This is a genomic window from Nocardia sp. alder85J (genome assembly GCF_020176955.2).
In the GTDB taxonomy this organism is placed as follows: domain Bacteria; phylum Actinomycetota; class Actinomycetes; order Mycobacteriales; family Mycobacteriaceae; genus Nocardia.
In genome coordinates, this window is sequence record NZ_JAIUCZ020000018.1 from 57,672 (window position 1) to 114,888 (window position 57,217).

Annotated in this window: 53 protein-coding genes, 1 tRNA gene and 1 riboswitch (2 of these 55 only partly in view); of the genes, 30 read left to right on the top strand and 24 right to left on the bottom strand. The window is 70.3% G+C overall.

What is annotated here, in order from left to right:
• Together LBW94_RS42105 and LBW94_RS42110 are read left to right on the top strand one after the other, a co-directional pair.
• On the top strand, positions 1-305 hold the 3' portion of the coding sequence (locus LBW94_RS42105; protein WP_225059717.1) for a rhodanese-like domain-containing protein. 118 nt of this gene lie to the left of the window's left edge; 305 of the gene's 423 nt are visible here — the last part of the coding sequence; its start codon lies off the left edge, out of view; the stop codon is at positions 303-305.
• 52 nt (positions 306-357) lie between these two features.
• Entirely contained in the window at positions 358-1,572 is a 1,215-nt protein-coding gene (locus LBW94_RS42110; protein ID WP_225059716.1) for an O-succinylhomoserine sulfhydrylase, read from the top strand.
• 43 nt (positions 1,573-1,615) lie between these two features.
• Here the strand turns inward: LBW94_RS42110 and LBW94_RS42115 are convergent, their stop codons facing one another.
• A complete protein-coding gene (locus tag LBW94_RS42115) occupies positions 1,616-2,377 on the bottom strand; it encodes an HAD-IIA family hydrolase (RefSeq protein ID WP_225059779.1) in 762 nt (253 codons plus the stop codon).
• A gap of 261 nt (positions 2,378-2,638) precedes the next feature.
• On the opposite strand from LBW94_RS42115, the gene fgd reads away from it, so the two are divergent.
• On the top strand, positions 2,639-3,646 hold the full coding sequence (fgd, locus tag LBW94_RS42120) for a glucose-6-phosphate dehydrogenase (coenzyme-F420) (protein WP_225059715.1): 1,008 nt from the start codon (positions 2,639-2,641) through the stop codon (positions 3,644-3,646).
• 26 nt (positions 3,647-3,672) lie between these two features.
• Here fgd and LBW94_RS42125 read toward each other — a convergent pair whose 3' ends face one another.
• Positions 3,673-4,182, bottom strand: a complete 510-nt coding sequence (locus tag LBW94_RS42125; protein ID WP_225059714.1) for a nitroreductase/quinone reductase family protein — start codon at positions 4,180-4,182, stop codon at positions 3,673-3,675.
• Positions 4,183-4,221: 39 nt separating this feature from the next.
• The gene (locus tag LBW94_RS42130; RefSeq protein WP_225059713.1) at positions 4,222-5,046 is read right to left on the bottom strand and encodes an LLM class flavin-dependent oxidoreductase; all 825 of its coding nucleotides are present in this window, start codon (positions 5,044-5,046) and stop codon (positions 4,222-4,224) included.
• A 118-nt stretch (positions 5,047-5,164) separates the two neighbouring features.
• On the opposite strand from LBW94_RS42130, the gene pta reads away from it, so the two are divergent.
• Together pta and LBW94_RS42140 are read left to right on the top strand one after the other, a co-directional pair.
• Positions 5,165-7,249: a phosphate acetyltransferase gene (pta, locus tag LBW94_RS42135; protein ID WP_225059712.1), complete on the top strand. Its 2,085-nt coding sequence runs from the start codon at positions 5,165-5,167 to the stop codon at positions 7,247-7,249.
• On the top strand, positions 7,246-8,454 hold the full coding sequence (locus LBW94_RS42140; RefSeq protein ID WP_225059711.1) for an acetate kinase: 1,209 nt from the start codon (positions 7,246-7,248) through the stop codon (positions 8,452-8,454). Before pta ends, LBW94_RS42140 begins: the two co-directional genes overlap by 4 nt.
• Positions 8,455-8,465: 11 nt before the next feature.
• Here LBW94_RS42140 and LBW94_RS42145 read toward each other — a convergent pair whose 3' ends face one another.
• From LBW94_RS42145 to LBW94_RS42155, 3 genes are read right to left on the bottom strand one after another with little or no spacing between them, the layout of a single operon-like run.
• Positions 8,466-11,255, bottom strand: coding sequence for a serine/threonine-protein kinase (locus LBW94_RS42145; protein WP_225059710.1), 2,790 nt, complete (start codon positions 11,253-11,255; stop codon positions 8,466-8,468).
• A gap of 6 nt (positions 11,256-11,261) precedes the next feature.
• Entirely contained in the window at positions 11,262-12,272 is a 1,011-nt protein-coding gene (locus LBW94_RS42150; RefSeq protein WP_225059709.1) for a glutamate ABC transporter substrate-binding protein, read from the bottom strand.
• Positions 12,269-13,651, bottom strand: a complete 1,383-nt coding sequence (locus LBW94_RS42155; protein ID WP_225059708.1) for a hypothetical protein — start codon at positions 13,649-13,651, stop codon at positions 12,269-12,271. The genes LBW94_RS42150 and LBW94_RS42155 overlap by 4 nt, the downstream gene beginning before the upstream one ends.
• 176 nt (positions 13,652-13,827) lie before the next feature.
• Between LBW94_RS42155 and LBW94_RS42160 the strand changes: the two genes are divergently transcribed.
• On the top strand, positions 13,828-14,505 hold the full coding sequence (locus LBW94_RS42160) for an NUDIX domain-containing protein (protein WP_225059707.1): 678 nt from the start codon (positions 13,828-13,830) through the stop codon (positions 14,503-14,505).
• Positions 14,506-14,521: 16 nt separating this feature from the next.
• Here the strand turns inward: LBW94_RS42160 and thiE are convergent, their stop codons facing one another.
• Entirely contained in the window at positions 14,522-15,229 is a 708-nt protein-coding gene (thiE, locus tag LBW94_RS42165) for a thiamine phosphate synthase (RefSeq protein WP_225059706.1), read from the bottom strand.
• A 173-nt stretch (positions 15,230-15,402) separates the two neighbouring features.
• Here thiE and thiO point away from each other — a divergent pair, with 173 nt between their 5' ends.
• The 6 genes from thiO to LBW94_RS42195 all read left to right on the top strand — a co-directional run bounded on the left by thiO (position 15,403) and on the right by LBW94_RS42195 (position 20,627).
• A complete protein-coding gene (thiO, locus tag LBW94_RS42170; protein ID WP_225059705.1) occupies positions 15,403-16,473 on the top strand; it encodes a glycine oxidase ThiO in 1,071 nt (356 codons plus the stop codon).
• A complete protein-coding gene (thiS, locus tag LBW94_RS42175) occupies positions 16,470-16,688 on the top strand; it encodes a sulfur carrier protein ThiS (protein WP_225059704.1) in 219 nt (72 codons plus the stop codon). The genes thiO and thiS overlap by 4 nt, the downstream gene beginning before the upstream one ends.
• Entirely contained in the window at positions 16,681-17,454 is a 774-nt protein-coding gene (locus LBW94_RS42180) for a thiazole synthase (protein ID WP_225059703.1), read from the top strand. The genes thiS and LBW94_RS42180 overlap by 8 nt, the downstream gene beginning before the upstream one ends.
• 198 nt (positions 17,455-17,652) lie before the next feature.
• A complete protein-coding gene (locus LBW94_RS42185; RefSeq protein WP_225059702.1) occupies positions 17,653-18,579 on the top strand; it encodes an ATP-binding cassette domain-containing protein in 927 nt (308 codons plus the stop codon).
• Positions 18,576-19,403 (top strand): ABC transporter permease, encoded by an 828-nt coding sequence (locus LBW94_RS42190; protein ID WP_225059701.1) that lies wholly within the window; start codon positions 18,576-18,578, stop codon positions 19,401-19,403. The genes LBW94_RS42185 and LBW94_RS42190 overlap by 4 nt, the downstream gene beginning before the upstream one ends.
• Before the next feature lie 246 nt (positions 19,404-19,649).
• A complete protein-coding gene (locus tag LBW94_RS42195; protein ID WP_416277066.1) occupies positions 19,650-20,627 on the top strand; it encodes an adenylate/guanylate cyclase domain-containing protein in 978 nt (325 codons plus the stop codon).
• A gap of 4 nt (positions 20,628-20,631) precedes the next feature.
• On the opposite strand, the gene LBW94_RS42200 is transcribed toward LBW94_RS42195, so the two are convergent.
• Positions 20,632-21,306, bottom strand: coding sequence for a GntR family transcriptional regulator (locus tag LBW94_RS42200; RefSeq protein ID WP_225059700.1), 675 nt, complete (start codon positions 21,304-21,306; stop codon positions 20,632-20,634).
• A gap of 100 nt (positions 21,307-21,406) precedes the next feature.
• Positions 21,407-21,568, bottom strand: a complete 162-nt coding sequence (locus LBW94_RS42205) for a hypothetical protein (RefSeq protein WP_225059699.1) — start codon at positions 21,566-21,568, stop codon at positions 21,407-21,409.
• A gap of 224 nt (positions 21,569-21,792) precedes the next feature.
• Here LBW94_RS42205 and LBW94_RS42210 point away from each other — a divergent pair, with 224 nt between their 5' ends.
• The 8 genes from LBW94_RS42210 (at position 21,793) to LBW94_RS42245 (ending at position 31,116) form a co-directional block, all read left to right on the top strand.
• Positions 21,793-23,490 carry an acyclic terpene utilization AtuA family protein gene (locus LBW94_RS42210; RefSeq protein ID WP_225059698.1) on the top strand — a complete coding sequence of 566 codons (1,698 nt, stop codon included), beginning with the start codon at positions 21,793-21,795 and terminating at the stop codon, positions 23,488-23,490.
• Entirely contained in the window at positions 23,445-24,644 is a 1,200-nt protein-coding gene (locus LBW94_RS42215; RefSeq protein WP_266273449.1) for an acyl-CoA dehydrogenase family protein, read from the top strand. Before LBW94_RS42210 ends, LBW94_RS42215 begins: the two co-directional genes overlap by 46 nt.
• Entirely contained in the window at positions 24,641-26,239 is a 1,599-nt protein-coding gene (locus LBW94_RS42220; RefSeq protein ID WP_225059696.1) for an acyl-CoA carboxylase subunit beta, read from the top strand. Before LBW94_RS42215 ends, LBW94_RS42220 begins: the two co-directional genes overlap by 4 nt.
• Positions 26,240-26,247: 8 nt before the next feature.
• Complete coding sequence (locus LBW94_RS42225; protein ID WP_225059695.1) at positions 26,248-28,329, top strand: biotin carboxylase N-terminal domain-containing protein; 2,082 nt, start codon at positions 26,248-26,250, stop codon at positions 28,327-28,329.
• A 4-nt stretch (positions 28,330-28,333) separates the two neighbouring features.
• Complete coding sequence (locus LBW94_RS42230; RefSeq protein ID WP_225059694.1) at positions 28,334-29,494, top strand: acyl-CoA dehydrogenase family protein; 1,161 nt, start codon at positions 28,334-28,336, stop codon at positions 29,492-29,494.
• Positions 29,495-29,508: 14 nt separating this feature from the next.
• On the top strand, positions 29,509-30,297 hold the full coding sequence (locus tag LBW94_RS42235; RefSeq protein WP_225059693.1) for an enoyl-CoA hydratase family protein: 789 nt from the start codon (positions 29,509-29,511) through the stop codon (positions 30,295-30,297).
• A 6-nt stretch (positions 30,298-30,303) separates the two neighbouring features.
• Positions 30,304-30,930 carry a TetR/AcrR family transcriptional regulator gene (locus LBW94_RS42240; RefSeq protein WP_225059692.1) on the top strand — a complete coding sequence of 209 codons (627 nt, stop codon included), beginning with the start codon at positions 30,304-30,306 and terminating at the stop codon, positions 30,928-30,930.
• A 113-nt stretch (positions 30,931-31,043) separates the two neighbouring features.
• Positions 31,044-31,116 (top strand) — tRNA-Glu (locus LBW94_RS42245).
• A gap of 95 nt (positions 31,117-31,211) precedes the next feature.
• Here LBW94_RS42245 and LBW94_RS42250 read toward each other — a convergent pair.
• The gene (locus LBW94_RS42250) at positions 31,212-32,450 is read right to left on the bottom strand and encodes a glycosyltransferase (RefSeq protein ID WP_266273452.1); all 1,239 of its coding nucleotides are present in this window, start codon (positions 32,448-32,450) and stop codon (positions 31,212-31,214) included.
• Positions 32,451-32,560: 110 nt separating this feature from the next.
• Complete coding sequence (gene thiD / locus LBW94_RS42255; RefSeq protein ID WP_225062146.1) at positions 32,561-33,427, bottom strand: bifunctional hydroxymethylpyrimidine kinase/phosphomethylpyrimidine kinase; 867 nt, start codon at positions 33,425-33,427, stop codon at positions 32,561-32,563.
• Positions 33,428-33,538: 111 nt separating this feature from the next.
• Here thiD and LBW94_RS42260 point away from each other — a divergent pair, with 111 nt between their 5' ends.
• Complete coding sequence (locus LBW94_RS42260; protein WP_225062147.1) at positions 33,539-34,531, top strand: NAD(P)-dependent oxidoreductase; 993 nt, start codon at positions 33,539-33,541, stop codon at positions 34,529-34,531.
• A gap of 38 nt (positions 34,532-34,569) precedes the next feature.
• Here the strand turns inward: LBW94_RS42260 and LBW94_RS42265 are convergent, their stop codons facing one another.
• Complete coding sequence (locus LBW94_RS42265; protein WP_225062148.1) at positions 34,570-35,715, bottom strand: epoxide hydrolase family protein; 1,146 nt, start codon at positions 35,713-35,715, stop codon at positions 34,570-34,572.
• An 87-nt stretch (positions 35,716-35,802) separates the two neighbouring features.
• Here LBW94_RS42265 and LBW94_RS42270 point away from each other — a divergent pair, with 87 nt between their 5' ends.
• Positions 35,803-36,456, top strand: a complete 654-nt coding sequence (locus LBW94_RS42270) for a TetR/AcrR family transcriptional regulator (protein WP_225062149.1) — start codon at positions 35,803-35,805, stop codon at positions 36,454-36,456.
• A gap of 99 nt (positions 36,457-36,555) precedes the next feature.
• Here LBW94_RS42270 and thiC read toward each other — a convergent pair whose 3' ends face one another.
• Positions 36,556-38,211, bottom strand: coding sequence for a phosphomethylpyrimidine synthase ThiC (gene thiC, locus LBW94_RS42275; RefSeq protein ID WP_225062150.1), 1,656 nt, complete (start codon positions 38,209-38,211; stop codon positions 36,556-36,558).
• Positions 38,204-38,332, bottom strand: a riboswitch (TPP riboswitch). Its footprint overlaps the gene before it by 8 nt.
• Before the next feature lie 164 nt (positions 38,333-38,496).
• Between thiC and LBW94_RS42280 the strand changes: the two genes are divergently transcribed.
• Positions 38,497-39,996 (top strand): hypothetical protein, encoded by a 1,500-nt coding sequence (locus LBW94_RS42280; RefSeq protein WP_225062151.1) that lies wholly within the window; start codon positions 38,497-38,499, stop codon positions 39,994-39,996.
• 27 nt (positions 39,997-40,023) lie between these two features.
• Here the strand turns inward: LBW94_RS42280 and LBW94_RS42285 are convergent, their stop codons facing one another.
• Positions 40,024-40,659, bottom strand: a complete 636-nt coding sequence (locus tag LBW94_RS42285; protein ID WP_225062152.1) for a TetR/AcrR family transcriptional regulator — start codon at positions 40,657-40,659, stop codon at positions 40,024-40,026.
• Positions 40,660-40,857: 198 nt separating this feature from the next.
• Here LBW94_RS42285 and LBW94_RS42290 point away from each other — a divergent pair, with 198 nt between their 5' ends.
• Together LBW94_RS42290 and LBW94_RS42295 are read left to right on the top strand one after the other, a co-directional pair.
• Positions 40,858-42,690, top strand: coding sequence for an acyl-CoA dehydrogenase (locus LBW94_RS42290; protein ID WP_225062153.1), 1,833 nt, complete (start codon positions 40,858-40,860; stop codon positions 42,688-42,690).
• A 90-nt stretch (positions 42,691-42,780) separates the two neighbouring features.
• Entirely contained in the window at positions 42,781-43,419 is a 639-nt protein-coding gene (locus LBW94_RS42295) for a hypothetical protein (protein WP_225062154.1), read from the top strand.
• A 27-nt stretch (positions 43,420-43,446) separates the two neighbouring features.
• On the opposite strand, the gene LBW94_RS42300 is transcribed toward LBW94_RS42295, so the two are convergent.
• The 3 genes from LBW94_RS42300 to LBW94_RS42310 are packed head-to-tail and all read right to left on the bottom strand — an operon-like array spanning position 43,447 to position 45,909.
• Positions 43,447-44,286 (bottom strand): exodeoxyribonuclease III, encoded by an 840-nt coding sequence (locus LBW94_RS42300; protein ID WP_225062155.1) that lies wholly within the window; start codon positions 44,284-44,286, stop codon positions 43,447-43,449.
• 26 nt (positions 44,287-44,312) lie between these two features.
• Positions 44,313-45,308: a GNAT family N-acetyltransferase gene (locus tag LBW94_RS42305; RefSeq protein WP_225062156.1), complete on the bottom strand. Its 996-nt coding sequence runs from the start codon at positions 45,306-45,308 to the stop codon at positions 44,313-44,315.
• Positions 45,298-45,909: a peptide deformylase gene (locus tag LBW94_RS42310; RefSeq protein WP_225062157.1), complete on the bottom strand. Its 612-nt coding sequence runs from the start codon at positions 45,907-45,909 to the stop codon at positions 45,298-45,300. Before LBW94_RS42310 ends, LBW94_RS42305 begins: the two co-directional genes overlap by 11 nt.
• Positions 45,910-46,179: 270 nt before the next feature.
• On the opposite strand from LBW94_RS42310, the gene LBW94_RS42315 reads away from it, so the two are divergent.
• From LBW94_RS42315 to LBW94_RS42335, 5 genes are all read left to right on the top strand, one after another.
• Positions 46,180-46,542: a DUF3263 domain-containing protein gene (locus tag LBW94_RS42315; protein ID WP_225062181.1), complete on the top strand. Its 363-nt coding sequence runs from the start codon at positions 46,180-46,182 to the stop codon at positions 46,540-46,542.
• A 26-nt stretch (positions 46,543-46,568) separates the two neighbouring features.
• Positions 46,569-47,183: a LytR C-terminal domain-containing protein gene (locus LBW94_RS42320; protein WP_225062158.1), complete on the top strand. Its 615-nt coding sequence runs from the start codon at positions 46,569-46,571 to the stop codon at positions 47,181-47,183.
• Between the two features lie 159 nt (positions 47,184-47,342).
• Positions 47,343-48,038 carry a superoxide dismutase[Cu-Zn] gene (gene sodC, locus LBW94_RS42325; RefSeq protein ID WP_225062159.1) on the top strand — a complete coding sequence of 232 codons (696 nt, stop codon included), beginning with the start codon at positions 47,343-47,345 and terminating at the stop codon, positions 48,036-48,038.
• Between the two features lie 13 nt (positions 48,039-48,051).
• The gene (locus tag LBW94_RS42330) at positions 48,052-49,197 is read left to right on the top strand and encodes a glutamate--cysteine ligase (RefSeq protein ID WP_225062160.1); all 1,146 of its coding nucleotides are present in this window, start codon (positions 48,052-48,054) and stop codon (positions 49,195-49,197) included.
• Between the two features lie 163 nt (positions 49,198-49,360).
• Entirely contained in the window at positions 49,361-50,725 is a 1,365-nt protein-coding gene (locus LBW94_RS42335; protein ID WP_416277067.1) for a DUF5933 domain-containing protein, read from the top strand.
• A gap of 97 nt (positions 50,726-50,822) precedes the next feature.
• Here LBW94_RS42335 and mnhG read toward each other — a convergent pair whose 3' ends face one another.
• The 7 genes from mnhG to LBW94_RS42370 all read right to left on the bottom strand — a co-directional run.
• A complete protein-coding gene (gene mnhG / locus LBW94_RS42340) occupies positions 50,823-51,185 on the bottom strand; it encodes a monovalent cation/H(+) antiporter subunit G (RefSeq protein ID WP_225062161.1) in 363 nt (120 codons plus the stop codon).
• Positions 51,182-51,442 (bottom strand): monovalent cation/H+ antiporter complex subunit F, encoded by a 261-nt coding sequence (locus LBW94_RS42345; protein ID WP_225062162.1) that lies wholly within the window; start codon positions 51,440-51,442, stop codon positions 51,182-51,184. The genes mnhG and LBW94_RS42345 overlap by 4 nt, the downstream gene beginning before the upstream one ends.
• Positions 51,439-51,975: a Na+/H+ antiporter subunit E gene (locus LBW94_RS42350; RefSeq protein WP_225062163.1), complete on the bottom strand. Its 537-nt coding sequence runs from the start codon at positions 51,973-51,975 to the stop codon at positions 51,439-51,441. Before LBW94_RS42350 ends, LBW94_RS42345 begins: the two co-directional genes overlap by 4 nt.
• Complete coding sequence (locus tag LBW94_RS42355; RefSeq protein WP_225062164.1) at positions 51,972-53,588, bottom strand: Na+/H+ antiporter subunit D; 1,617 nt, start codon at positions 53,586-53,588, stop codon at positions 51,972-51,974. The genes LBW94_RS42350 and LBW94_RS42355 overlap by 4 nt, the downstream gene beginning before the upstream one ends.
• Entirely contained in the window at positions 53,585-53,965 is a 381-nt protein-coding gene (locus LBW94_RS42360; protein ID WP_225062165.1) for a Na(+)/H(+) antiporter subunit C, read from the bottom strand. Before LBW94_RS42360 ends, LBW94_RS42355 begins: the two co-directional genes overlap by 4 nt.
• Complete coding sequence (locus tag LBW94_RS42365; protein ID WP_225062166.1) at positions 53,962-56,805, bottom strand: Na+/H+ antiporter subunit A; 2,844 nt, start codon at positions 56,803-56,805, stop codon at positions 53,962-53,964. The genes LBW94_RS42360 and LBW94_RS42365 overlap by 4 nt, the downstream gene beginning before the upstream one ends.
• 70 nt (positions 56,806-56,875) lie before the next feature.
• Positions 56,876-57,217: the 3' portion of a hypothetical protein gene (locus LBW94_RS42370; protein ID WP_225062167.1), read on the bottom strand. Its footprint extends 1,038 nt past the window's final position; the window shows 342 of its 1,380 coding nt (coding positions 1,039-1,380); the start codon falls outside the window, past its right edge — the gene reads right to left on this strand; it ends in the stop codon at positions 56,876-56,878.

Genomic DNA, 57,217 nt, shown 5'->3' on the forward strand with positions numbered 1-57,217 from the left:
ACACCACGTCCATCGACCGGCCGACGGCCCTGATCGAATGGGTCGACTTCGGCGGCGGTCGCAACGAGGCCTTCGTCGATCAGCTGAAGCAGGCGCTGGCCGGGCGGGCCGCCGGCAGCGACGCCCCGGTCGTGTTCCTCTGCCGGTCCGGGCAGCGGTCGATCGGCGCGGCCACCGCGGCCACCGCGGCCGGTTTCGCCCCGTCGTACAACGTGCTCGAGGGCTTCGAGGGCCCGCTGGACGAGGTCGCGCATCGCGGTGCCGCCGGCTGGCGCGCCCACGGACTGCCGTGGCGGCAGTCGTGACGGCCACAGCTCGACCGGCGCGGTGCCGGGTCGCGACGGAAAGGAGACCGGCATGATCACCGGTGGCTCGTTCGACAAGCCGCTGCCCTCCGGCGTGGGCCCGGCGACGCTGGGCGTCCGGGGCGGCCTGCGGCGCTCCGGCTTCGAGGAGACCTCCGAGGCGCTGTACCTCTCGTCCGGCTTCGTCTACGAGAGCGCCGAGGCCGCCGAGGCCGCGTTCAACGGCGACGCCGAACATTTCGTGTACTCCCGCTACGGCAATCCCACGGTCGCCATGTTCGAGGAGCGGCTGCGGCTGCTCGAGGGCGCCGAGGCGTGTTTCGCGACCGCCAGCGGCATGTCGGCGGTGTTCACCGCGCTGGCCGCCCTGCTCGCCACCGGCGACCGGCTGGTGGCCGCGCGCAGCCTGTTCGGTTCCTGTTTCGTGGTGTGCAACGAGATCCTGCCGCGCTGGGGTGTCGAGACCGTCTTCGTCGACGGTGAGGATCTCGACCAGTGGGAGCAGGCGCTGTCGGTGCCGACCACGGCGGTGTTCTTCGAGACCCCGTCCAACCCGATGCAGACCCTGGTGGATGTCCGCCGGGTCGCCGAGTTGGCGCACGCCGCCGGCGCGAAGGTGGTGCTGGACAACGTCTTCGCCACCCCGCTGTTGCAGCGCAGCCTGCCGCTCGGCGCCGATGTGGTGGTCTACTCCGGCACCAAGCACATCGACGGGCAGGGCCGGGTGCTCGGCGGCGCGATCCTCGGGACGCACGACTACATCGACGGCCCGGTCAAGAATCTGATGCGGCACACCGGCCCGGCGCTGAGCCCGTTCAACGCCTGGACACTGCTCAAGGGCCTGGAGACCATGCCGCTGCGGGTGATGCAGTCGGCCACCTCGGCGCTGCGCATCGCGGAGTTCCTGGAGCAGCATCCCGCGGTGTCCTGGACGAAATACCCGTTCCTGCAATCACATCCGCAGTACGATCTGGCCCGCAGTCAGATGTCCGGCGGCGGCACCGTGGTCACCTTCGAGCTGGCGGCCGATGCGGACGAGGCCAAGAAGCGCGCTTTCGAGGTGCTCAATCGCCTTCGCATCGTGGACATCTCGAACAACCTGGGTGATTCCAAGACCCTGATCACCCATCCGGCCACCACCACGCATCGCGCGATGGGGCCGGAAGGCCGTGCGGCCGTGGGCATCACCGACGGGGTGCTGCGCATCTCGATCGGCCTGGAGGACGTCGACGATCTGCTCGGCGATCTCGATCACGCGCTGGCCTGAGCCCCGTGACGGTGGCGTCCGCTGGCTGCGGGCGCCACCGGAATCAGCGGTCCGCGAACGGATTCGCGGTATGACCCACCAGATCGGCCACCGAGTCCAGCACCACCGTCGGACGGTAGGGGAACTGTTCGACCGAGGCGCGGGTGGAGATGCCGGAGGTCACCAGGATCGTCCGCATGCCCGCCTCCAGCCCGGCGATCACATCGGTGTCCATCCGGTCGCCGATCATCACCGTGGACTGTGAGTGCGCGCCGATGCGGCGCAGCGCCGAGCGCATCATCAGCGGATTCGGCTTGCCCACGTAATACGGTTCGCGGCCGGTGGCGCGGGTGATCAGCGCCGCCACCGAGCCGGTGGCCGGGAGCAGCCCCTCGCGCGACGGCCCGGTCGCGTCCGGGTTGGTGGCGATGAAGCGAGCGCCCCTGTCCACCAAGCGGATCGCGGTGGTGATCGCCTCGAAGGAATAGGTGCGGGTCTCGCCCAGCACCACATAGTCCGGATCGCTGTCGGTGAGGACGTAGCCGATCTCGTGCAGGGCGGTGGTGAGGCCGGATTCGCCCACCACGTAGGCGGTGCCGCCGGGCCGCTGGTCGTCGAGGAAGGTCGCGGTCGCCAGGGCGGAGGTCCAGATCGCCTCCTCGGGGATGTCGAGGCCGGAGTGCCGCAGCCGGGCCTGGAGGTCGCGCGGGGTGCGGATCGAGTTGTTGGTCAGCACCAGGAACGGGATGCCGGCGGCCGTCAGCTCCGCCAGGAACTTGTCGGCGCCGGGAATCGGGTGGTCCTCGTGCACCAGCACGCCGTCCATGTCGGTCAGGTAGGACAGGATCGGTTCGTCGTCTGCCGTCACCGTTCAATTCTGGGCCCGGCGCCCGGCGTGCCGCGCGGCGGGGGCCGGAGATCTCGGACCGACCATCCGAACATAACGGACAGGCCGCTGGTTATGGTCGAGGGTGGATCTCTGGTGCGGCGGAATGCGGTGCGACACCGCGACGCTGCACCCGAGTGGCATGTCGGCCCGCACAACCGGGCCGAGAAGTGGACATCGGAAGAGTGGACAGGAGTCCCGGTGACTGATCTCAAGCTCGGTTACAAGGCATCGGCGGAACAATTCGGTCCTCGGGAGCTCGTCGAGCTCGGTGTGGCCGCCGAGGAGCACGGTCTCGACAGCGCCACGGTCAGCGACCACTTCCAGCCGTGGCGGCACAACGGCGGGCATGCGCCGTTCTCGCTGGCCTGGATGACGGCGGTGGGGGAGCGCACGCAGCGGATCCAGCTGGGCACCTCCGTGCTCACCCCGACCTTCCGCTACAACCCGGCGGTGATCGCACAGGCGTTCGCGAGCATGGGGTGTCTCTACCCGAACCGCATCATGCTCGGTGTCGGTACCGGTGAGGCGCTCAACGAGATCGCGACCGGCTACAAGGGCGAATGGCCGGAGTTCAAGGAGCGGTTCGCCCGGCTGCGCGAGTCCGTCGATCTGATGCGGGCGTTGTGGACCGGTGACCGGGTCACCTTCGACGGCGAGTACTACCACACCGTCGGAGCCTCGATCTACGACGTGCCGAAGGGTGGTATCCCGATCTATGTCGCCGCCGGCGGCCCGCTGGTGGCGAAGTACGCCGGTCGCGCCGGCGACGGGTTCATCTGTACCTCGGGCAAGGGTATGGATCTCTACACGGAGAAGCTGATGCCGGGTGTGCGGGAGGGCGCCGCGAAGGCCGGGCGCACCCTCGACGACATCGATCGGATGATCGAGATCAAGATCTCCTACGACACCGATCCCGAACTGGCGCTGGAGAACACCCGGTTCTGGGCGCCGCTGTCGCTGACCGCGGAGCAGAAGCATTCCATCACCGATCCGATCGAGATGGAGGCGGCCGCCGACGCGCTGCCGATCGAGCAGATCGCCAAGCGCTGGATCGTCGCCAGCGATCCGGATCAGACCGTGGAACTGATCAAGCCGTACGTGGACGCGGGCCTGAACCACCTGGTGTTCCACGCCCCCGGCCACGATCAGCGCCGCTTCCTGGACCTGTTCGCCAGCGACCTGGCGCCGCGGCTGCGCGATCTGTAGCCACACCGCCCCGGTGGCCACCGGCGTCAGAGCTGCCGTAGCGAGAACATCCGCATGGTGCGGTCGGTGCGGTGGCGGTAGCTGCGGTACGCGGCGGTGATGTCCACGAAGCTGTCGAAGATCGCCTCGCGGGCCGCCGGGTCGGTGACCGGTTCGGCGTGCACCGCCAGGTAGTTCCCGGCGATGGTGACGGTGCCGATCGGATAGGACAGCAGGTTCGCCGTCCAGGCCGGGTGCCGATCGCCGCCGAAATTGCTGCCGACCACGTGCAATACATCGCCACCGTGCACGAACAGCAGCGGAGTGGTGTGCTGGAGGCCCGAACTGCGGCCGGTGGTGGTGAGCAGCAGGATCGGCGCGCCGACGGGCCCCAGCACGGTGTACCGCCCGGCACTGCGCTGCAATACCTTTCGGTCCAGCGGCGTCAGGGCCCGGACGACCGCCGACCCGGCTCGGGTCGCCGCGATCGGACCGGCCACCCGGGCCAGTACATTCGTTCGCGAGCCCCAGGTCCGATCGGGAAATTGCGCTGCCATGTGTGCCGATCCTAGCGCCACACGGCCGCCGGCCCCGAATCAGCGTCCGGCGGCCGCCTTCGCCGCGGCGATGAATTCGTATGCGGCACGCCAGTTTCCGTCGGGCGGGTAGACGATCACCCGCTCCGCGCTCCGGTCGGCCAGGGCGGCGAGCCGTTCGGCGAGCGCGCCGACGGCCGGCTCCTGCGGCAGCAGGACGGTGAGGCCGGGCGCCGGGCGGCCGTACTCCGCCGCGAGTTCCGCCAGCCGCTCGATCGCCGTGGTCAGCGCGATATCGTCGTTGCCCAGGGAGATCCAGCCGTCGCCGTACCGCGCGGCGCGGCGCAGCGCGCGGGTTCCGTTGCCCGCGATCAGGATCGGCGGCACGGTGGCGCTCGGGGCCAGCGCCGCCACGGTGCCGTCGGGCAGAGTGGCCGTGCGGCCCGCGATCAGGTCCGGCAGCACCTCGAGCGCCTCGTCGGTGCGACGGCCGCGGTCGGCGAAGGAGAAACCGGCAGCCCGCCAGGCGATGTCGCCGTGCGCCGGATTCCCGGTGCCGACGCCGACCCGCAGCCGGTCGCCGGACAGGTGTTGCAGCGTGGCGATCTGCTTGGCCGCCCAGGCGACGGGCCGCAACGCCGGCAACAGCACCGCATAGCCGATGCCGATCCGCTCGGTGACCGCGGCGGCCGCGGCCAGCGTGGCCGTGCTGTCCAGGATCGGGGCGGTGGCGAGCAGATGGTCACTGGCCCAGACCGAATCCAGGCCCGCCTCCTCCGCGAACCGCGCGGCGGCCGGGACGTCGCCCAGGATCGGCCGCGCCGGATCGGAGGTCGAGGTGGGCAGGGTCGATCCGATCTCCAGGGTGCCGCGTGCGCCCGTCATTATGTTCCCGTCGTAGACAGTCTTCTTATTTATAATTTTCTTGCGAACGAATAATATGTTGCTGCAAGCAAGTTGGCAATCCTGCACAGGCGTACCGATGATCACTAAGCTCGGGCGCATGGCCGACAGCGCACCGTCCACCGTGTACATCGCCTCGCTGGAGGGTGACACCGGCAAATCGACAGTGGCGCTGGGGGTGCTGCAACTGCTGTCCGCGACCACACCGCGCGTCGGGGTGTTCCGGCCGATCACGCGCTCGGCGCACGAGCCGGACTACATCGTCGAACTGCTGCTCGAGTACTGCACCGCCGACATCGGCTACGACCAGGCCGTCGGGGTCACCTACGAACAGATGCACGCCGATCCGGACGCCGCGATCGGCGAGATCGTGGCGCGCTTCCACGCGGTGGCCGAACACTGCGACGCGGTGGTGGTCGTCGGGACCGATTACACCGATGTGGCCGCGCCCAGCGAACTCCGGTACAACGCGCGCATCGCCGCCAACCTCGGGGCGCCGGTGCTGCTGGTGCTGCGCGGGTCCGGCCGCACCCCGGCGGAGATCGAGCAGGTCGCCGAGCTGTGCCGGGGCGAACTCGCGGTCGAGCACGCACAGTTGACCGCCGTGGTGGTGAACCGCTGCGATCCGAAGCGGCTCGACGAGGTCGCCGCCGCGGTGGCGCCGATCGGGGTGCCGGTCTGGACCCTGCCCGAGGTGCCGCTGCTGACCGCGCCCACCATGGCCGAGCTGTGCCGGGCGATCGACGGCACCCTCTACTCCGGCGATCCGGAACTGCTGCAACGGGAGGCGCTGACGGTGATGGTCGGCGGCATGACCGCCGAGCACATCCTGGAACGGCTCACCGATTCGGTCGCCGTGATCGTCCCCGGCGATCGTTCGGACGCGCTGCTGGCGCTGGTGAACGCTCATGAGGCGGAAGGGTTTCCGTCGCTGTCCGGCATCGTCATGAACGGCGGCCTGTTACCCGATCCGGCGATCGCGCGGCTGATCGAGGGCCTGAAACCCAAACTGCCGATCCTCACGACCGAACTCGGCACCTACGACACCGCCGCCGCGGCCGTGCGCACCCGCGGCCGGGTCTCGCTGTCCAGCGTGCGCAAGGTCGACACCGCGCTGGCGCTGATGGAGCAGCGGGTCGACGGGCGGAAACTGGTGGAGCTCATCGCCGTTCCCGCGCAGTCCACGGTGACCACACCCCAGATGTTCGAATACCGGCTGGTGGAGTGGGCCCGCTCGGCCCGGCGCCGGATCGTGCTGCCCGAGGGTGACGACGACCGCATCCTGCGCGCGGCCGGCCGGGTGTTGCAGCGCGGCATCGCCGATCTGCTGATCCTCGGCGACGAGGCCGCCGTGCGGGGCCGGGCCGCCGAACTCGGCGTCGACATCGCGGCCGCCTCGATCCTGGACCCGCGCACCTCCGAACTGCGCGAGCGATTCGCCGAGGAGTACACCAAACTCCGCGAGCACAAGGGCATGACGCTGGAGCGGGCCCGCGAGATCGTCGCCGACATCTCCTTCTTCGGCACCATGATGGTGCGGGACGGGCTGGCCGACGGCATGGTGTCCGGGGCCGCGCACACCACCGCGCACACCATCCGGCCCGCCCTCCAGATCATCAAGACCCAGCCCGGGGTGTCGACGGTGTCCAGCGTCTTCCTGATGTGCCTGGCCGATCGGGTGCTCGCCTACGGCGACTGTGCGGTGGTGCCCGACCCCACCGACGAGCAGCTCGCCGATATCGCGATCTCCTCCGCGCGCACCGCCGCCCGCTTCGGCATCGAGCCTCGGGTGGCGATGCTGTCCTATTCCACCGGCGACTCCGGCAGCGGCGCCGATGTCGACCGGGTGCGCAGCGCCACCCGGCTGGTGCACGAACGGGCCCCGGAACTGCTGGTGGAGGGGCCGATCCAGTACGACGCGGCGATCGACCCGATCGTGGCCCGGCAGAAGCTGCCGAGCTCCGAGGTGGCCGGGCACGCCACGGTCTTCGTGTTCCCGGATCTGAACACCGGCAACAACACCTACAAGGCGGTGCAGCGCAGCGCCGGGGCGGTGGCGATCGGCCCGGTGTTGCAGGGGCTGCGTAAACCGGTCAACGACCTGTCCCGCGGGGCGCTGGTCACCGACATCGTCAACACCATCGCCATCACCGCGATCCAGGCCGCAACGGAGCAGTCCCGATGACCGCCGCGCACTGCGTGCTGGTGATCAACACCGGCTCCTCGTCGATCAAATATCAACTGCTGGAACCAGATTCGGCGGAGGTGCGGGCGGCCGGGATGGTGTCGCGGATCGGCGAACCGGTCGGTGCCGACACCGTGACCGTCGAACATCGGGGCGCGCGGGGCACGCTGGAACATCGCGGCCCGGTTCCCGATCACGGCACCGGATTACGGCTGGCGTTCGAGCTGTTCGCCCGCGACGGTACGGATCTGGCGCATGCCGGGCTGCGGGCGGTCGGACATCGCGTGGTGCACGGCGGTGAGGTCTTCTACCGGCCCACCGTCATCACCGACGCGGTCGTCGAGACCATCGAGCAGCTGTCCGCGCTGGCACCGCTGCACAATCCGGCCAACGCCGTCGGCATCCGCTACGCCCGCTCGCTGCTGCCGGACACCCCGCAGGTGGCGGTGTTCGACACCGCCTTCTTCCACGGCCTGCCGGATGCCGCCAAGACCTATGCCATCGACGCGAGTGTGGCGGCGGCGCACGGCATCCGGCGCTACGGCTTCCACGGCACGTCGCACGAGTACGTCTCCGGCCGGGTGGCCGAGGCGCTCGGCCGCGATCCCGCGACCCTGCGCCAGATCGTGCTGCACCTGGGCAACGGCGCCTCCGCGTCGGCGATCCGCGGCGGCCGGGCGGTGGACACCAGCATGGGCCTGACCCCGCTGGAGGGCCTGGTGATGGGCACCCGTTCCGGCGACATCGATCCCGGCATCATCGCCTATCTGGCCCGCACCGCCGGGATGGACGTGGACGCCAGTTACGACATGCTGAACCGCAATTCGGGCCTGGAGGGGCTGTCCGGGGTGAACGACTTCCGGGCCCTGCAGGCCGCCGTCGAATCCGGCGACGCCGCCGCCCGGCTGGCCTACGACGTCTACGTGCACCGGCTGCGCCGCTACCTCGGCGCCTACCTGGTCGAACTGGGTGGCGTGGACACGATCACCTTCACCGCCGGCGTCGGCGAGAACAGCCCGGCCGTCCGCGCGGACGCCCTGCACGGCCTCGAATTCCTGGGCATCGCGGTCGATTCCGTGCGAAACACCGCGAAAAGCTCTGCCGCACGCATTATCTCACCGGACAATTCTCCGGTGACCGTGCTGGTGGTCCCCACCAACGAGGAACTGGCCATCGCCCGCGCCGCCGCCCTGCTGGTCGGCTGAGGCGCCGCTGTTCAGAACCAGGATTTGGCGCGCACCATGTTGGCCAGGTCGACCAGGGCGTAGCGGTGGGCGCGGAGGGGGGCGGAGCGGGCCAGTTCGCGCAGGCCGGATTCGGTGCTCTGGCGGATGCCGCGCTCGGTGAAGGCGGCGCCGAACAGGGTGGCGTTGCCCTCGCGCGGGGTCCTGCCCGCTTGCAGCCAGGCCAGGGCGGTGCCCAGGACCAGCAGGCGCATCTGGACCGCGCGCGGTTCGGTGGCGGGCAGGGCGCGGACCCGGGCGGCGGCCACCCGGAGGGTGTACTCGTCCAGGTCGGCCGGGGGCGCCGCGCCGAGCATCAGCAGCACACCGGTCATCCGCGCCTCGGTGTAGTGCCGGGAGGCCAGCGGGACCTCGTCCAGCGCCGCCACCGCCTCACCCACCCGGTTGGCCGCCGCCAGCCGCCGCGCCAGGCCGAAGGCCGCGCTGACGATGCCGCGGTCGGTGCGCCGGACGGTGGCGTAGTACTTCTCGGCGGCCTCGCCCCAGGTCGCCGGATGCGGCGGAACACCCTGTTGCAGAACCAGTTCCGAGGCCACCGCGAGCGCCAGTTTGGGGGCGATCTCGCCGGGCAGCGCCCCCAGGACCGCGTCGAAGCGCGCGAAGGCCGCCTCGTAGTCCTGCTCCAGCAGCGCCGTGAGGCCCAGATACCAGGCCACCCGCCACTCCCCGGGATCCATGCGGCCCAGCAACTCTCGCGCCGCGAGAGGCCGGTCCAGGGCGATCTCGATGCGAGCCTCGGCGAGGGTGCTCTCGACGGCGAAGGTGCTCGGCTGCCCGCCGGGCAGATCCGTGGCCCGGCGGCGGGCGATCCGCACCGCGTCCAGCGCCTGCTCCGGCTCCGGATGCGCGGTGCCGGCCAGCAGCGCCGCCGACGGATCGCCGGGATCGAGCAGCGGCACCGGCAGCGCCGCGGCCACCTCCCGCGCGCTCAGGGCGGTGTCGCGCGCGATGCCGTCCCGGTAGGAGTCGGTCCGGCCGACCAGCTCCAAGGTGCCGAAACTGCTGCGCATCGGGCTGAACACCGTGGACAACTGCGGATGTTCGATACCGGTGTCGGCGGCCAGCACCTCCCGCAGCACCCCCTCCAACTGGGCGGCCATCGCCCGCGCCGACGGGAAGCGCCGCCGCGGATCCGGATCGGTGGCCCGCAGCAGCAGCCGATCGAAGAATTCGTACCGGGCCAGCGCCGGATCCTCCGACCGATCGGGCAGGCCCTCCAGATAGCGGCCCTTGTCGGTGGGCAGATCCACCGTCAGCGCCGCCAGCGTGCGCCCGGCGGTGAAGATGTCGGTGGCGACCGTCGGGCCGGTCCTCGTGATCTCCGGCGCCTGGAAACCTCTGGTGCCGTACAGATTTCCGGAGGTTTCGAACGGTGAGGTGGCACCCAGGTCGATCAGTTTCACCTGATCCGCGGTGACCATGATGTTGTCCGGCTTGAGGTCGTTGTACGCCAGCCCCATCGAATGCAGGTAGTCCAGCGCGGGCAGGATCTCCAGCAGGTAGGCGATCGCCTCGGCGACCGGCATCCGCTCCGGCTTCCGGTAGTTGTCGAGCAGTTCGCGCAGGGAACAGCCGCCGACGTACTCCATCACCAGATATCCGATCACCGCGCCCTCGGGGTTCGGATGCTCGACGAAGTTGTAGATCTTGACGATGCTCGGATGGGCCAGCTCCGCCAGATACCGGCGTTCGGCGACGGCCACCGCCTGCGCCGCATCGTCACCACTGTGCAGCAGGCCCTTGAGCACCACCCAGCGGTTGTCCACATTGCGGTCGATGGCCAGATAGATCCAGCCCAGACCGCCGTGCGCGATACATCCCTGCACCTCGTACTGGTTCGCGACCATATCGCCGGGCCGCAGATAGGGCCGGAAATCGTACGGGGCGCCGCAGGTCGCGCAGACCCCCACGGTGGTCGCGCGCCGTTCGGCGGTGGCCCGGCCGACGGGTTTGCCGCAGCGCCAGCAGAATCGGCGGCGCTCGGCCACACTCGGATCGTCCAGCACGGCACTGGGCGGATCCACCGGCGGCACCACCGGAATCTCCACCAGCCCGGCCCCCAGCCGCCGCAACGTCGGCCGCGACCGAGTCACCCAACTGTGCCCGGATCCACCGGAGTCGCTCCGCACCGCCTGCCCCGCAATGGCGGAGTCACTCAACTCCTCGTCGAAATCCACCCGCCCCCCGGCAGTCTCGACATAACCGGCCCGGGTCGCGGGCAGGGCCACGCTGTCCCCATCCGCCTCCGGGCCGTCCGCCGCGCCCGCGGAGGTGCGACGGGGGCGGTCCCGCGCACCGGAGAATTCCTTGTCCGCTCCGGGGAGGTTACGGTGACCCGCTTGTGTTGCGGGAAGTTCCGTCTCCCGATCGGAGATGTCCCGGTAACCCGCTTGTGTGGCAGGAAGTTCCGGCTCCCGGTCGGAGGCGCTGCGACCGGCCCGGGTCGCCGCGAGGTCGGTCTCTCGGCCCGATGGCGTCCCGCTCGGACCGGAATCGCCGGCGGTGGCGTCCGCCTCGGGTTCGACGGGTGGCCGGTAACCGGCTTGTGTGGCAGGAAGTTCCGGTTCCTCGTCGGCGGACTTGTGGTGATCATCCTGTGTAGCAGGGTGATTCGGATTCGGTGCGAGGGGCTCGTGGCGGTCGGGCCGGCGGCCCGGGATGTCGGGCTCCGGCTGGGGTGGGTGGCGGTCACCGGCCTGGGTGGCGGGCAGTTCCGGGTCCGGCTCGGGGTCCGGCCGCTCGTCGGGTGGGTGCGGGGGCATCGGGGGTCAGTCCCGGTAGCTCGGGGGTGGGGGGCCGGGGGAGGGGCCCAGCGAGACGAGCCAGCGCTGGTACAACCGTTCCCAGCCGCCGTCGGTGCGCAGGCGGTCCAGGGTGTGGTTCACGAAGCGCACCAGATCGTCTGCGCCGAGGGGGATTCCGACGCCGTAGGGTTCCTCGCTGAGGTTGGGGCCGACCATCCGGGTGTACGGGTCCTGTACCGCCAGCCCGGCCAGCAGTACATCGTCGGTGCTCACCGCGTCGACCTGGCCCTGTTGCAGGACCACCAGGCAGTCGGACCAGGTGGGCACGGTCAGGACGGAGGTGGCGGGCTGTTCGCGATGGATCCGCTCCAGCGAGGTGGTGCCCGCGACCACGCAGACTCGTTTCCCGGCCAGGCCGGGCAGTCCGGTGACGGCGGAGGAGCGCAGCACCAGGATCCGCTGATGGGCCAGCAGATAGGTGGTGGAGAAGGTGACGTTGCGGCGCCGCTCACAGGTGATGGTCATGGTCTTCACGACCAGGTCGACGGTGTGCTGTTGCAGGGCGGCCTCGCGGTCCGCGGCGCTGAGGATCCGGAATTCGATGCGATCCGGGCTGCCGAACAGATCGCGCGCGATCTCCCGGGCGATGTCGACGTCGAAGCCGGTGAGGGCACCGGTGAGCGGATCCCGGAAGCTGAACAGATTGCTGCCGCCATCCAGGCCCACCAGCAGCCGCCCGCGGGCCCGGATGGCGGTCAGCGCCGGTCCGGTCGCGTCGGCGCTGGGGCGCAGGCTCGCGGTGACGTCACCGCACTGCTCCGGGGCCGGGGTGGGCGCGTGGCTCTGCTCCGATTGGGCGCGGGCGGGCAGCGGCGGTGCGGTGTAGCTGCCGGTGGGGCCCGGCGGCATGATCGCGGAATCGTCCCGGCAACCGCCGGCCAGCAGCGCGGTCGCGATCAGCAGGATCGGCAGCGCCCTGTGGGACCACGTCCCGCGACACGGCCCCGGCAGTGCTCGGTGGCATCCCGGATTCATCGGTACTCCCGCAGCCGCGGCCACAGGCCCGCCGAGACCAGTGCGGCGGCCAGCGTCGTCAGCGCCACCGCACCCGCCGACAGCAGGTTCAGCGCCCGCGCGGCCCCGGCGATCCCGGCCCGCAGTTCGTGGCGGGTGTGCGCGATGCCGGTGGTCAGGTCCCGGTCCAGCCCGTCCACCTCGGCGGCGGCCTCGTCCGGCCCGGGGCCGATCGCGACCGCGCTGGCGCCGGGGAAGTCGCCGCGGCTCAGCGCGTCGGTCATCCGCTGATGGGCCTCCAGCCAGTCCTGCACATGACTGCGGGCGCTGCCGACCTCCTCCTGTGCGGGCGCGTGCCGGGGATAGCCGCTCAACAAGGTGGTCAGGCGGGACGTGGTCTCGTCGAAGGTCCGGTCGTAGTCGCCGCTCGCGTCCCGGCGCAGCAGTTTCAGGGTTTCCGCCGAACGGGCCTGCTGGGCGAGGGTGTGGCTCACCGTGAGGGTTTCGGTCGGCACGGCGCCGTTGTCGCGCGCGGCCGCGGCGGATCTCGCGGAGATCGTGCCCGCGGCCACGGTCCAGGCCAGCAGGATCACCACCGTGATCGCGGCCGGCAGCAGGCCGGGATTGAGGATGCGGCGGGTGCGGCGGGCCAGATACACCTGGGCCCCGATCAGCGCCACCAGCGTCAGCACGGGCAGGGCGATCGGCGCCCACAGTATCCGCACCTGCCGCTGCTGGGCGGCGGCGATCGCCTCCGCGCGGTGCTCCTGCAACTGCTGTGCCATCGGCAGCAGCGTGGACTGCATCAGATTGGAGGCCTCGCTCAGATAGGCCGCGCCGACCGGATGCCCCTCGCGATTGGCGGTGCGCGCGGTCTCGACCAGGCCGGTGTACACCGGCAGGGCGGTCGCGATCCCGAGGAGCAACTGGGCGTCCGGATCCTCGGTGCCCGCGTCGAGGGTGGTGTTGGACTGCACGACCAGTTCGACCGCGGCCTGCCCGATCGACTGGTTGTACCGGTCGCGGGTCTCGCGGGGTTCCAGCCCGCCCGCGATGAAGGCGGTACCGGCGGCCGCATCGGCCACCGACAGCGCGGAGTACAGGTGCTGCGCGGAATTGGCATCGGGCTCGGTGCTGTCGAGCATGTCCTGCAAGCCGTGCCGCCGATTGTCGATGGAGGTGGCGATCACGATCCCGGTGATCCCGCACAACAGCAGCAGCGTCAGCCCCGCGGCGATCACCTTGGCCGGTGAGGAGCGCAGCAGATCGCGCAGGTCGATGGCGCCGAACTGCTGGCGGACGGCGGCGGCCTCGCGGATGAACGAGCCGGAACTCGGCATGCCGCCGCCCGGCGCCGGCGCCCCGGCGCGCACGCTGTCCCGCCACCAGCCGGGCATCATCGGCGCACCCCCGAACCGTGAGCGCGTGACTGTGCCCCCGAATTCGGGCGGCCGCTCAGCTTATTGTGGTCGTACCGATACCGTCCGCGGACGGCCCGCCCGGGCGACGGCCACGCCGTGCCCGGCCCGTGCCCGGCCGGCGTCGGGACCGGTGGCGAGGATGGGACGAGACGAGTATGCGTGGTGACGGGGACGGCTTCCTGATCAGTCCGGACGGCAGTCGGCAATGGGGTCTTTTTGGTGCTGCTGGATTGTTGCTGCGGGCACCGAGAGCGCGAGGAGCGGGCGCCGGGGCGATGGTGCTGTTGCAGCACCGCGCACCCTGGAGTCACCAGGGTGGGACGTGGGCACTGCCCGGTGGCGCCCGTGACAGCCATGAGTCCAGTGTGCACGCTGCTGTTCGGGAGGCTGAAGAGGAAGCCGGTATCACACCGGCGGCAGTTCGGGTGCGAGGCAGCCGGGTGACCGCGACGGCGGCCTCGGGATGGACCTACACCACCGTCGTTGCCGATGTTGCCAAAGAGTTGCCGATCATCATCAACGTGGAGAGCGCCGAGATGGCCTGGGTGCCCGAGGAGGAGGTCGCCGACCGGCCCCTGCACCCCGGTTTCGCGGCCGCCTGGCCTTCGCTGCGGGCCGAATCCGCCCGGCTCGAACTGACCGGCCTGGCCGATCCCGGCGCCGTCGCGGCCGCCCTGCCCCGCACGGTCGACCTCGCCCACCGCGGCTTCCTCTGGCTGCACACCGCCGACGACGGCGGCCGCCCGGCCCGCATCGGCACCGGCAACCTCGAACCGGCCGACGACGTCCTGCTGCTCACCCTGGACCAGCTGATGTCCGCACCGCCGAGCTGACGATCCGGCCGCCGCCTCACTCGGGCGGCAGGTTCTCCAGCAGACGCTGTTTCAGGGCGCGGGCGGCGGCCTCCGGATCGGCCGCCGCGGTCAGGGCGCGGACCACGACGATGCGAGTGGCCCCCGCGTCCAGGATTTCCGGCAGCCGCTCGGCGTCGATCCCGCCGATGGCGAACCAGGGCCGGACCGGATCGCTGTCGGCGGTGGCCCGGACCAGGTCGATTCCGGCGGCCGACCGACCGGGTTTGGTGGGCGTGGCCCACACCGGCCCGGTGCAGAAGTAGTCGATGTGCTCCTCGATCGCGGCCCGCCCGGCTTGTTCGAGGTCGTGGGTGGATCGCCCGAGCACCACGTCCGGGCCGAGGATCTGCCGGGCGTACCACGGCGGTAGATCGTCCTGGCCGAGGTGCAGCACGTCGGCCCCGGCCGCCAGCGCGATGTCCGCGCGATCGTTCACGGCGAGCAGGGCGTCGTGGCGGCGAGCGGCCGCCTTCAGCTCGGCCAGGGCCGCGAGTTCGCCGCGGGCCTCGAGCGGGCCGAACTCCGCCTCGCCGCGCGAACCCTTGTCGCGGAGCTGGATGATGTCCACCCCACCGGCGAGCACCGCCTCGGCGAACTGCGCCAGGTCGCCGGTGTCCCGGCGGGCGTCGGTGCACAGGTAGAGCCGGGCCGTGGCCAGCCGCTCGCGAGCGGTGCGGGTGCGATGGGGGAGGGACGGTTGCACGCCCTCGACCGTAGCCGCGCTACCGTAAGAGTCGAAACTTGGTGGGTATCCCCGCCGCGATGGCGGCCGCGCGGAGATACCGACGTCCCGGCCCGTGAGCCCGGCGTACCCGGTGGCGAGCGCCATCGTGACGCCCGGACCGGCGCGGGGACCGAGACGAGGTGTGGAAGGTTATGCGAACTCTGGCCGTCGTGGGTGGGGGTGTCATCGGCGCGGTGGTGGCCTGGCGGGCCGCCGCGGCCGGATGGTCGGTCACCGTGTTCGATCCGGCCGCCGGAACCGGCGCGTCCTGGGTGGCGGGCGGCATGCTGGCCCCCCTGTCGGAGGGCTGGCCCGGCGAACAGGAGGCGCTGCACTTCGGCGCCGCCTCCCTGGCCCGCTGGCCCGCCCTGGCCGCCGCCCTGGAACGGGAAACCGGCCTCTCCGTCCTGGTCGCCGACGCCACCCTGACCGTCGCCCTCGATACCGCCGATGCCGCCGACCTGCGCACCATCGCCGATTTCGTCGGCGCCCAGGGCCACCACATGCAGCTCCTGGACCGCGCCGCGGCCCGAGCGACGGAACCGTCCCTGGCCCGCACCGTCCGAGCCGCGCTGCTGGCCCCCGAACCCGCCGCCGACAACCGCCTGCTCCTGACGGCCCTGTCCCGAGCCGGCGCCGCGGCAGGCGTGCGGATCCGCCCGGAACCCGTGCGAGACCTGGCCGACCTCGACCACGACCGCATCGTCCTGGCCGCCGGCGCCGCCTCGGCCCGCCTGTGGCCGCAACTCCCGGTCCGCCCCCTGAAGGGCGAGATCCTGCGGCTACGGCACCGCCCCGGCATCCCGCCGCCCCCGCGCCACGTGGTCCGGGCCCGAGTACACGGCCGCTCCCTCTACCTGGTCCCCCGAGCCGACGGCCTGGTGGTGGGCGCCACCCAGTACGAGGCCGGATTCGACACCACCGTCACCGTGGCGGGAGTCCGGGACCTGATCGCCGACGCCGAAGCCGTCCTGCCCGGCATCGGCGAATACGAACTGACCGAAGCGGCCGCCGGCTCGAGACCGGCAACCCCGGACAATCTTCCCCTGATCGGCCCCCTCACCGAGCGCGTGATCGCCGCTACCGGCCACGGCCGCAACGGCATCCTGGGTGTCCCCGTCACCGCCGACGCGGTGCTGGCCCTGCTCGCCGGTGACGTCCTGCCCGAGGCGAAAGCCGCAGACCCCCATCGTTTTCCGCAGATATCAGGAGGTGCCCGATGACGGCGACCCCGACTCCCGTCGGCGTGACCGTGAACGGCGAGGACCACATGTTCGCCGACCAGCTCACGGTCCGAGAGCTGCTCGAGCGACTGGGCCTGCCGGACCGCGGCGTGGCACTCGCCGTGGACGGCGCTGTCTTCCCCAAGTCCCGCTGGGACGAGCCGGTAGGCCGCGGCTGGGACATCGAGGTGCTGACGGCGGTGCAGGGTGGTTAGCACCGAGCGCGCCACCGAACCCCTGCGCATCGCCGACCGCACCTTCGGCTCCCGCCTGATCATGGGCACCGGCGGCGCCGAGAACCTGGCCGTCCTGGAAGAGGCTCTCCGCATCTCCGGCACCGAACTCACCACCGTCGCCATGCGCCGAGTGGACGCCGAAGGCGGCACCGGCGTCCTGGACCTGTTGCGCCACTTGAACATCGCCCCCCTCCCCAACACCGCGGGCTGCCGCACCGCCGCCGAAGCGGTCCTGACCGCCCAACTGGCCCGAGAGGCCCTGGAAACCGATTGGGTGAAGCTGGAAGTGGTCGCCGACGACCGCACCCTCCTCCCCGACGCCATCGAATTGGTAAGCGCCGCAGAACAACTGGTAGACGACGGCTTCACCGTCCTGCCCTACACCACCGACGATCCCACCCTGTCCCGCCGCCTGGAAGACATCGGCTGCGCCGCGGTGATGCCCCTGGGTTCCCCGATCGGCACCGGCCTCGGCATCAGCAACCCCCACAACATAGCAATGATCGTCGCAGCCGCCACAGTCCCCGTAATCCTGGACGCCGGCATAGGCACAGCCAGCGACGCCGCCCTGGCCATGGAACTCGGCTGCTCCGCAGTCCTCCTGGCCACCGCCGTGACCCGAGCCCGCCGCCCCGCCCGGATGGCCGCCGCCATGGCCGCCGCCGTGGAAGCGGGCTACCTGGCCCACCACGCCGGCCGAATCCCCAAACGCTTCTGGGCCCAAGCCTCCTCCCCCACCCTCTGACCCCACCCCTGATTCTCCCGCCCCCGTGCACATTTCGAACCCCCACCGCGCCCACCCCCAGCAACCCCTAGGCTGCACGGCAAGAGCCCGTTTCCCCGGAACCGGACTCCCGCCACCCCCGGCCCCCAGCGCAGTCGCCGAACCCTGCCCTGCGCCCAGGGCGGTTGCGGACAACGGCCAAACCTGACCGGAGGCACTGTGATCACCGCACAAGCCCTGACGAAGAAATTCGGCACCACAACCGCTGTGGACAACCTCACCTTCACCATCAGCCCAGGCCAGGTCACCGGCTTCCTGGGCCCCAACGGCGCCGGCAAAACCACCACCATGCGCATGCTCCTGGGCCTGGACACCCCCACCTCCGGCACCGCCCTGATCCAGAATGTCCCCTACCGCGACCTCCCGAACCCCCTCCGCACCGTAGGCGCCCTCCTCGACGCGAAATGGGTGCACCCCAACCGCTCGGCCCGCTCCCACCTCCGCTGGCTGGCAGCCTCCAACAACATCCCCCAAACCCGCGTAGCCGAAGTCCTCGGATTGGTGGGTCTCACCGAAGTAGCCACCAAACCGGCAGGCGGCTTCTCCCTCGGGATGTCCCAGCGCCTCGGCCTGGCCGCCGCCCTCCTCGGCGACCCCCCCATCCTCCTCTTCGACGAACCTCTCAACGGCCTCGACCCCGAGGGTATCCACTGGATGCGAGGCTTCATGCGAGCCCTGGCCGGAGAAGGCAGAACAGTCCTGGTCTCCAGCCACCTGCTCTCCGAAATGGAACACACCGCGGAGCGCCTGATAGTAATCGGCCTGGGCGCACTCATAGCCGACACCACCACGCAGGATTTCATCGAGCACGCCTCGGAATCCACTGTCCGAGTACGCAGTCCCCATCGTGACAAACTCCGCGACCTCCTGACCCGAACCTGGACGGTACGCGAAGAAGCGGACGCCCTCCTGGTCACCGGCGCCACCCCCGAAGCCATCGGCGAGCTCGCCGCCGCCAACAGCATCACCCTGTACGAGCTTGCCCCCCAACGAGCTTCACTGGAGGAAGCCTTCATGCGAATGACCGGCGGCGCCGTCAGATACCAGACAGCAGGCTTCCCCGCGGTGATGGGCGGCGCCCTGTGACGACCACTTCCCTCACCGGAACCCTGGCAGCGGAACGAATCAAGCTGACCTCCACCCGTTCCCCCCTGTGGTGCGCGATCCTGATGGTGGTGACCGCCCTGGCCCTGGCCGCCCTGTTCGGCCTGCTGGCCAATTTCGCCTTCCGCACCTACACCGACAACGCTGCCCACGGTCACCTCACCGGTACCGCCCCCTATCTCCACAACGATGCCGCCGCGCTGGGTGTGATGGGTGCCCCGCCGATCATCCCCGGCTTCGGCTACATCCTGGTGATGATCGTCGCCGCCCTGACCGTGACCAGCGAATACCGCTTCGGCACCATCAAAGTCACCTTCCTGGCCACCCCGAATCGTGCCCTGGTCCTCACCGCGAAGGCGGCGGTGGTCGCGCTGGGCGCCGCGGTCCTCTCGGCGGTACTGACCTTCCTGAGCTACCTCATCCTGGCGGCGATCGCGAACCCCGAACCCGGCCGCTACCTCGGCCTGGGCCACGACCAGCGCGTCTTCTACGGCGTCCCGATCTTCATCGCCCTGGTCGTCTTCCTGTCCGTGGCGATCGGCGCCCTGCTGCGCCAGTCGGCCGGTGCCCTGTCCCTGCTGATCGTCTGGCCGCTGCTGCTGGAGCCGATCGTGCAGGCCTTCGGCAGCGTGGGCCGCAACATCGAGGTCTTCCTGCCCTTCGCGAACGCCCTGTGGTTCCTCGGCCTCACCGGCGGCGATCTGCCGTGGCATTGGGGACAGTGGATCTGCCTGGTGTATTTCGCGGCTTTCGTCGCAATCGTCTGGGCTGCGGCGATGTTCGTGGTGCGCCGGCGTGACGCATGACACGGCCGTGATCTCGAACCGGAAACCAGCGGGTTAACTCTGGCCCCGCACCTCGATTCGCCACCGGTACGTCGGTAACGTCGACGAGTACCAACACACTGTCATCGGCGGACCCACTGCTGTGCCCGCTCCGGCCGATCGAGAGGTGGTGGCATGGGGACCATCGACAACGTACGTATCGTGAACAATCCACGGACCCGGAACGACCCGGAGACCGCACCCCCGTGGCTGGGTTACGCTCGGGACGTGAGCGAGACGCCGGCCGAAGATCGAGAGCCCTCGGACGTGGTGATCCCGCTCACGCCCGTCGAGCCCGAGCTGGAAACCGTACTCCCGGAGGATGTTTCGACTCCGGCCGGTACCGAGGCGACGCCGCCGGGAGATACCGAGGCGCCCCGCCGCCCGAAACGCCCGGTCCGCCTGCACCCGGGCCAGCTGTCCTCGCTGATGTCGGCGGCCAATCAGCATTCCGATGTGATCGGCGTCATCCGCAAGGCCCGCGAGAACCTCCCCGGCGATCCGGCCTTCGGCGACCCGCTGTCGGTGTCCGGCCCGGGCGGCCCCCGCGCGGTGGCGCGGGCCACCACCGGACTCACCGGCGACAGCCCGAGCGCGGCCCGCGAGATCGGTCTCGGCGCCCTCCAGGTCTGGCAGGCGATGCTGGAACGGGTCGGCCGCGGCCGCGGCGGCCAGGAGATCACCGTCCTGTTCACCGATCTGGTCGCCTTCTCCCGCTGGTCGCTGACCGCCGGTGACGAGGCCACCCTGATCCTGCTGCGCGAGGTGGCGAAGGCCATCGAACCGCCGATCGAGAAGCGCGGTGGCCAGGTGGTGAAGCGGATGGGCGACGGCGTGATGGCCGTGTTCGCCTCACCGGACCGGGCCGTCGACGCGGTGGTGGCCGCCCGGCGCAACCTGAGCCAGGTCCGGGTGCAGGGCTACCGCCCGCAGATGCGGGTCGGCCTGCACACCGGCACCCCGCGGGAGATCGGCGGCGACTGGCTCGGCCTGGACGTCACCATCGCGGCCCGGGTGATGGAGGCCGGTGGCAACGGCAACACCATGCTGTCGGCGGCCACCCTGGCGGCCCTGCAACCGGACACCCTGCAACGCCTGGGCCTGACCGTGAAGCCTTATCGCCGAAGCATTTTCGCCGCACCGCTGTCCGGCGTCCCGGAGGACCTGAAGATCTTCCGGCTGGACGGTGCGCGCACCGGCCGCTGACGGGTCAGCCGCGCGGCACCCGGCGCAGCGCCTCGATCACACTGGCCAGATGGGCCTGCGCGGCCACCCGCGCGGCCTCCGGATCGTGCGCGCGGACGGCCTCGATGATGGCCAGATGTTCCGGCAGCGACACCGACGGCCGTCCCGGTTGCAGGGCGAGCCGGAACTGATGCCGGACCAACTGGGCGCGCAGCCGTTCCAGTACCCGGGCGGCCGTGCCCTGCCCGCCGATCTCCCGCACCCGGCGGTGCAACTGCTGGTTGAGTTCGGAGTATCCGGTGAGATCGCCCGCGGCGACGGCCTCCCGCATGGCCTGTCCGAGTTCCCCCAGCTCCGTGGCCTGCTCCGGCGTGACGCGTTCGGCGGCCTTCGCCGCGCACAGCGCCTCCAGCGCCATCCGCACCTCGTAGATCTCGACGGCCTCGTCCAGCGATACCGCGCGCACCCGGGCGCCGCGGTTGGCGACGCGCTCGACCAGCCCCTCATTGGTCAGTTCCAGCAGCGCGGCGCGGACCGCGGCGCGGCCGGCGTCGAACCGCTCGGACAGGTCCGCCTCGACCAGCCGCTGATCGGCGACGAACTCACCGTGCAGGATCGCCTCCCGGATGGCCTCCACCAGACTCTGGTGGGTCGTCCGGGTCGCTGTCGTCCCCGCCCGCGGTGCTGTTGCCGGATCCACAGTCGTCCTGCCGCTCGTGTGCTCGCCGATGGTGGCCGCGGGCGGTGTCCACCCGCTTCGCGATGGTAGCGCCGGTTCGCGGCCGGACGCCGTCGCGACGTCAACCCTGCATCATCCAGGTGATCGCCCCGGCCGCGGCGAGTACGCCGCAGACGCCCAGCGCGGCGGCCAGCGGGCGCGTGGTCTTCCACAGCGACCAGGTACCGCCGAAGAGGAATCCGGCGAGGGCGAGCAACAGCAGGGCGATCACGGAATGGGACACGTCGCCATTGTGCCGTGCCGGTCAGGCCGCGATGCGGTGCGGGACGCGCCGCCGTCGGTGCCGAATATCGATCATGATCCGCCGATACTCCACACTCGGTGCCACTACCAGCGACTATGGTCAATAAAAATCACGCAGGCTTGCTTTTTTAGGGCCGGAGTGTGAGGCTGGTCGGGTGCGGCGAGGCGGCCGCGCAGGGTGACGGCAGACAGGGAGGCGTGCTGATGAGCGATGCGGCCGTCCGGATCGGCAACTGTTCCGGGTTCTACGGCGATCGGTTCGCGGCGATGCGGGAGATGCTCACCGGCGGGCAGCTGGACGTCCTCACCGGCGACTATCTGGCCGAACTGACGATGCTGATCCTGGGCCGGGACCGGATGAAGGATCCCACCCTGGGCTATGCCAAGACCTTCGTCCGGCAACTGGAGCAATGCCTGGCCCTGGCGCTGGAACGCGGGGCGCGGATCGTCACCGATGCCGGTGGCCTGAATCCGGCCGGGCTGGCCGAGCGCATCCGTGCGGTCGCCGCCGCGGCCGGGCTGACCGTGCGGGTCGCGCACGTCGAGGGCGACGACCTGCTGCCCCGGGCCGCGGAACTCGGGCTGGGCGCGCCGCTCACCGCCAACGCCTATCTCGGCGCCTGGGGTATCGCCGAATGTCTCACTGCCGGAGCCGATGTGGTGGTCACCGGCCGGGTCACCGACGCCTCCCTGGTGGTCGGCCCCGCCGCCGCCCACTTCGGCTGGGGCCGTGAGGATTTCGACGCCCTGGCGGGCGCGGTGGCGGCCGGTCACGTGATCGAGTGCGGCACCCAGGCCACCGGCGGCAATTTCGCGTTCTTCACCGAGATCGCCGATCTCGACCGGCCCGGCTTCCCGATCGCGGAGGTGCACGCCGACGGCAGCGCCGTGATCACCAAACATCCCGGCACCGGCGGTGCGGTCACCGTCGATACCGTTGCCGCGCAACTGATGTACGAGATCCAGGGGGCGCGCTACGCGGGCCCGGACGTCACCACCCGGCTCGACAGCATCCGGCTCGCCCCGGCGGGCCCGGACCGGGTGCTGATCAGCGGGGTGACCGGCGAGGCCCCACCGCCGCGGCTGAAGGTGTCGCTGAACACCCTCGGCGGCTTCCGCAACGAGATGACCTTCGTCCTCACCGGACTCGACATCGAGGCGAAAGCCGCGCTGGCGCAACGGCAGCTGGAGGCGGAACTGCCCGCGCGCCCGGCCGAGCTGGAGTGGTCGCTGACCCGCCTGGACCGTCCCGACGCCGACACCGAGGAGCGGGCCAGCGCGCTGCTGCGCTGCGTCGCCCGCGATCCGGATCCGAAGGTGGTCGGCCGCCGATTCTCCGGCACCGCGGTCGAATTGGCGCTGGGCAGCTATCCCGGCTGCACCCTCACCTCACCACCCGGCGACGGTTCGCCCTACGGGGTGTTCACCGCCGGCTACGTCGACGCCGGCGAGGTCCCGCACACCGCGGTGCTCCCGGACGGCGCCCGGCGTGCGATCGCCCCCGCCGCGACCACCGCGGAGCTCACCGAGGTCGCCGAACCCGTACTGCCGCCACCGTTGCCGGCCGGGCCGGTGCGCCGGATCCCGCTGGGCACGATCGCGGCGGCGCGCAGCGGCGACAAGGGCGGCAACGCCAACGTCGGCGTGTGGGTGCGCACCGACGAGCAGTGGCGCTGGCTGGTGCACGCGCTCACCGTCGACGAGGTGCGGCTGCTGCTGCCCGAGGCCGCGAAACTACCGATCACCCGGCACGTGCTGCCGAATCTGCGGGCGCTGAACTTCGTGATCGAGGGCCTGCTCGGCCAGGGGGTTGCCTACAACGCGCGCTTCGACCCGCAGGCCAAGGGTCTCGGCGAATGGCTGCGGTCGCGGCACGTGGACATCCCGGAGGAACTGCTGTGACGGCGGCATCGGTGTGGAACACCCCCGAGCGCAGCGCATTGCGCGCCACCGTACGGGGTTTCGTCGAGCGGGAGATCCTGCCCGAACTGGACGACTGGGAGCGCGCCGGGGCGATCCCGCGCGCACTGCACCGCAAGGCAGGCGAACTGGGCCTGCTGGGGGTGCAGTTCCCGGAGGCGGTGGGCGGCTCCGGCGGCGATCCGATCGACGCCACCGTGGTCTGCGAGGAGATGCACTACGCCGGGGTCTCCGGCGGCCTGTGGGCCTCGCTGTTCACCTGCGGCATCGCGGTGCCGCATCTGGTCGCCGCAGGTGACGCCGAACAGCTCGAGCGCTGGGTGCGGCCGACGCTGGCGGGGGCGAAGATCGGCTCGCTGGCCATCACCGAACCCGGCGGCGGCTCCGACGTCGGCCACCTCACCACCAGCGCGGTCCGCGACGGCGACCACTACCTCGTCAACGGCGCCAAGACGTTCATCACCTCCGGCACCCGCGCCGATTTCGTGGTGACCGCGGTGCGCACCGGCGGCCCCGGCGCGGCCGGGGTCTCGCTGCTGGTGGTGGAGGCGGGCACGCCCGGTTTCACGGTCGGCCGCAAACTGGAGAAGATGGGCTGGCTGGCCTCGGACACCGCGGAACTGTCCTATGTGGATGTGCGGGTGCCGGTGTCGCATCTGGTCGGCCCGGAGAACAGCGGATTCGCCCAGATCGCCGCGGCTTTCGTCAGCGAGCGGGTGGGGCTGGCCGCGCAGGCGTACGCGCAGGCCCAGCGCTGCCTGGACCTGACCGTGCGGTGGTGCCGCGAGCGCGAGACCTTCGGCCGGCCGCTGATCAGCCGCCAGTCGGTGCAGAACACGCTGGCCGAGATGGCCCGCCGCATCGACGTGGCCCGCGTCTACACCCGGCACGTGGCCGAACGCGCCGCGGCGGGGGAGACCGATCTGATCGCCGAGGTCTGCTTCGCCAAGAACACGGCCGTCGAGACCGGCGAATGGGTGGCCAATCAGGCCGTACAGCTGTTCGGCGGCCTCGGCTACATGCGCGAATCCGAGGTGGAGCGGCAGTACCGCGATATCCGGATCCTCGGTATCGGCGGTGGTACCACGGAGATTCTGACCGCGCTGGCGGCTAAGCGATTGGGGTTCCAGTCTTGAGTGTGTTGCGAACGACGGTCGACCCGGGGTCGGCCGACTACGAGGCGGCGGCGACGGCCATGCGGGCCAAGCTGACCGAGATCGAGGCCGAATTCGCGAAGGCGATCGCCGGCGGCGGTGCGGACAAACTGGCGCGGCATCGTAAGCGCGGCAAGCTGACCGCGCGCGAACGCATCGAGTTGCTGCTCGACGAGGACTCGCCGTTCCTGGAGCTGTGCCCGCTCGCGGCCTGGGGCAGCGAATTCCCGGTGGGCGCCAGCGTGATCGCCGGGATCGGCATCGTGGAGGGCGTCGAGTGCATGGTCATCGCCTCGGACCCGACCGTGCGCGGCGGCACCACCAACCCCTGGTCGCTGCGGAAGACGCTGCGCTGCAACGATATCGCCCTGGAGAACCGGCTGCCGATCATCGGCCTGGTGGAATCCGGCGGCGCCGATCTGCCGACCCAGAAGGAGGTCTTCGTCCCCGGCGGACGCGGCTTCCGCGACCTGACCCGGGCGTCCGCGGCCGGAATTCCCACCATCGCCCTGGTTTTCGGCAACTCCACCGCCGGTGGCGCGTACATCCCGGGTATGTCGGACTACACCGTGATGATCAAGGACCGCTCCAAGGTCTTCCTCGGCGGCCCGCCGCTGGTGAAGATGGCCACCGGTGAGGAGTCCGACGACGAATCCCTCGGCGGCGCCGAGATGCATGCCCGCACCTCCGGTCTGGCCGATTATCTGGCCGTCGACGAGCAGGACGCGATCCGGCTCGGCCGCGCCATCGTGCGCCGGCTGAACTGGCGTAAGCAGGGTCCGGCGCCGCGCCGGGAGATCCGCGCGCCGCGTTACGACCAGGCGGAACTGCTCGGCATCGTGCCCGGCGACCTCAAGATCCCGTTCGACCCGCGCGAGGTGATCGCCCGGGTGGTCGACGATTCCGATTTCGACGAATTCAAGCCGCTGTACGGGTCCAGTCTGGTCACCGGCTGGGCGGAACTGCACGGCTATCCGGTCGGCATCCTGGCCAACGCCCGCGGCGTGCTGTTCTCCGAGGAGGCGCAGAAGGCCGCGCAGTTCATCCAGCTGGCCAACCAGTCCGATACGCCACTGCTGTTCCTGCACAACACCACCGGCTACATGGTCGGCAAGGAGTACGAGCAGAAGGGCATCATCAAGCACGGCGCGATGATGATCAACGCGGTCTCCAATTCCACGGTGCCGCACATCTCGGTGCTGATGGGCGCCTCCTACGGCGCCGGACATTACGGCATGTGCGGCCGCGCCTACGATCCGCGCTTCGTCTTCGCCTGGCCCAGCGCCAAATCCGCGGTGATGGGCGGCGCGCAGCTGGCGGGCGTGATCTCGATCGTCGGCCGGGCCGCCAACGAGGCGCGCGGCATCCCGTTCGACGAGGCCGCCGACGCGCAGCTGCGGGCCGCGATCGAGGCGCAGATCGAGGCCGAGTCGCTGCCGATGTTCATGTCCGGCCGCCTCTACGACGACGGCGTGATCGACCCGCGCGATACCCGCACGGTATTGGGAATGGCGTTGTCCGCCATCCACAATGCCCCGATCGAGGGCGCCGCCGGTTTCGGCGTCTTCCGGATGTGAGGCCCACAGTGAGCGAGTTCGACAGCGCCGCAACGACTGTCACGTCGGTACTGGTCGCCAACCGCGGCGAGATCGCCCGGCGGGTGTTCGCCACCTGCCGCCGGATGGGCCTGGGCACCGTCGCGGTGTACTCGGACGCCGACGCGGCCGCCCCGCACGTCACCGAGGCCGACGCGGCGATCCGGCTGCCCGGCAACACCCCCGCCGAGACCTACCTGCGCGGCGATCTGATCGTGGCCGCCGCACTGGCCGCGGGCGCCGACGCGATCCACCCAGGCTACGGATTCCTCTCGGAGAACGCGGAATTCGCCCGCGCGGTGCTCGACGCCGGGCTGGTGTGGATCGGCCCGCCGGTGGCCGCGATCGAGCAGATGGGTTCCAAGGTCGCGTCCAAGAAGATGATGGACGCCGCCGGAGTGCCGGTCCTGAGCGAGCTGGACCCGGCCGAGGTCACCGCCGCCGAACTACCGGTGCTGATCAAGGCGTCCGCGGGCGGCGGCGGCCGCGGCATGCGGGTGGTCCGCGACCTCGCCGAACTGCCCGGACAGCTGGAAGCCGCCCGGCGCGAGGCGGAGTCGGCCTTCGGCGATCCCACCGTCTTCTGCGAGCGCTACCTGGAGACCGGCCGCCACATCGAGGTGCAGGTGATGGCCGACGCCCACGGCACGGTGTGGGCTGTCGGCGAACGGGAGTGCTCGATCCAGCGCCGTCATCAGAAGGTGGTGGAGGAAGCGCCGTCGCCGCTGGTGGAACGCATCGATGGCCGGTATGGAGCGGATTCGGCGGAGACCGGCCGAGGGGCGCCGCAGAGCATGCGCGAGCGGCTGTTCCACGCCGCCCGGCTGGCAACCGAGGCGATCGGTTACCGCGGCGCCGGAACGGTGGAGTTCCTGGCCGACGAGCAGGGTGAGTTCTTCTTCCTGGAGATGAACACCCGCTTGCAGGTGGAGCATCCGGTCACCGAGTGCACGACCGGCCTGGACCTGGTCCGGACCCAGATCCGGGTGGCGCAGGGCCACCGGTTGCCCGCCGGGCCGCCGCCACTGCGCGGGCACTCGATCGAGGTGCGGCTGTACGCGGAGGATCCGGCGCAGGACTGGCAACCGCAGAGCGGCGACGTCCATCACATCGACTTCGGTCCGGGGACAACCGAGTTCGCGGTGCTCGGCGAGCCGGGTGTGCGGGTGGACTCGGGCGTGGTGTCCGGCTCCGTGGTCGGTGTGCACTACGACCCGATGCTGGCGAAGGTGATCTCCTACGCCGACACTCGCGACGAGGCCGCGCATCTGCTCGCGACCACCTTGCAGCGGGCCAGGATCCACGGCCTGGTCACCAATCGCGATCTGCTGGTACGGGTGCTACGGCATCCCGCCTTCCTCGCCGGGGACACCGACACCGCCTTCTTCGCCACCCACGGCCTGGAAAGCCTTGCCGCACCGCTGGTCTCGGAATCCGACGAGCAACTCTCGGTGGTGGCCGCCGCCCTCGCCGACGCCGCCGTCAACCGGGCCGCCGCCGCGGTGGGCGGTGGATTGCCCAGCGGCTGGCGCAACCTGCCGTCCGACCCGCAGCGCAAGAGCTACGAGAGCCGCACCACCGGCGTCCACGAGGTCCGCTACCGGTTCACCCGGGCGGGCATCGAGGTGGCCGGGCGGGACGGGCTCGCCGCCGCCGAGGTCGTCCCCGGGCAGGTCACCCTGCTGGTGCCCGGCGACCGTGGGCCGGTGCGCCGCCGTTTCGAGGTGGCCCGCTACGGCGATGCGGTGGCGGTGGATTCCCCGCTGGGGCCGGTCGCGCTGCGCCGGCTGCCGCGTTTCACCGATCCCGCCGACCAGGTGGCGGCGGGCTCGTTGCTGGCGCCCATGCCCGGCACCGTGATCCGGCTCGGCGCCGAACCCGGCGCGGCGGTCACCAAGGGACAGCCGCTGCTGTGGCTGGAGGCGATGAAGATGGAGCACACCATCGCCGCCCCCGCCGACGGGGTGCTGACCGAACTGAATGTGACCGTGGGGCAGCAGGTAGAGGTCGGCGCCGTGCTGGCCGTCGTGCAGACCGATGATCCCGACACCACCACCGAAACGCAGGAGTAGCGCGATGAGCTTCCTCGAAACCGACGAACAGAAACAGCTGCGCGCCGCCGTGTCCGGGCTCGCGACCAAGTACAACTACCGCGACTACACCGCCGCGAAGGCCCACGCCAACGAACCGCTGACCGAATTGTGGAATGCGGCGGGCGAACTCGGCTTCATCGGGGTGAACCTGCCCGAGGAGTACGGCGGCGGCGGGGCCGGCATCTACGAACTCGCGCTGGTGCAGGAGGAGTTGTCCACCCAGGGCAGCGGCCTGCTGCTGCTGGTGGTGTCGCCGGCCATCTGCGGCACCATCATCGCCAAGTTCGGCACCGAGGAGCAGAAGCGGAACTGGCTGCCGCGCATCGCCGACGGCTCCGCGAAGATGGCCTTCGGCATCACCGAGCCCGACGCCGGATCCAACTCCCACCAGATCACCACCACCGCGCGCCGCGACGGCGACGACTGGATCCTCAACGGCCGCAAGGTGTTCATCTCCGGGGTGGATCAGGCCGAGGCGGTACTGATCGTCGCCCGCACCGAGGACGCGAAGACCGGCACGCTGAAGCCGGCGCTGTTCATCGTGCCCACCGACACTCCCGGATTCGAGAAGAATCGCCAGGAGATGGACATCATCGAGCCGGACAACCAGTTCACGCTGTTCCTCGACGATGTCCGGGTGCCGTCGACGGCGCTGGTCGGTCGCGAGGACGCCGCCCTCGCGCAGCTGTTCGCGGGGCTCAACCCGGAGCGCATCATGGGCGCCGCGATGGCGATCGGCATCGGCCGCTACGCCCTGGACCGGGCCGTGGAATACGCGCGGGAACGGCAGGTGTGGAAGACGCCGATCGGTGCGCACCAAGGTATCTCGCATCCGCTGGCGCAGGTGAAGATCGAACTGGAACTGGCCAGGCTGATGATGCAGAAGGCCGCCGTGCTCTACGACGCCGGTGACGACTTCGGCGCCGCGGAAGCCGCCAACATGGCGAAATACGCTGCGGCGGAGGCCAGTATCAAGGCGCTCGACCAGGCCATCCAGACCCACGGCGGCTCCGGCCTGACCCGGGACGTCGGCCTGGCCGCGATGCTCGCCGCCGCCCGCATCGCCCGGGTGGCCCCGGTCAGCCGCGAGATGATCCTCAACTTCGTCGCCCAGCACTCGCTGGGCCTGCCCCGGTCGTACTGAGTCAGGAGCGCACGATGAGCGAAACCGACAGCGGCACAACGCCGGTGGTGCGCTACGAGGTGGACGGCGGCTTCGCCGTGCTGACCCTCGACTCGCCGCGCAACCGTAACGCGCTGTCGTCGCGGCTGGTGGCCGAACTGCTCGACGGCCTGGACCGCGCGGGCGCCGACGCCGGTGTGCGCGGGGTGGTGCTGACCCACACCGGTAGCACCTTCTGCGCCGGTGCGGATCTGAAGGAGGCGCTGGACGCCGACCCCGCGGCCGCCGCCGACGAACGCACCCGCTGGGGGGTGGCGATCCTGCGCCGCGTCCTGGAACTGCCGAAACCCGTGGTGGCGCAGGTGAACGGCCATGTCCGGGCCGGCGGCATGGGGATCGTCGCGGCCTGCGACCTCGTGGTCGCGGGTCCGGAGAGCACGTTCGCGCTCACCGAGGCGCGGCTGGGCCTGGCGCCGTTCGTGATCTCGCTGACCCTGCTGCCGCGGCTGACCCCGCGCGCGGCGGCGCGGTACTTCCAGACCGGTGAGACCTTCGACGCCGCCACCGCCGAACGGATCGGGCTGATCACGGTCGCCGCGGACGATCCCGCCGCCGAGGTGGCCGCGTTGCGGGCACAGCTGCGGCTGTCCTCGCCACAGGGCCTGGCCGAGAGCAAGCGGCTGGTCACCGCGCCGCTGTTGGCCGAGTTCGACCGGTCCGCCGATGAGCTGGCGAAACGGTCCGGGTCCTGCTTCGGCACCCCGGAGGTGATCGAGGGCATGACGGCCTTCCTGCAGCGCCGCCGCCCGAACTGGGCAGAATAGGTCGCCATGGTCGCGCCCCGGGAACCCCACGAACCCAAACAGGACCGCAGCCGTGCCACCCGGCAGCGGCTGCTGGAGGCCACCATCGACTGCCTGGCCGAACTGGGCTGGGCGGCGGCGACCGTCGCCGTGGTCGCCGAACGGGCCGGGGTGTCGCGGGGTGCGGCACAGCATCACTTCCCCACCCGGGAGGAGCTGATCACCGCCGCGCTCGAGTACATGTTCGACACCCGCATCGTGCAGTCCCGCACCGAGGCGGCGACGCTGGGCGCCATCGCCGAGGGCGCCGACCGCACCCATGCCGTGGTGGTCTCGCTGGTCGAGTCGTACACCGGCACGATCTTCAAAGCGGCCCTCCAGGTGTGGACGCACGCCGCCGCCGACCCGGCGCTGCGCGAGCGCATCGTGCCGCTGGAGGCGCACTTCGGCCGGGTGTCGCACCGGATGGCGGTCGCGGCGCTCGGCGTCGACGACTCCGATCCGGTGACCCACCACCTGGTCCAGGCCACCCTGGACCTGGCCCGCGGACTGGGCCTCGCCGACGTCCTGACCGACGACTCCGCCCGCCGCAAGGCCATCGTCGCGCAATGGGCGACCACACTGCACGAGGCATTGCGGGCCCGCACGGTGTAGGTCGGTTGTCCGATTTGGTTCCCCGGCGGAGGCCCGTTAAGCTGGCGGAGCCTTCCCGCGCGGAAGGCGCGCAGGATCTCGTGGAGCTTCTCCAACGGGATCGCAGCGGTTCTGGTCCCGTCGTCTAGCGGCCTAGGACGCCGCCCTCTCAAGGCGGTAGCGCGGGTTCAAATCCCGTCGGGACTACTTCTCACGCAAGGGCTCTCGAGCCCGGCTGTCACAGGAATCATGCTCGGCACCGGCCGGGCGAGCCACCCGGCCGGTCTCCGGCAGTCACTCGATCAGGCAACGCTCCGGCTGCCCTGCACCGCATTGCGGAACACCCAGCGCAGTCCGATGAATCGGGTCAGCGTCGCCACCAGGTTGGCCACCACCAGCACGAACAGTTCCAGATGCACCGCCGCGCTCGGCGCCCACCGGTGCAACGCGAACAGCGAACCACTGGTCAGCACCCAGGCGAACACGAAGATCAGCAGACCCTGGAAGTGCTGCGACACCATCCGCGTCGACCCCCGCACCCCGAACGTGAAGGCCCGGTTCGCGGCGGTGTTACCGACCGCGGTGATCAGCAGAGCCAGGAAGTTCGCGGGCTGCGCGCCGACGATCGCCTGCAACAGCACGTAGAGCAGCGCATAGGCGAGGGTCGAGACGATGCCGATGATGCCGAAGCGCACCAGCTGCCCGACCATACCCAGCGGCACCCCGTCCACCAGCGGCTCCCGGCCGATCGCCACCCGCAGTTCGTTGATGGGCAGCGTGCCCGTCGCGAGCCCCTTGGAGACCCGCCACACGCCGAGCAGGTCCTTGCGCGCGGTATCGACGATGTCCACGCGGGAATCCGGGTCGTCGATCCAGTCGACGGGCACCTCGTGGATGCGCAGCCCGGACCGTTCGGCCAGCACCAGCAGTTCGGTGTCGAAGAACCACTCGCCGTCCTGCACCAGCGGCAGCAGCTTGCGTGCCACATCGGTGCGCATCGCCTTGAAACCACACTGCGCATCGGAGAACCGCGCCTGCAACGACGCCTTCAGGATCAGGTTGTAGCAGCGGGAGATGAACTCCCGCTTCGGCCCCCGCACCACCCGCGACGACCGCGACAGCCGGGTACCGATCGCCAGATCCGAATGCCCGGACACCAGCGGCGCCACCAACGGCAGCAACGCATTCAGATCGGTCGACAGATCCACATCCATGTACGAGACGACCTCCGCGTCGGAGGCCTCCCACACCGCGCGCAGGGCCCGGCCGCGGCCCTTGCGATCCAGGTGCACCACCCGCACCCCGTCCAGCTCCGTCGCCAGCAGCGTGGCGACGGCCAGGGTGCCGTCGGTGGATGCGTTGTCGGCGATGGTTATCCGCGCGGAGAACGGGAACCCGCCACGCAGGTGCGCGTGCAACCGCCGCACACAGTCGACCAGCGTGTGTTCCTCGTTGTAGACGGGAATCACCACATCGAGGACCGGGGTCTGTACCGGTTCGGGAGTGATGGTGGCCTGCACCGCTGTGGCTGTGTCGGTCATGTCACCAACGTTCGATCATGTCACTGAACCAGGGCTGCGGCACAGCTGGGAGTTTCCTGGGAAACATACTGGTCAGGATGCCCGTACGGTCCCGGATTCGCGCCTACCGGTCACGAGCGTCGGTGCGCGGCCACATCGGCCCGCAATCGCCACAGCGGCGACACCGGCCCGTGCCCGGCGCCGAGATCGTAAGCGGCTTGCAGGCATCGGGTGGTCCACTCCTTGGCGAAGGCCACCGCGTCGGGCACCTCGTAGCCGTGTGCCAGCGCGCACGCCGTGGCCGCCGCCAGGGTGTCGCCGCCACCGTGGTCGTTGCCGGTGGCGATGCGGGGCGCCGACAGTTCGTGGAACCGCTCGCCGTCGAACAGCAGATCGGTGCTGAAGTCCGAGGTGCGCAGATGCCCGCCCTTGACGATCGCCCAGCGCGGCCCCAGCCGGTGCAGCGCCTCGGCCGCCGCGCGAGCGGTCGCGTCGTCGGTGACCTCGATGCCGGTGAGCAATCGCACCTCGTCCAGATTCGGCGTGATCACGGTCGCCAGCGGAATCAGCGTGTGCCGCAACGCATCCAGCGCCTCGGCGTGCAGCAGCGGATCGCCGTGCATGGAGGCCGCCACCGGATCCACCACCAGCGGGACGTGCCCGTCGCGCCCGATGCCCAGCTCCCGGCAGACCGCGGCGACCGCCTCGATGATCGCCGTCGAGGCCAGCATGCCGGTCTTCGCCGCCCCGATGCCGATATCGGTCACCACCGACCGCACCTGCGCGGCCACCGTCTCCGGCGGGATCTCGTGGAATCCGCTCACCCCGACCGTGTTCTGCACGGTCACGGCGGCCACCGCGACACAGGCGTGCACACCCAGCAACGCCATCGTGCGGGAGTCGGCCTGGATTCCGGCGCCGCCGCCGGAGTCGGTTCCGGCGATGGTGAGCACGCGAACCGGGGTCTGCCCGTCGGGGGTGAGCGGCAACAATTTCACGGTACGACCCTAGCGACCGCTGCCGCGGCCCGGAGGCGGGTCGGAGGATACGGGCAACGGTTGCGTTTCGACCGGCCCCCGGCCCGGTGACGCCGGGTTAGCGTCACCGGCATGGACATCCTCGCCTTCGGCGTGCAGGCCGATGAGCAGCCGCTGCTGATCGACGCGCTCGGCGACCGGCACCGGGTGCGCTGCCTGTCCGAGTTCATGAGCCCGGACACCGCGCCGCTGGCGGCCGGGCACGAGGTGATCAGCACCGGCGTCAACGCCCGCCTCGACGCCGAGGTGCTGCGGGTGCTGGCCGCCGGCGGCACCCGGATGATCGCGCAGCGCTCCACCGGCTTCAACAACATCGACCTCACCGCCGCCGCGGAGCTGGGGATGACCGTGGCCCGGGTCTGCGAGTACTCGCCGTATGCGGTCGCGGAATTCGCCTGGACCCTGGCGACGGCGGTGAACCGGCGAATCGTGCGGGCGGTCAACCGCACCCGCGAATTCGATTTCCGGCTGGACGGACTGCTGGGCCGCGACGTGCACGGCAGCGTGGTGGGGGTGGTCGGCACCGGCAAGATCGGCGTGGCCTTCGCGCGCATCGCGCACGGCTTCGGCGCCCGCCTGCTCGGCTGGGATGTCGTCGAGAATGCTTGCTGCCGAGACGAATTGGGCATGGAGTACGTCGCCCTGGACCGGCTGCTCACCGAATCCGACTGGGTGTCGCTGCACGTCCCGCTGGTCCCCGACACCCACCACCTGATCGACAACACGGCCCTGTCCCGGATGCGCGACGACGCCATCCTGATCAACTCCAGCCGCGGCGGTCTGGTCGACGCCAACGCCCTGGTGGAAACCCTGCGCGCCGGCCGGTTGCGGGGTGTGGGCCTGGACGTCTACGAGGAGGAGACCGGCCTGTTCTACACGGACAAATCCCTGGCCGGCATCGCCGACGACACCCTGGCCCGCCTGATGACCTTCCCCAATGTCCTGGTCACCTCGCACCAGGCGTACTTCACCGCGACCGCGGTCGGCCAGATCGTGGCCGCCACGGCCGCGAACGTCGAGGACTATCTGGCCGGCCGCCACTCGGAGAACACGCTGGTTCCGTAACTCCGCGAACCCGCCACAGCGAAGCGGAGGCCGAGAACTCAGTCCAGGCTCCCGAAGAAGCTGCGGACGTCGGCGATCAGGACGTCGGTGGCCTCGTGCGCGGCGTAGTGCCCGCCCGCGTCGTTCGGGCCGCCGCCGGTGAGACCCGGGTCGTAGCTGTTCCAGGCCACGATGCGGGCATGGTCGCGTTCGGCGAAGCGCCGGATCGACCGGAAGTCGCCCGCGAACATCGCCAGGGCGGTCGGCGTGCTGGTCGGCCCCTGCGGATGTTCGGTGGCGTGCGCGTCCTCGTAGTAGAAGCGGATCGAGGATCCGGCCGTGCCGGTGAGCCAGTACAGCGCCACATTGCCGAGAATGAAATCCGGATCCAGCGATTCGCCGAACAGCTGCGCATTCCAGCCCAGCAGGCCGATCGGGGAATCGGTCAGCGCGTAGGCCAGGGTCTGCGGCTGCTGGCCGTGGAGGGTGTTGAAGGCCATCTTGTTGTCCAGGAACCATTGCAGATGCTGCAACGCGCCCTGATCCTCGGCCGACAGCCCCTCGAACTCCGCCGGATCGCCGGAGGGGAACGAGAACAGCTGGGTGACATGGACACCGGTCACCCGCTCCGGAGCCAGCCGGCCGAGCTCCGGCGCGATCATCGACCCGGCGTCGTTGCCGATCGCGCCGAAGCGCTGGTAGCCGAGCCGGTCCATGAGCTCGAGCCAGGCCCGCGCGGTGCGATAGCGGTTCCACCCGGTGCTGCGGGTCGGCCCGGAGAAGCCGAAGCCGGGCAGTGACGGCAGTACCACGTGGAAGGCGGGCGCCTGCGGATCCGCCGGCTCGGTGAGCGGCGCGAGCGCCTCCAGGTACTCCAGGATCGAACCGGGCCAGCCGTGGACGAGGAGCACCGGCGTGGCGTCCGCCCGGCTGGAGCGCAGGTGCAGGAAATGGATCTGCTCACCGTCGATCTCGGTGGTGAACTGCGGATACGCGTTCAGCCGCGACTCCAGGGCCCGCCAGTCGAACTCCTCGCGCCAGTACTTCGCCAGCGCGCGCACCCGATCGCCGGGCACGCCGTAGGCGTCGCCGACGCCGGGCAGTTCGTCCGGCCACTGCGCCCGGCGCAGCCGGTCGGCCAGATCGTCGAGGCGCACCTGCGGGATGTCGATGCGGAAGGGGCGGATCGCGGTCGTCGAGGTCATGTCGGGCTCTCCTTTGGAACGGAATGCTTTGTTCTGTTTCGACAATAACAGAACGGATCATTCCGTTTCAACTGCTAGGCTGGAGTCATGTCCGAGACAGCTGCCACTGCCGTGCGCAAGGGTCTTTCCGGCCGCAAGGCGGAGGCGGCCCGCAACGACGGGATCATCCTCGCCGCCGCCCGCGAGGTCTTCCTGGCCGACCCCTCCGCCCCGATCGCCGCCGTCGCCGAGCGCGCCGGCGTCGGCATCAGCGCGCTCTACCGCCGCTACTCCTCGAAGGAGGTGCTGCTGGGCACCCTGTGCCTCGACGGCCTGCGCCGCTACAACGCGGAAGCCGAAGCGGCGCTGGACAATCCGGACGACTGGCAGGCGCTGGTGGAATTCCTGGACCGGGTGGTGGCCGCCGACGTGCACTCCCTGACGGTCCGGCTCGCCGGAACCTTCACCCCCGGACCGGAATTCATGCCCGAAGTCCAGCACTCGGCCGAGCTGAACGAGCAGATCCTCGCGCGCGCACGGCGATCCGGCCGATTGCGGGCCGGAGTCACGGTCGCGGATCTGGGCCTGGTGCTGGAGGCATGCGCTTCGGTGGCGCTGCCGGACGCCGCCCGCGCCGCCGAACTGCGCCGCCGGGTGCTGACCCTGCTCGTCGACGGCCTGGCCACCGCGGGCGAATTACCCGGCCCCGCACCGGAACCGGGCGAATTCGCGCACCGCTGGCGATCCGGCGGCCCGGCCTGAAGCAGCCCTGCCCGGCCCACGGCGGAAACCGGGACCTGGCGGCGGTCCCGGCCTCCGCCGTGAGCCGGGCGGGGCGGTTTCAGGAGATCTCGTGCCCGCTCAGGAGACGACGGGCAGGTACACGTGGTTGCCCGCGCCGGCGAATTCCGCCGACTTCTCCGACATTCCGGCGGTCAGCGCCTGCTCACCGGTGAGGCCGTGCTTCTCGGCGTACTCCCGGACGTCGGCGGAGATCCGCATGGAACAGAACTTCGGCCCGCACATCGAGCAGAAGTGCGCGGTCTTGGCCGGTTCGGCGGGCAGGGTCTCGTCGTGGAAGTCGCGGGCGGTGTCGGGATCCAGCGACAGCGCGAACTGGTCGCGCCAGCGGAATTCGAAGCGGGCCCGGGACAGCGCGTCGTCGCGCTCCTGCGCCTGCGGATGCCCCTTGGCCAGGTCGGCGGCGTGCGCGGCGATCTTGTAGGTGATCACCCCGGTCTTCACGTCGTCGCGGTTGGGCAGGCCCAGATGTTCCTTCGGCGTGACGTAGCAGAGCATCGCCGTGCCGGCCTGGGCGATGATCGAGGCGCCGATCGCCGAGGTGATGTGGTCGTAGCCGGGCGCGATATCGGTGGCCAGCGGGCCGAGGGTGTAGAACGGCGCCTCCTCGCACCATTGCTCCTCCAGCCGGACGTTCTCCACGATCTTGTGCATCGGCACGTGGCCCGGACCCTCGATCATCACCTGCACGCCATGGGATTTCGCGATCCCGGTCAGCTCACCGAGGGTGCGCAGCTCGGCGAACTGCGCCTCGTCGTTGGCGTCGGCGATCGAACCGGGCCGCAGTCCGTCGCCGAGGGAGAAGGTGACGTCGTAGCGCGCCAGGATCTCGCACAGCTCGTCGAAATTCGTATACAGGAACGATTCGGTGTGGTGGGCCAGGCACCAGGCCGCCATGATCGACCCGCCGCGGGACACGATGCCGGTGACCCGCTTCGCGGTCAGCGGCACGTAGCGCAGCAGCACGCCCGCGTGCACGGTCATGTAGTCCACACCCTGCTCGCACTGCTCGATCACGGTGTCGCGGTACAGCTCCCAGGTGAGCTCGGTGGGATCGCCGTTCGTCTTCTCCAGCGCCTGGTAGATCGGCACCGTGCCGACCGGCACCGGCGAATTGCGCAGGATCCACTCGCGGGTCTCGTGGATGTTGCGGCCGGTGGACAGATCCATGATGGTGTCCGCACCCCAGCGGGTGGCCCACACCATCTTCTCCACCTCCTCGGCGATGGAGGAGGTGACCGCCGAATTCCCGATGTTCGCATTGATCTTCACGGCGAACTTCTTGCCGATGATCATCGGCTCGGATTCGGGATGGCGATGATTGGCCGGGATGACCGCGCGGCCTGCGGCGACCTCCTCGCGCACCAACTCGGCCGACACACCCTCGCGGGCGGCGATATAGGCCATCTCGGTGGTGACGATGCCCTGCCGGGCCCAGGCCAGCTGGGTCCGCGGTCCCGGGACCTGCGGCTTCGCCCAGCTCTCCCGGAGCTTCGGCAACCCGGCCTCGACATCGATGACGGCGGTGGAATCGGTGTACGGCCCGGAGGTGTCGTACACGTCGAAGTGGTCGCCGGTGGTCAATCCGACCCGGCGCACCGGGATACGCAACGCCGTGCCGTCGGCGTCGACGTCCCGGTAGTGCTTGACGCTGCCCTGAATGGGACCGGTGGTGACGGTGTCCACCCGGTCGGCCGCGACACGATTCGATGACATTCGAAATCCTCCCTACGCCGGCATTACCCGGTCAGGTTCGTACGGTCGACGGCCCTGATCCGCCCGTAGATGGGCTAGCCGTCCTCTCAGCCCGCTGGTGCGAGCCCCCGCTGCTTACTGCCGATATGAGGTTGTGGCCGTACCCGGAGGTACGCCCCTCGACGATACTCGGCCGCGACCCCGCGCCGCGACCGGTTCGGGATACCCGGTGCGGCCGCCGCCCGGCGGTAGCCTCACAGCACAGTGCGGCACGGCTACCCGAAAACGCGACGTAAGGCGGCGGAGATGTCAGCTGGTGACGAGTGGGGTGTGGTCTTTCCTGAGGTGGGCGGTTCCCGGTCCTCCACCGTGACGGGCGCGGCGATCCTGGCGGCGGCGGTGCGGGGCTGGGACCCGTACCAGGCCGACCGGATCGTGGCGGCGGGCAACTGGCGGACGGAATATCTCGACCACTATGTCGCGGTGACCGCGGCGGGCGCCCGCGGCGGCGCGCCGGTGCTCGGCATCGCCACCGACGGACTGGCCGCGATGCGCCGAATGCTGCACCACCGCGGCGATTCCGGCGAGGTCCCGCTCGACCGGCTGGACTGGCCGACCACCGTCACCGCGAAAACAGTGACGGTGCACGGGGAATCGAGTCCGGCCCGGGAACTGTCGGTGCCGTATCACGGCGGTCGGCTGAGCGGGTCCGCACTGCGCGACCAGCTGTGCCGGTGGCGCGATCTCGGCGTGGTGGAACCCGGATTCGCGGATGCGGTGCAGCGGGTGATCGACGACCCGTCGCTGCTGGCGCTGCCGGGCAGGCAGGTCGCGCTGATCGGCGCGGCCGCCGAGATGGGCCCGCTGGAACCGCTCAGCGAATGGGGTGCGGACGTGCTGGCGCTGGACGTGCCGATGCGCGCGGTGGCCGACCGGATCGCCGGTATCGCGCGCCGCGGTGCGGGCTCCGTCACTGTGCCGCAACGGGATTCGGACAGCGCGGCCGGACTGGACGTCGCCGCCGCGGTGGGCGAGGCCGGCGCCTGGATCCAGGCCGCCGCCGACAAGCCGCTGGTGCTCGGCATGTACGGCTACGCCGACGGCCCCCGCCACGTCACCCTCACCGCGGCCGCCGACCTGATCGCCACCCGATTGCTGGCGCAGCGGCCCGGCACCGCGCTCGCCTATCTCGGCACACCGACCGACGCCTATCTGGTACCCGGCGACATCGTCGACGGCACCCGCCCGCTGCCCGGCCGCGGCGGCCGGCTGACGGCCGCGACCTGCGACGGCCTGCGCACGATCAGCCGCGGCCGGATGGGACGACGGGCCTATCCGGTCACCCACGCCGGTCCCGGTGGCTCCCGCTGGGGCGTCGCCGACATGATGCTGCCGATGCAGGGCCCCAATTACGCGCTGGCCAAACGATTGCAGCGGTGGCGGGCGCTGACCGCGACCGCCGCCGGTCATCCGGTCTCGATCACCGTGGCCCCGGCCGCCTGGACCCGCTCGGTGACCAGGAATCCGACCTTCGAGATCGCCTACTCCGGCGCCGAATTCTTCGGGGTGCAGATCTTCCCGCCCGACACCGCGCGCTACCTGATGGCCGCGAAACTGGTCGCCGACCTGGCCGCCCCCGTCCCGGACCGGGACGGCCAGCCGGAGGCCCTGCTGTACGCCGACGCCGCGCACGGCGGCTTCTGGCGGCAGCCCTACGACCCGAAATCGGTACTGCCCCTGGTCGCCGCCCTCGGCCTCGGTGCCCGCGGCAGCCGGGCGGCACGAAAAATCCTCGGGCGCAGCTGATTTCCCGCACACGGCCGCCCGGCCGATTCAGGCGTGCCGCAGTGCGCGGTAGACGGCGGTGCCGACCAGGGTGCCCAATTCCGCTGTGTCCCAGTCGGTGTCACCGGCGAGCAGGGTGCGCACCGCACTCTCGCCCGCCGACACCCACAGTTCGACCAGGGCCGGGAGTTTGCGTTCGGCGTCGACGGTGCCCCACGCCCGCAGCGTGGGGCGCAGTCGCCGGGTGCAGCGTTCGACGGCCAGCCGGCGGCCGCGGCCGAACGAACCCGCGACCGCCGGATCCGGATTGCCGTACAACAGTTTCCAGGTGTCCGGCCGCGCCGACACGGTGTCCAGCAGTGCTCGGAACCCCTCCACGAACACCGTCTCGTCGGCCTCGACGCGCCGCCGCGGCAGGGCCCCGGTGATACCGCGGACCAGATACTGTTCCTCCCGCCGGATCAGCGCGTCGATCAGCTCGACGCGGTCGGCGAAGCAGGCGTACACCACCGGCCGGGTGACCTGCATGCGCTCGGCGACCGCGGCGATGGTCACGGCCGCGATGCCCTCGGAGACGGCGATCTGCAAGGCGGTGTCGAGTACGTGCGGGCGCCGGCGTTCGGGGCCCAGGTGTTGTGCCCGTGCCCGCGGCCGCACCACCGCGTCCGAGCCCGTGCCAGCCATGCGCTTCAAGATATCAGCGGGAGGTTTCCCGCGTCCTCGCACCGAGGGCAAGGCGAGTTCGGGCAACATTCGGCCAATATTGGATAACCGCAGGTCGGCAATGCTGCTCCTTACGGTTGCGTAGCCCAGGGCAAATACGGCAACCTCCTCGAAGGGGATACCACGAGGGCGACATCACCGGGACGGCGAGGAGACGACGTGGGCCACTACAAGGCGAATCTGCGCGACATCGAGTTCAATCTGTTCGAGACGCTCGGGGTCGACGCGGCGCTGGCATCCGGCCGGTACGGCGATCTCGACACCGCCACCGTGCACAGCATGCTGGCCGAGGTGCTGCGGCTCGCGGAGGGGCCGGTCGCGGAATCCTTCGTCGACGCCGACCGGCACCCGGTCCAGTTCGACGCCGAGCACCACACGATCATCGTGCCGGACTCGATGCGCAAGACGGTGTCCGCGATCAACGAGGCGGGCTGGTCGGCGCTGGGTATGCCGGCGGAGATGGGCGGCGTCGAGGTGCCGCCGCCGGTGGTGTGGGCGGTGCAGGAGATGCTGGTCGCCGCGCACAATGCCGCGAGCTTCTTCAACATGGGCCCGGCCCTGCACCGGGTGCTGCATCTCGAGGGCACCGAGGAGCAGCAGCGCTGGGCCACCCACGCGTGGGAGAATCGTTGGGGCGCAACGATGGTGCTGACCGAGCCCGACGCCGGCTCCGACGTCGGCGCGGGCCGCACCAGGGCGGTCGAACAACCCGACGGCACCTGGCACATCGAGGGCGTCAAACGCTTCATCTCCGGCGGCGACCTCGGCGACACCGCCGACAACATCCTGCACCTGGTGCTGGCCCGCCCCGAGGGCGCCCGGCCCGGTACCAAGGGCCTGTCGATGTTCGTGGTGCCGAAGATCCGCTTCGATCCGGCGACGATGGAACTGGGCGAGCGCAACGGCGTCTACGTCACCGACCTGGAGCACAAGATGGGCATCAAGTCCTCGCCCACCTGTGAATTGACCTTCGGCGCCGAGCGGCCCGCGATCGGCTATCTGGTCGGCGCGGCGCACGACGGGATCGCGCAGATGTTCGAGGTGATCGAGGGCGCCCGCATGATGGTGGGAGTGCTGTCGGCCGGCACCCTGTCCAGCGGCTACCTGAATGCCTTGGAATACGCCAAGATCCGGGTGCAGGGCGCGGATCTCACCGCGATGACCGACAAGTCGGCGCCGCGGGTGACCATCAGCCATCATCCGGACGTGCGCCGCAGTCTGATGTTGCAGAAGGCCTACGCCGAAGGGTTGCGGGCGCTGTACATGTACTGTTCGGCATATCAGGACGCGGAGCTGGCCGCCGCGAACTTCGGCGCCGACGCCGAAATGGCCGTGCACGTCAACGATCTGCTGCTCCCCATCGTCAAGGGCGTCGGATCCGAGCGTGCCTACGAGGCCCTCACCGAGACCTTGCAGACCTTCGGCGGTTCCGGCTATCTCCAGGACTATCCGATCGAGCAGTACATCCGGGACGTGAAGATCGACTCGCTGTACGAGGGCACCACCGCGATCCAGGCCCAGGACTTCTTCTTCCGCAAGATCATTCGCGACAACGGCCGCGCGCTGGCGCACATCGCCGGGCTGGTGCAGCGGTTCGCGGAGACCCCGCTCCCGGACGACCGGCTGAAAACGGAGCAGGCGCTGCTGAGTGCGGCCCTGTCGGACGTGCAGGCCATGGTCTCGGTGCTGACCAAGTATCTGGTGCTCTCGCAACAGGATCCGGAGGAGATCTACAAGGTCGGCCTCGGTTCGGTGCGCTTCCTGCATGCCGCCGGCGAACTGGTGATCGGCTGGCGGCTGCTGGAACAGGCGAAGGTGGCGCTGGCCGCCCTCGACGGGCAGCCGTCGGAGAAGGACCGGCTGTTCTACACCGGAAAGGCCACTGTCGCCTCATGGTTCGCCAAGAACCGGTTGCCGCTGCTCAGCGGCGTGCGGGCGGTACTGGAGACGCTCGACGGCGACATCATGCGACTGGACGAGGCCGCGTTCTGACAGACGTTCCGACAGACGTTCCGACAAACCCTCCGGCAGAAGGCATTTTCGCTCTGGTGTAAAAACGGTCGCGGGCGGTACAACTACAGCATGGTCTTCCCGGTGGCCTTCGGCTGGATTCAAGTGCTGCTCATCGCCATGGTGGTGCTCGCGCTCGCATTGTTCGTTCTAGGGTTCTTCCGCATGCGCAAGGTCGGCCGGGGCGCGCTCGCCCGGCACGGCTCGGGCGGCATCGTGCTGATCCTGATCGCCGGCGTGGTGCTGTGGGTCACCACCCTGCTCCAGGCGTATCTCGGCCTGACCGGCGAGGTGAAGGCCGCGCACGTGGTCGCCGCGCCGGTCGCGGGCACGCCGCACACCCTGGATGTGGACCTCACCCTGTACGGCGATCGCGGGCACGGCGATCTGCACCAGAAGTACCGCGTCGAGGGCGACATGTGGGTCTTGCAGGCCGACATCGTCGAATTGCAGCACTGGGTCAACACGGTCGGCTTCCACTCCGGCTACCAGGTGACCCGGCTGTTCGGTGAGCGTCTCGACGGGGTCGCCGTGAAGCAGAACCAGATCTTCGTCGGCGGCAGCGACGCGAACTTCTTCGCCGACATGCAGCAGCACTCCTGGTACACCAAGCCGTTCGTGCGCTCGGCCTACGGCAACGCGGTCATCGCCACCACCGGCAGCTGGGACGTGTTCATCTCGCAGGACGCGATCAAGACTCGTCCAGCCTGAATCATCGCCTGCGACAACATGATTCGATCAGCCCGGGACGATATCTCCGGGCTGATCGGTGAATTCGGCAACGACCGGGGCATGATCGCTGGCGCCCTTGCCCTTCCGCTCCTCGCGATCGACCGACGCGTCGGTGACGCGCGCGGCCAGTGCGGGGGAGGCGAGGACGAAGTCGATGCGCATGCCTTCCTTGCGGGGGAAGCGCAGCTGGGTGTAGTCCCAGTAGGTGTAGACCCCGGGGCCGGGTGCGAACGGCCGCATCACGTCGGCGAACCCGGTCGTCACGACCGCCTCGAAGGCATCCCGTTCCGGTTGTGACACATGGGTTTTCCCGGTGAAGAACTCCGGCGACCAGACGTCGTCGTCGGAGGGCGCGATATTCCAGTCGCCCACCAGGGCGATCCGGGCGTCCGGCTCGGCGGCCAGCCACTGCGCGCCGGCCTGTCGCAGGGCGGCCAGCCACTCCAGCTTGTAGGTGTAGTGCGGATCGGCGAGCGCGCGGCCGTTGGGTACGTACAGGCTCCAGACCCGCACCCCGCCGCAGCGGGCGCCGATCGCCCGCGCCTCCACCACCGGCGCGCTCAGCAGCGAATCGGCCGCGTCCTTGTCGAATCCGGGCTGCCCCGGGAAACCGATCTCGACGTCGTCGAGGCCGATCCGGGAGGCGATCGCCACCCCGTTCCACTGGCTCAGCCCGATGTGCGCCACCTCGTATCCGGCCTCGGCGAACGCCTCGGCCGGGAACTGGTCGTCGCGGCACTTGGTCTCCTGGATCGCCAGCACGTCGATGTCGGCGCGGTCCAGCCAGGCCAGCACCCGGTCCAGCCGGGACCGGATCGAATTCACGTTCCAGGTTGCCAACCGCATCTACGGGTGCCCCGCCTTCCTCCGGCTCACGGTGCTGTCGGTGCAGCGTAGCGGTAGCCGTGATGGTCCAGGAAACCCATGTCGCGGTACAACTCCAGGGCCGCGTGGTTGTCGGCCTCCACCTGGACGTAGGCGTGCGTGGCGCCGTGTTTGTGGCCCCAGCGCAGCAGTTCCGCGCAGACCAGGGTGCCCAGCCCCCGGCGGCGGTGCGGGGCGGCGACCGTTATGCAGGTGAGCCCCACCCAGATCCGGCCGTCCGGCGCGGTGGTGACCGCTCCGCGGCCGATCGCCAGCGGATTGGGCAGGCCCAGCGCCGCGAAGCCGACGATGCCGTCGCGCACCGCGGTGAGCACCGCCTCGTCCGGTTCCGGCGGGGCCACGTCGACCGCGTCCTCACCCGAGAAGCGGCGCAGTTCCAGCCATTCCGGCGTGGGCGCCGGGTCCACCCGGACCATCGCCGGGCCCTGTGGCAGCACCACATTATCGATGTCGACGCCCAGCACCCGGGTCTCGCCCCAGACGTGCCAGTGCGGCGGCACCGGCGCCAACCGGTCCGGCAGCCGCAGCCGCAGCGGCAGACTGTGCCCGGAGTACCAGAGGTCCAGCCGCAGCAGCACGTTCTGGTCCAGCACCGAGGCCGGGCCGCCGGTCTCCGGATCACCGAGCGGCACCGCGGAATTGGCTCGCCCGGTGTAGCCGTGGCCGGCCGACGCCAGCCAGCCGTCGATGCGCTCGCGCTCCACCCCGGGCCAGCCGTCGGCCGCCGCCGCCTCCAGCGCACGGATCTCGCGGGTGCGAACCGGCCTGGGCCCCACGGCTTTCAGCGCCACGATCTGCGCGGGGTCCAGGGTGATCACGGCGTCGTCGGCGGTGCGCACGGTCGGCGGATCCCAGCCGATCAGCACGCCGATCACATCGGTGAACCGCTGTGGCTGTCCGGGCGGCAGCCGATAACGCACCACCACCCGGTGGCCGAGCGGATTCTCCTCGGACATCGGATCGCCGGAGGGATCAGTCGTCATGCCCGAACGGATCCGGCACCGTGCCCGGCACCCAGCTCAGACCGGGCTGCCCCCAGCCGTTGCGCTTGATCGCCTTCTTCGCCGCGCGGGCGTTGCGGCCGATCAGCACGTCCACGTACAGATAGCCGTTCAGGTGGCCGACCTCGTGCTGGAGCATGCGGGCGAAGAAGCCCCGGCCCTCGATCGTGACCGGCTCGCCCTTCTCGTCGGTGCCGGTGACCCGGGCCCAGTCGGCGCGCCCGGTGGGGAACTGCTCACCCGGCACCGACAGGCAGCCCTCCTCGTCGTCGTCCGGATCGGGCATCGTCTCCGGGATCTCCGAGGTCTCCAGCACCGGGTTGACCACCACGCCGCGGCGGTGGGTCACGGCGCCGCCCCCGGCGCCGGGGTCCGGGCAGTCGTAGACGAACAGCCGCGGGGACTTCTCGTCCTCGTGTTCGATGACCACCTGATTGCCGGCCAGGCCCACGCCGTGGGCGGCGTCCATGGTGTCGTACATGTCCGCGATCAGCTGGGCCAGCTCGTCCGGTGACGCGGTGACCGTATGGGTCGGGGAGTTCAGCACCGGGTCGCCGACGATGCGGATCGGGAGAATCGCCATAAGTGCTCACTCTACTGAGCTGCGGTGGGGAGCCCGAATTCGCCGGAGCGAACCGAACCGCCGGGCCCCGGCCGACCCGGCGCGGGACACGCCGGGAGGATCCGGGTCCGTGCGTTTTCGTGATTCAATGGGCGGCAACGTATCGGTCTGGTGGTTCTACGGCGAGGGAGCGATATGGACGGCGCAGCGGCTCGGAGTCTTTCCGTACCGGGTCTTTCCGTACCGGGTCTTTCCGTACCGGACGGCAATCCCGCGGACTCCGCCGAGGCGATCGCGGCATCGGCCGGGCAGGCCGACTCCGCCGGGTCCGGGTCCGGGGCCGGGTTCGAGTCCGAGTCCGAGTCCGAGTCCGAGTCCGAGTCCGAGTCCGGGTTCGAGTCCGGCGGCCTCAGCCGGCGCGAGCTCGACATCCTGGCCTTCGAGCGCAAGTGGTGGAAGTACGCCGGCGCCAAGGAGGAGGCCATCCGCGAGCTGTTCGGCCTGTCCGCCACCCGCTACTACCAGGTGCTCAATGCCGTGGTCGACCGTCCCGAGGCGCTCGAGGCCGACCCCATGCTGGTCAAGCGGCTGCGCCGGTTGCGGACCAGTCGCCAGAAGTCCAGGGCGGCACGCAAGCTCGGCTTCCAGGCGTGATGCAGGTGGCTACTAGGGTTGATCCGGTGAGCACCCCGAATCCACCGTCCGGTGGACCGCCGCTGCGTGCGCTCGCGATGGTGCTGATCGCCCTGGCCATCGTGTTCGCCGGTCTCGGCGCGATGTCGCTGTCCAAGTCCGAGTCCGAGGGTTCGCAGACCGCCACGGTCGCGCCGGCCACCTCCTCGGCGGTCGCGGCCTCGCACCCGGCGGCGTCCGCCGCCGCCTCGTCGGCGGCCCCGGTGGTGACGTCCACCACAACCACGGAGTCGTCCCCGGCCGCCGAGGCCGCACCCACCGGCACGCCCGCCCCGGCCACCACCACCGCACCGCCCGCCGGCGCGACTTCGGCTGCGCCGGTGGACAAGTCGGTCCCGGTGCGGGTGCTCAACAACAGCACCATCGCGGGCCTGGCCGCCAAGACCGGCAGCCAGCTGACCTCCGGCGGCTGGAACGTCACCGAGACCGGCAACTATCCCGACGGTGTGGTGTCGCGTACCACCGTCTATTACGGCAGTTCCCCGCAGGAGAAGGCGGCGGCCCAGGCCATCGCGAACGACCTGGGGGTCACGGCCGAGCCGCGATTCGCCGGAATCGCCGACTCGCCGCCGGGTGTGATCGTGATCGTGACCGGCAACTGAAACACTGGTCGCCGGGTACCCGGCCGGCATCGGGCCTCGGCTCACCGCCGGGTGAGCCCGTGCGCGGGCGGCATAACGGCTCTGGCATCATCTTGTCCCGTAACGAATCCGATCATGCAGCTCTACTCGTAAACTCGGTACTCGTAAAGGAGTTCCCCGATGGCCCTGTCCACAATTCGTCGCCCCTCCTGGTGGACTGTGACCCCGGTGCTGGCGGTCGCGGTGCTCGGCCTCGCGGCCTGCTCCAACAGCCAGGAGTCGAGTGACGTCAAGGGCACCACACCGCCGGTGTGGACGGGTGCCACGGCCCCGAGCGGCGCCGCGACGGCGTCGGGTGAGCAGGCCCCCGGTGGCGCCAATCCGGCCGATTCGCTGAAGGCCGACCTCAAGGACGCCTCGGGCGCGAGCGTCGGGACCGTGACCATCGTGAAGTCGGGCACCCACCTCGAGCTCACCGTCGACGCGCACGGCCTCAAGCCCGGTTTCCACGGCATGCACTTCCACGCGAACGGCAAGTGCGAGCCCAATTCGGTGGCGCCGACCGGCGGCCCGGCGGGCGACTTCCTCTCCGCCGGTGGGCATCTGCAACTCGGCGACACCATGACCAAGCCGGCCAGCGGCGACCTGACCTCCCTCGAGGTGCGGCAGGACGGCACCGCGAAGCTGGTCACCACCACAGATTCCGTCACGCTGGACGATGTGAAGGGCAAGGCCCTGATCATCCACGCCGGTGCGGACAACTTCGGCAATATTCCGAGCCGGTACACGCAGGCCGGTGGCGCCAGCGGACCGGACGCCGAGACCATGGCGACCGGTGACGCGGGCGCCCGGGTCGCCTGCGGCGTCGTCGGGTAACAGGGGGAGAGCTATGGGCGGGGCAGGCTTGCACACGGTTCACTGGAACAGCTCGCCCCGGCCCACCCTGGGCGTCGAATGGGAGATCGCGCTCGTCGACAAGCGCACGCGCGATCTGTCCAACACCGCGGCCGAGGTCTTCGACGCGGTCGGCGACCTGCGCGCCACCGACGGCCGTCCACAGGTCACGAAGGAGTTGTTGCGCAACACCGTCGAGATCGTCAGCGGCATCCACGACACCGTCGCCGAGGTCGTCGACGATCTGTCCGGCACCGTGGACGCCGTCCGGCGCGCGGCCGATCCGCTCGGTGTGGATCTGTTCTGCGCCGGTACCCATCCGTTCGCGCAGTGGTCCACCCAGCAGCTGACCCGCTCGGAGCACTACGACGAGCTGATCGAGCGCACCCAGTGGTGGGGCCGGCAGATGCTGATCTGGGGTGTGCACGTCCATGTGGGAATCTCGCACCCGGACAAGGTTTTCCCGATCCTCAACCATCTGCTGCTGGCCTACCCGCATCTGCTCGCGCTGTCGGCCTCGTCGCCGATGTGGTCCGGCCTGGACACCGGATACGCCAGCAACCGGGCGCTGATGTTCCAGCAGCTGCCCACCGCCGGATTGCCGTTCCAGTTCGAGAACTGGACGCAGTTCGAGGCTTTCGTGCACGACCAGCTCAAGACCGGCGTGTTCGAACAGCTCGGCGGTATGCACTGGGATATCCGCCCGGCCCCGAAATGGGGCACCATCGAGGTCCGGGTGTGCGACGGAATCTCCACGCGCGCAGAGCTTTCCGCGCTGGTGGCGCTGATCCACTGCCTGGTCGTGGACATCGATCACCGGGTCAGCGCCGGTGAGACATTGCCCACTATTCCGCCGTGGCACGTCCAGGAGAACAAATGGCGCGCGGCCCGCTACGGGCTGGACGCGATCATCATCACCGACGCCGCCAGCAACGAGCGGCTGGTCACCGACGATCTGGCCGATCTGCTCGGACGGCTCGAACCCACCGCGAAACTGCTCGGCTGTGAGAAGGAACTGGCGCTGGTGGCGGAGATCCCGCAGCGCGGCGCCTCCTACCAGCGGCAACGCCGGGTGGCGGCGGCCGCCCAGGGTGATCTGATCGCCGTCGTCGACGCGCTGGTCAAGGAACTCGACGCCTGACGGGCGGCCCTCCGCACTACAGCCCGGTCTCTCTCGCTCCGATCCGGCCATGGTCACGATCGGGTGCGTTCCGTAACCGCCGGTACACCGGCCGTTGCCGTTCGGTAGTCGCTGATTCAGCTGCCCAGAGGGGTGGCGTTCATCGTATGTTTACTATGGTCGAGTGCTTCTCGACGACACCCGCTCCGATCTCGGTGGTGTGGCTCGCCGTGGTCGGCTCCGGTTGCCGTCGAGGCGGCTACTGGTCGTCGCCGCGGTCGCCGCTGTCCCGATCCTGCTGATCGCCCTGCAACTGGTGGCCGCCCGCCGCGGCTTCGAAGGTCCGTTGCAGAGTCTGTGGTCGGATTACACGGGCGTACCCGAATCCGTCTCGGTGCCGTGGGCCGGCCTGGCGCTGGCGCTGATCGGATTGTCCTGGCGCCGGCGGTTTCTCACCCTCGGCGCGGCGATCGCTCTGGACGCGATCTACGCGGTGGTCCGGGTGCTGCTCGGCGGGCCGCTGACCTTCGGCAACGGTCCGGTGCTGGCGCTGACCGGGCTGGCGCTGGTGGCCTGGCTCGGCTGGGAGGGCCGCGACAAGCGCAACGCCCTGCACGCCGCCGCCCTCGGCGCGCTGCTGGTGCTCGCCACCAAGGTGGGCGACGTCTGGTTGCACATCACCGTGCTGGCGGGCCCGCGGGTGCTGGATCGCTATGTGGTGCTGGCCGATCACGCCTTCGGCGAACCGTCGTGGCTGCTGGGCCGGGCGGTCGCGGCGCTCGGGCCGCAGGTGTACGCGGTACTGCACTGGGTGTACATCGAACTGCCGGTCGCCGCGATGGTGGTCGCGGTGTGGCAGCTGCGTCACGTGGTGAAGACCGGGGTGTGGCCGCGGCACTATCTGGTGCGCACCTTCCTGACCGTCGGGCTGCTCGGCCCGGTCATCTATGTGCTGTTCCCGGTGGTGGGCCCCGTGTTCGCCTTCGGCGCCGACGGCCACGGCCTGCAACTGGGCAACTACTGGCCGCATGTGGTGCCGCCGCTGGACCACGCCCCCGCCGCGTTGCCGTTCGACACCTTCACACCCCGCAACTGCATGCCCTCGATGCACACCGCCTGGGCCACCTCGCTGTTCCTGCACTCCCGCCGCGATACCGACGGTTCCCCGGCGCCGCGCTGGCTGCGCTGGGGTGGCGTCTTCTGGGTGGTGTGCACGCTGTCGGCGACCCTCGGCTTCGGCTACCACTACGGCAGTGATCTGGTCGCGGGCTTCGTGCTGTGCCTCACCGTCGAATCCGCGCTGCGCGCCCCGGAACGCGGCTGGGACCGCACCCGGGTCACCCTGGTCGCCGGGGGAGCGACCCTGCTGGCCGGCCTGCTGCTGTCCTATCGGTTCCTGGCCGTGTGGATGTCGCAGCACGCGCTGCCCGCCGGGGTCATCGCCGTCGGCCTGGTCGCGGGGTACGCCTGGGCCTTTCACGCGGCCTGGTTCGCCCGCCCCCGCGTCGCCGAGCCGCCGCTGCCGGTCCAGCCCGCTCACGCCGGCTGAGCCGCGCGATCATCCGGCTGAGCCGTGCGATCATCCGGCTGAGCCGTGCGATCCTCGGGTACCGGGCCGCGCGATCACCGGCCGTGGCGCGCGCACCTCATTCGAGTTCCTCGTCGCCGAGTTCGTTGACCAGCAGCAGGCCGTCGCGGTTGCGCTGCTCGCGATAGGCGGTGCGGCCCAGCAGATGTGCGATGGCCGGGGCGGTGACCAGGGTGAACAGCCCCACCAGCAGCAGCACCCAGAAGCTGCCGTGGCCGTGTAGTTCGAGCGCGGCGCCGATCAGCACCAGCACCAGCCCCACCACCTGCGGTTTGGTGGCGGCGTGCATGCGAGAGAGGGTGTCCGGGAAGCGGATCAGGGCCAGCGCCGCGGTGAACGCCAGCGCCGCACCCGACAGGATCAGCACACCGGCCACCCAGTGCATGCCGCCGTGCAGCCAGGCAGACCATCCGCTCCTCATCGGTCGTCCCGGACCCGGAAGCGGGTGACGGCGGCCGAGCCGAGGAAGCCGACCAGCGCCAGCGCCGTGATGGCGGGCAGCACCGCGGTGTCGTCGCTGTAGGCGGCCCAGACCGCCAGCCCGGAGGCCGCGATCGCCATCAGCGAGTCGATGCCGACGACCCGGTCCAGGGTGTTCGGCCCGGACAGGATCCGATAGGCGGTGAGCAGCGCCGCGGCGGCCAGCAGCACCCCCGCGACGATCGCGACGACGGTCATGACTCCTCCTCGGTGATCGCCGCGCCGGGGTCCGGCGGGCGTTCGAAGCTGTCGATCAGCAGCCGTTCCAGCCGCCGGGTGCTGCGGTAGAACTTCTCGACGGCGGCATCGCTGCCGACATCCAGCACATGGACCCAGACGGTCGGATTGGTCCGGTCGATCTCCAGCACCATGGTGCCGGGGATCAGATTCAGCAGATCCGTGCACAGCACCAGCACCAGATCCGAGCGGATGGACAGCCGCATCCGCAGCACCCCCGAGGTCGGCGCCCCCGCGGGCCGGATCGCGAACCAGGCGATCTGGAGACTGGATTCCAGCGCGTAGTACGCACTGGCGAGCAGCAGTTCGAGCAGCGGCAGCGGGCGGATCCGGCCGGTGACGGTCACTCGCGGCAGCGGCAGCGAGGCCGTCACCACCGCCGCGATCACCAGCCCCGCCAGCAGATTGCCGACGCTGACATCACCCCACAGCGCCATGTAGACGACACCCAGCCAGAGCAGCACCCCGATCCGGACCGCGGTCTCGCGGGTCACCGGTCGCCTCCGGACCGCCACGAATCGGCCGGGCCCAGCACGGTGTTCAGGTAGTCGGCGCGATGCCCGAGATCGGTGGCGGCCCGGCCCGCGATGCCCAGAATGGGCCCGGCGAACACGGTGAGGCCGAGCCCGACGGCGATCAGCGCCGCGGTCGGCACCAGCATCAGCCGCGGGATGCGGCCCGGATCGCGCCGATCCGCGAACAGCACATCGGTGGACTCGTCGATCAGCGCCGACGGTGCGGCATCGGCGAATTCGCCCTCGGGCGCCTGGGTCCGGGACCGCCAGAACGCCTTGCTCCACACCCGGGCCATCACGTACAGCGTCAGCAGGCTGGTGAGCACGGACCCGGCCACCAGCACCCAGGCCAGCACGCCGCCCTCGGCAGCGCCCGCCTCCAGCAGCACGGTCTTGCCGATGAAGCCCGAGAACGGCGGTATGCCACCGAGATTCAGCGCCGGCAGGCCGAACAGCAGGGCCAGCAGCGGGCTCGCGGCCAGCAGGCCGCCGAGCCGGTCCAGCGAGGCGGACCCGGCCTGCCGCTCGATCAGCCCCACCACCAGGAAAAGCGTGGTCTGCACCAGAATGTGGTGGGCCACGTAGTAGACCGTGCCGGTCAGGCCCGCGACGGTGTTGAGCCCCACGCCGAACATCAGATAGCCGATGTGACTGACCAGTGTGAACGACAGCAGTCGCTTGATATCGCTCTGCGCGACCGCGCCGAGGATGCCGATCAGCATGGTCAGCAGCCCGCACACCAGCAGCACCCGGTCGAAGTGGCTGGTCGGGAACAGCAGGGTATGCATCCGGATGATTGCGTACACACCGACTTTCGTCAGCAGGCCCGCGAACACCGCGGTCACCGGCGCCGGCGCGGTCGGATACGAATCCGGCAACCAGTTCGACAGCGGGAACACCGCCGCCTTGATCCCGAACGCCACCAGCAGGACCGCGTAGATGGCGCTGCGCACCCCACTGGGCACCTCGCCGAGCCGGGTCGCCATGTGGGCCAGGTTCAGGGTGCCGGTGGCCGCGTAGGCCAGCGCGATTCCGATGAGGAAGATCAGCGAGGACAGCATCGAGACCAGCACGTACGACACCCCGGCCCGGACCCGGTCGGCGCTGGCGCCCAGGGTGAGCAGGACGAACGACGAGGTCAGCAGCACCTCGAAGCCGACGAACATGTTGAACAGGTCACCGGCGAGGAAGGCGATCGACACGCCCGCGCTCAGCACCAGATAGGTCGGTTGGAAGATCGAGGTCGGCTGCCGTTCGGCGCCGTCGCTGATACCCTGCCCGACGGCGTACACGAGCACCGCCAGCAGCACGATCGCCGACACCAGCAGCATCGCCGCCGACAGCCGGTCCACCACCAGGGTGATGCCGATCGGCGTGCGCCAGCCGCCGATCTGGAGGGCGGACATGCCGTACCGGTCGGCGAGCCACAGCAGCAGCGCGTCGATCACCACCAGCGCGGTCAGGGCGGCCACCGAGATCGATTGCTGCAAGCGCGGTTTGCGCCCGGCGATGAGCGTGCCCGCGGCGGTGAGCAGCGGGATCAGCACGGGCAGCGGGGTCAGGATCGGTTGTAGTGCGGGGGAGAGGGTCATGTGTCGCGCTCCGCCTCCCGCTGGGCGGCGACCCGCAGGTCCTCCGGATCGTTCTCGATCTGTTCGGTGGTGGTCAGCGTGTAGGACCGGTAGGCCAGCGCCAGCACGAACGCGGCCACGCCCATGGTGATCACGATCGCGGTCAGCACCATGGCCTGGGCCAGCGGGTCGGCGGTGTCGTGGTGCACCCGATCGTGATCACCGAGGATCGGCGCGCGGCCGTCCGGGCCGCCGACGGTGACGATGAGCAGATTCACCGCGTTGCCGAACAGGATCATCCCGAGCAGCATCTTCGACACCGCCCGTTCCAGCACCAGGTACACCCCGCAGGCGACGAGCACGCCGATGAGGATCAGCAGGGTGAGATTCGACGTCATCGGGCCTCCTGTCCGCGGACCCGGTCGGTGCCGCGACTGCTCGCTTCTTTGTCCAATCCGGCGCCGAGACTGCGCAACACGTCCAGCACCAGTCCGACCACGATCAGGTACACACCCAGGTCGAACAGCATCGCGGTGACGAATTTCACCGTGCCGATCAGCGGCAGCGTCACCTGGATGACCGCCGAGGACAGCGGCGGCGCGCCGAGGAACATGGACCCGGTCGCGGTACCCGCGGCGAGGACCAGCCCGGCGCCGAGCAACTGCCCGGCGTCCAGCGGCAGCGCCTCGCCCAGTTCGTAGCGCCCACCGGCGAGATACCGCAGCACCAGCGCCAATCCGGCGGTGAGCCCGCCGGCGAACCCGCCACCGGGCGCGTTGTGCCCGGCGAAGAAGAAGTAGGCCGACATCGTCATGATGGTCGGGAACACCAGGCGGGTGGTGATCGCCAGCACCATCGACCGCTCCCGGGCCGGCAGCAGCGAGGCAGCCTGCAACCACTCCGGCAGGTCCGGATCGGGGTGGTAGCCCGGGGCATCGGCGACCCGCGGCGGCAGCCCGAAGCGGCGGCTGCGGAACACCAGGGAGGCCACCCCGGTGGCGGCCGCCATCAGCACCGAGATCTCGCCGAGGGTGTCCCAGCCCCGCGCGTCCACCAGCAGCACGTTGACCGCATTCTTACCGCCACCGAATTGATAAGCGGCCGCGGGGATCCGGTGCCAGATCGGTTCCGCGGTGCGGGCCGCGGTCGCGAACGCGCCGAGCACCGCGACCACGACGCCGATCACGACGGCGAGCCCGGCGCGGCGCAACCGCAGCGCCGCGGTGCGGCTCGGCTCGACCTCCGCCGGGAACTTGCGCAGCACCAGCACGAAGATCACCAGAGTCAATGTCTCGACCAGGAATTGGGTCAGCGCGAGATCGGGAGCGCCGTGCAGGGCGAAGATCACACCGCAGCCGTAGCCGGTGACCCCGACCAGCAGCACCCCGGCCAGGCGGTTGCGCATCACCGTGGCGCCGATCGCCATCCCCGCCATGATCAGCCCGATCACCGGCTGCATCGGGGAATCCCACCAGCGCAACGTCACTCGGGCGCGGTGGCCGCACAGCAGCATCACCGTCGGCAACACCGCCAGGGTGGTCAGGATCAACGCCTGGTTCAGCGGCAGCGAACCACGCTGGGTCGCACCGGTCATCCGCAGCGACAGCGTGTCCATCGTGGCCAGCACCCGGTCGTAGACGCGATCCGCGTTGCCCAGGCGCGGATTCGCCGATTCGCCGATGCGGTCCCGGATCTCGAACAGCACCATGCCGCAGGCGATCACCACCATGGTCAGCGCCAGCGGATGCCCCCACCCGTGCCACAACCCGAGATGCGGCGGCCGATGTCCGGGCAGGGTCACCGAATACGGCCGCAGCAACGAATCCAGCCAGGGCGCACCGACACCGGCCACCAGGCTCAGCACCGCCACCACGGCCGGCGGCAGCAGCAACAGTGGTCCGGGCCGATGCCGACGCCGTGCGGGCATCGGCGGTTCCGTCGATTCGAGCTTGGTTCCGAAAGCGCCCCAGAGGAATCGGAGGCTGTAGCCCACCGTCAGGGTGGAACCGATCACCACGCCCAGCGTCACCACACCCCGCACCGGCGCGGACAGAGTGCCGGCGGTCAGCAGCGCGTCGAGGGCGCTCTCCTTGCCGACGAAGCCCAGCAGCGGCGGAATGCCCGCCATGCTAAGCCCGGCCAGGATCGCGATCGCGCACAGCACCGGTTCGCGCCGTCCGAGCCCGGACAGCCGCCGCAGGTCACGGGTGCCGGCGCCGTGGTCGATGATCCCGACCACCATGAACAGCGCGGATTTGAACAGCGCGTGCGCCACCACCAGGGTCACCCCGGCCAGCGCCGCGTCGGTGGTGCCGACGCCGAGCAGCACCATGAGGAATCCCAGCTGACTCACGGTGCCGAAGGCGAGTACCAGCTTCAGGTCGGTGACCTGGAGTGCGCGCAGCCCGGCCAGGATCATCGAGAGCAGGCCCAGGCCGAGGACGATCGGATGCCAGGGCCCGACCGCGGCGAATCCGGGCGCGAGCCGCGCCACCAGATACACACCGGCCTTCACCATGGCCGCGGCGTGCAGGTAGGCGCTGACCGGCGTCGGCGCGACCATGGCGCCGGGCAGCCAGAAGTGCAGCGGCACGATGGCCGATTTGCTGAGCGCGCCGATCAGGATCAGTACCAGCGCGACCGCGGTCGGCCAGTCCGGCCGCACCCGGACCAGCACGTCCGACAGCAGATAACTGCCGTAGTGCTCGCCCACCGCGACGATGCCGACCAGCATGGCCAGCCCACCCGCCGCGGTGACCAGCAGCGCCTGCATCGCGGCCCGGCGGTCCGGTCCCTGTTCGGAATGGTGTCCCACCAGCAGGAACGACAGGACGGTGGTGATCTCCCAGAAGGTGTAGAGCACCAGCATGTTGTCGCTGACGACCAGGCCGAACATGGCCCCGGCGAAGGCGACCAGATAGCCCGCGAAGATGCCGAGCCGCTGCCGGTCGTCGTCGCCGAAATAGCGCGCGCAGTAGAGCAGGATCAGCGTGCCGATCCCGAGGACCAGCGCCGACATGATCGAGGCCAGGGAATCGAAGCGCAGGTCGAAATCCATGTGCATGGTCGGTGCCCAGGTGACCGCGAGGCGCGTGCCGTCGTCCCAGTGCGCGCCCACCCAGAGCAGCCCGCCCAGCGGCGCCAGGGCCAGCAGGTAGAACGCGTTCCGGCCGAGGATTCGGACGCACGGCAAGGCGACGACGGCGGCGGCGAGATGGGCGAGCAGGACGGCGAGCAAACGTCACTCCGTCGGGTAGGCGGCGGGGTGGGCGAAGTCGATCTTACGTGCCGCTACGGCTGCGCAACCCTCAGCGGCCCGCGGACTTCGGCCGGTGGCTCGCCGAGGTGGCTCTGGATGTTCCGGGCGTGTCCGCCTCCACCGGGGGTGGCCCGTACACCACCGGCGCTCGCCAATGTCGCAGTGCCAGCAGCCCGGCGGCGCATCCGGCGGTGATGGCCAGCGCCGTCCAGTCGGGGGTCGGCGAGTCCACGGCCGGGACCGGCAGGATGTGCCAGTGGCCGGCGTCACTGGTTCCGGCGGCGAGATCGTCGCGGTCGACGTGGTCGCGCAGCGCGAGCACCACCGACGGCAACAGCACGATGGTCACGCCGAGCACCCGGGTGGGGTTGTAGCGCGGGGAGGCGCTGCC

Coding starts and splice junctions, on each gene's coding strand:
- LBW94_RS42230 (WP_225059694.1), top strand. CDS start 28,334: ATGAGCTTCCTCGAAACCGACGAACAGAAACAGCTGCGCGCCGCCGTG.
- LBW94_RS42360 (WP_225062165.1), bottom strand. CDS start 53,965: ATGACGTCGAATCTCACCCTGCTGATCCTCATCGGCGTGCTCGTCGCC.
- LBW94_RS42265 (WP_225062148.1), bottom strand. CDS start 35,715: ATGACCTCGACGACCGCGATCCGCCCCTTCCGCATCGACATCCCGCAG.
- thiO (WP_225059705.1), top strand. CDS start 15,403: ATGCGAACTCTGGCCGTCGTGGGTGGGGGTGTCATCGGCGCGGTGGTG.
- thiC (WP_225062150.1), bottom strand. CDS start 38,211: ATGTCATCGAATCGTGTCGCGGCCGACCGGGTGGACACCGTCACCACC.
- LBW94_RS42305 (WP_225062156.1), bottom strand. CDS start 45,308: ATGACGACTGATCCCTCCGGCGATCCGATGTCCGAGGAGAATCCGCTC.
- LBW94_RS42150 (WP_225059709.1), bottom strand. CDS start 12,272: ATGAATCCGGGATGCCACCGAGCACTGCCGGGGCCGTGTCGCGGGACG.
- LBW94_RS42330 (WP_225062160.1), top strand. CDS start 48,052: ATGGGCGGGGCAGGCTTGCACACGGTTCACTGGAACAGCTCGCCCCGG.
- LBW94_RS42270 (WP_225062149.1), top strand. CDS start 35,803: ATGTCCGAGACAGCTGCCACTGCCGTGCGCAAGGGTCTTTCCGGCCGC.
- LBW94_RS42110 (WP_225059716.1), top strand. CDS start 358: ATGATCACCGGTGGCTCGTTCGACAAGCCGCTGCCCTCCGGCGTGGGC.
- LBW94_RS42260 (WP_225062147.1), top strand. CDS start 33,539: ATGGACATCCTCGCCTTCGGCGTGCAGGCCGATGAGCAGCCGCTGCTG.
- LBW94_RS42355 (WP_225062164.1), bottom strand. CDS start 53,588: ATGACCCTCTCCCCCGCACTACAACCGATCCTGACCCCGCTGCCCGTG.
- sodC (WP_225062159.1), top strand. CDS start 47,343: ATGGCCCTGTCCACAATTCGTCGCCCCTCCTGGTGGACTGTGACCCCG.
- LBW94_RS42155 (WP_225059708.1), bottom strand. CDS start 13,651: ATGATGCCCGGCTGGTGGCGGGACAGCGTGCGCGCCGGGGCGCCGGCG.
- LBW94_RS42160 (WP_225059707.1), top strand. CDS start 13,828: ATGCGTGGTGACGGGGACGGCTTCCTGATCAGTCCGGACGGCAGTCGG.
- thiS (WP_225059704.1), top strand. CDS start 16,470: ATGACGGCGACCCCGACTCCCGTCGGCGTGACCGTGAACGGCGAGGAC.
- LBW94_RS42125 (WP_225059714.1), bottom strand. CDS start 4,182: ATGGCAGCGCAATTTCCCGATCGGACCTGGGGCTCGCGAACGAATGTA.
- LBW94_RS42140 (WP_225059711.1), top strand. CDS start 7,246: ATGACCGCCGCGCACTGCGTGCTGGTGATCAACACCGGCTCCTCGTCG.
- LBW94_RS42300 (WP_225062155.1), bottom strand. CDS start 44,286: ATGCGGTTGGCAACCTGGAACGTGAATTCGATCCGGTCCCGGCTGGAC.
- LBW94_RS42235 (WP_225059693.1), top strand. CDS start 29,509: ATGAGCGAAACCGACAGCGGCACAACGCCGGTGGTGCGCTACGAGGTG.
- LBW94_RS42240 (WP_225059692.1), top strand. CDS start 30,304: ATGGTCGCGCCCCGGGAACCCCACGAACCCAAACAGGACCGCAGCCGT.
- LBW94_RS42215 (WP_266273449.1), top strand. CDS start 23,445: ATGGCTGCGGTCGCGGCACGTGGACATCCCGGAGGAACTGCTGTGACG.
- LBW94_RS42115 (WP_225059779.1), bottom strand. CDS start 2,377: ATGGACGGCGTGCTGGTGCACGAGGACCACCCGATTCCCGGCGCCGAC.
- mnhG (WP_225062161.1), bottom strand. CDS start 51,185: ATGAGGAGCGGATGGTCTGCCTGGCTGCACGGCGGCATGCACTGGGTG.
- pta (WP_225059712.1), top strand. CDS start 5,165: ATGGCCGACAGCGCACCGTCCACCGTGTACATCGCCTCGCTGGAGGGT.
- LBW94_RS42280 (WP_225062151.1), top strand. CDS start 38,497: ATGTCAGCTGGTGACGAGTGGGGTGTGGTCTTTCCTGAGGTGGGCGGT.
- LBW94_RS42310 (WP_225062157.1), bottom strand. CDS start 45,909: ATGGCGATTCTCCCGATCCGCATCGTCGGCGACCCGGTGCTGAACTCC.
- LBW94_RS42295 (WP_225062154.1), top strand. CDS start 42,781: ATGGTCTTCCCGGTGGCCTTCGGCTGGATTCAAGTGCTGCTCATCGCC.
- LBW94_RS42210 (WP_225059698.1), top strand. CDS start 21,793: ATGAGCGATGCGGCCGTCCGGATCGGCAACTGTTCCGGGTTCTACGGC.
- LBW94_RS42145 (WP_225059710.1), bottom strand. CDS start 11,255: ATGCCCCCGCACCCACCCGACGAGCGGCCGGACCCCGAGCCGGACCCG.
- LBW94_RS42130 (WP_225059713.1), bottom strand. CDS start 5,046: ATGACGGGCGCACGCGGCACCCTGGAGATCGGATCGACCCTGCCCACC.
- LBW94_RS42285 (WP_225062152.1), bottom strand. CDS start 40,659: ATGGCTGGCACGGGCTCGGACGCGGTGGTGCGGCCGCGGGCACGGGCA.
- LBW94_RS42345 (WP_225062162.1), bottom strand. CDS start 51,442: ATGACCGTCGTCGCGATCGTCGCGGGGGTGCTGCTGGCCGCCGCGGCG.
- LBW94_RS42250 (WP_266273452.1), bottom strand. CDS start 32,450: ATGACCGACACAGCCACAGCGGTGCAGGCCACCATCACTCCCGAACCG.